The organism is Nonomuraea sp. NPDC050022, from assembly GCF_044460705.1.
Lineage (GTDB): Bacteria > Actinomycetota > Actinomycetes > Streptosporangiales > Streptosporangiaceae > Nonomuraea.
In genome coordinates, this window is sequence record NZ_JBITKE010000016.1 from 108002 (window position 1) to 164821 (window position 56820).

Below are 56820 nucleotides of genomic sequence, written 5' to 3' on the forward strand. Positions count from 1 at the left end.
CCGGCACGACCCCGCCGACGATCACGCGCCACGCCGGGACATGCCGTCTCTCACGCGATCCCATCCGCTGCTCACTCCTTCGGAAGAAGACGCCCTTGGCGCTCTCGCGAGCGCCAAGGGCGGAAGTCCGGCCGAGCTACGTCCCCGTCCCAGCCCGGGATCAACACCGGATCCGACGCTCCTGCGACCGCTTGTACAGGGTGGCCACTTCGCTGCCACGCAGGAGGGAGTAGAGATGCACCTTCGTCTGGTTCCGGTAGAGCTGGCTACCGCCGGAGCACTTCCACGAAGGTGTCGTCGTCACGGTGAACGCGTCCCTTCCCTTCTTCACCTCCGAGGTGGCCTTCGTCCGCCAGAAACCGAGTCCGCGATACTGCTGGAGGCTCGTCTTGACCACGGCCCGGCGGCCCCACTCGCCCTTCTCGCAGTGGACCTGCCTGCTGGTCGTGATGTAAGCGCCGCTCCTGTACGGGGTCTTTATCCGCTGCCAGCCCTTGCAACGGTCGTGGTAGCTGATCCCCAGGTACGACTTGGCCGACCAGCCTGGTGCTGCCAGGACGGCAGAGCTGTCCGCGACACCGGTGACCCCCTGCCCCGCCTGCGCCGACGCTGACGACCCCGCCATAAGCCCGGCCGTCAGCCCGACGACGAGAGCCGCTCCTGTAATCCCTTTTCGTCCGATCATCGGATCTCCTTTCAAAGAAATCCTCTGTACTTTCCGACTCGGGAGTCTCCGATCAACCGCGTACAGCGATTCAGCGGAATATCCGCACGCCTGTCAATGGCGCCGATAACGAACCCCGGAACTGGGAACGGCGCCACTCTGACCGCCACTGCCCGGCTCCGGCAAGCGATCTGGCATGTAAAGTCGTCCGGACATTGTCCAGAGCTATTAGGACAATCAAATTCGCAGGTCAGGGGCTCATGTCAGGGATTCAACGCACCAGTGTAATTCTTCCCAGCTTTACACGATCGGCGCTCGCACCGGGCCCACTCTGAGCCTCGCAGCAATTTCGGTATTCGGCAATTCAGGGTCGACGTAGTGCTCGGGAAAAGTCGGCCGGATATGGCCATGGCCACGTGTTTCGCTAGTTCGTATGGAGCAGGTCGGCAGGGGGCGGGGGTCGTCTTCGTCGTCTCCCGACCGCCGCTGCTCAGCCCGAAGCGCCAGTCCGGCACCGGCCGCTCAGGCCGAAGAAGCAGTCTGGCTCTGCATGCCAGAGCCCAGAGTCAGACTGGGCGGAAGCCCTCTGACTACGAAGTTCAGAAACAGGAAGCCCGAAGCTTAGAATGTTGAAGTGGATCAGCGATCGTACAACCAGTTCTGTGCCACTGCCCGGACCTTGGACATCGTCGGCGAGCGCTGGACGCTGCTGCTCGTGCGCGAGTTGCTGACCGGGCCGAAGCGGTTCGGAGATCTGCAGCACAGCCTTCGCGGGCTGGGCACCGGGCTGCTGGCGGCTCGGATGAAGCATCTCGAGCGTGAGGGGCTGGTACGCAAGATCGTGCTACCTGCGCCGGCGCGTACCCCTGCTTATGCCCTGACCGAAGCCGGTGAGGAGTTGGGGCCCGCGGTGCTGGCTCTGGCGCGATGGGGCATGAAGTGGGCGATGGGGGAGCGCAAGGAAGGGGAGGCGTTCCAGGCTGGGTGGGCGGTGCTGGCGTTGCGGGTCGGCTTCGAGCCGGAGGCGGCGGTGGGGTTGCGGGCGGTGTACGAGTTCCGGGTTTCCGATGAGGTCTTTCATGCTCGGGTCGACGACGGGACGATCGAAACGATGCATGGGCCCGCTCAGCGGCCGGATGTCGTTATTGAGATGGATGACGATGTTCTGGTGGACATGGGGGCTGGGCAGGGGACGCTTGGCGATGCGATCAAGAGTGGAGCCGCGAGGGCTTTTGGGGATCTCGAGGCTTTGGGGAGGTTGCACGGGTTGTTCCGATTCCCTCGGCCGGAGGCTCGGGTAGGTGAGCAAGGGGCGTCGTAGCTCTTTAGAGCTTGTCCGCTTCGACGACGGCTTCGGCGAACGGCTGCGGGGCCTCCTGCGGCACGTTGTGCCCGATTCCCCGCAGGGTTCGGTGTACGTACTTGCCAGTGAAGTGCTTGCGGTAGGCAGAGCCGTCGCCTGGGGGAGTGAAGGGGTCGCGTTCGCCGTCGAGGGTGACCGTAGGCAGGGAGATGGCGGGAGCCGCGGCCAGCCGCTTCTCGATGCCGTCGTACCTCGGGTCGCCCGCGGCCAGGCTCAGTCGCCAGCGGTAGTTGTGGAGCACGATGGGCACCCAGTCCGGGTTCGTGAAGGACGCCGCCGTGCGCTCGAACGTGGCATCGTCGAACTTCCAGGTCGGGGAGACGTTCTCCCAGATGAGCCTGGCGAAATCGTGCCGGTACCGCTCGAGACCGAGTCGGCCCCTCTCGGTGGCGAAGTAGTACTGGTACCACCAGGCCAGCTCGGCCCGCGGCGGCAGGGGCTCCTTTTGCGCCTCGCGGTTGGTGATCAGGTAGCCGCTCACGGAGACCAGGGCCTTGCAGCGCTCGGGCCAGAGGGCGGCGATGATGTCGGCCGTGCGCGATCCCCAGTCGAACCCGGCCAGGATCGCCTTCTCGATCTTGAGGGCGTCCATCAGGGCGATGATGTCGAGGGCGATCACCGACTGCTGTGCGTTCCGGAATGTCCGGTCCGAGAGGAAGCGGGTCGTGCCGTGGCCCCGGAGGTAAGGGACGATCACTCGATAGCCCTCCTTTGCCAGCAGGGGTGCCACCTCGACAAAGCTCTGGATGTCGTACGGGAACCCGTGCAGCAGGATGACCGCGGGGCCGGCGGCGGGACCGGCCTCCGCGTACCCGATGTTCAGGACACCGGCCTTGATCTGTTTCAGCGGCGTCTTCCGGTTGTCGGGTACGACCGCCGAGGCCGAGGCGGCCGGGAGGTTGGGCAGTGAAGCCGCGGCCGTTCCCGCGAGGAACAGCTTGGAGAACGTTCGCCTATCCATATATTTCGCCTTTCGGGAAACAATATGAACATGTGTATGTACTTAGAGTAACTGAATGGGTTGAGAGTTGATGCGCCGGGATTGTCACCCTCTATCGGCGTAAGAGAACCAACTGGCTCCTATCGAGCTGAGGGGCGTGCAGGTCGCACGGCTCTGGCCGTACTCATAGCAGAGTGTGATCTTGAGTGGGGCGTGAGGTGGGTGATGGCCCGAGTACGCTTAATGCCATGGCAGCAGGCGGTAGGGCATCGGGCAGGCCCGCGAAGAAGAAGGGCCCGTCCAAGGGCACCGGTGGGCAGGGACGCCGCGGGCTCGAGGGCAGGGGCTCCACCCCGCCTGCCGAGATGCGTCACTGGTACAAGGACAAGGCCCGTTCCGAACGGATCGCCCGTGAGGAGCAAGGCGGACGCCGGCCCGGCCCGGCTCGGCAGCGGCGTTCCGAGGACGCGCCCGAATACATCGGCGGCCGAAACCCGGTGCTCGAAGCCCTGGTCGCCGGAGTGCCGGCCACCGCGCTGTATGTCGCACAGCGCATCGAGAGCGACGACCGCGTACGCGACTCGATCAAGGTCGCGACGGAGCGGGGCATCGCGCTGCTCGAATCGACCCGCGAGAAGCTTGACCGGCTCACCGAAGGCGCCGTTCACCAGGGGATCGTGCTGCAGATCCCGGCCTATGACTATGCGCACCCTTCTGAGCTGGTCGAATTGGCGCAGGATGCGGCAGAAGTCCCCTTGGTCGTGGCCCTCGACAGCGTCACCGACCCCCGCAACCTGGGCGCCATCGCGCGTTCGGCGACCGCTTTCGGGGCGCATGGGCTGCTGATCCCGTCGCGGCGTTCGGCCGGAGTGACGGGCGGGGCCTGGAAGACCTCCGCTGGCACGCTGGCCAACCTCCGCGTGGCACGGGCATCCAACCTCACGGCGGCGCTGCGGGAATACCGGGACGCCGGCCTGTTCGTGATCGGACTCGATGGCGAGGGCAGCGCGGACATCGGCGACGTCGACCTGCTGAGCGAGCCGCTGGTGGTCGTGGTGGGCTCCGAGGGCAAGGGGCTGTCGCGGTTGGTGCGGGAGCAGTGCGACGTTGTGGCACGGATTCCTATGCGGGCGGCTGCGGAGTCGTTGAACGCTGGGGTGGCGGCTGGGGTGGCGTTGTACGAGGTGGCTCGTCATCGGGGTCGCTGACCGTCTACACTGATAGGCCGCGCCGACGTAGCTCAATCGGCAGAGCATCTGTCTTGTAAACAGAAGGTCAGGGGTTCGATTCCCCTCGTCGGCTCGCAGCTCAAAGGCCCCTTCCAGGGTATGGAAGGGGCCTTTTTGATCTCTATACAGCAGTGCTGTACAGCAACGGCGTTAGCGTTCCTGCTCAAAGTCTTGATCGTTGTTAGCAAGGCGGGCGTTGAGCCGGTCGAGCGCCTTGCGGGTTTCGGGGCTGGGGATCTGTGTGTAGACGTTCATGGTCACGGAAATCTGTGAGTGTCGCAGGATGCGCATCGCTACGCGCGGGTGGACGTCGAGGGCGGCCAGCAGCGAGGCGCAGGTGTGCCGAGTGTCGTGGACGCGGATGCGCGGGACACCCGCGTTCTTGCAGTGCGAGTCGAAGGCGCGGTTAAGATTGCGCGGCTCGATGGGCGTGCCGTACCGCGTGGTGAACACAAGGTCTGAGTCTTTCCACACGGCGCCGGCTACGTCACAGGCCTGGTCCTGGAGTTCGCGACGTCCCTTCAGAGCCGAGACGCACAGGCCCAGGAGCGGGAGCGAGGCGGTCGAGTCGTCGGTTTTGGTCTTGTCGCGGTGCAGGAGCTGGCCGCCGACTCTGGTGAGCTGGCGAGCGATGTGGAGCTCTTCGCCGTCGAGGTCGACGCAGTCCCAGGCGAGGCCGAGAACCTCCCCACGCCGTAGGCCGAGGACGAGGATGAGCACGTACGCGGCATAGAGCGGGTCGTCCTGGACGTATTCGAGGAAGCGGCGGGCCTCGTCGACGCTCCAGACGATCTGCTGGCGCTTCTTCTTGGTCTTGCTGACACTGGGCAGCGTGGTCAGCGCGGCGACGTTCTTGGAGATCAGCTCCTCACGGATGGCGTGGCCTAGGGCGGCCCGAAGAGTACGGCGGATGCCGATGATCGTGTAGCGGGCCGGGTAGCCTTCGCAGCACTTCCCGATGGCGCAGCACCGGCGCTTGGCTTCGGGGCGCTTGTGGTCCTTCTTCTGATCGCAGCAGGTGCAGAGGGCGGGCAGGGTGTTCAGCCAGGCTTGCACGTCCCGGACGGTGAGCTTGTCGAGGCGCTTCTTTCCCAAACCGGGGATGATGTAGAGCCGAACGAGCGGTTCGTACGCGACATAGGTCGTCGGCTCGCGGTTGGGCTCGACGACTTCAGCGAGCCAGCGCATAAGGAAGGCGGCCACCGTCTCATGCTTGGTGGCCACCGGTCCCTTGCGGGCCTGCTCGTGGAGCTTGAGCCACTTCTCGTGGGTTTCCTCGCGGGTTTTGCCGTAAGCCCACTTCCGGGTGCGCTTGCCCTCAGGTGTGGTGACCCAGACGTAGCCCGCCCAGCCGTCCTTGTACGGGAAGATCGAGCCTTCCCCGTTCGATCGCTTGTTCATCAGGCGGCCTCCTCGCAGAGTCGGGTTACGTACGTGTCGAGGGCAGAGGTAGGGATGCGTCGGCAGCGTTCACCGACGAGGATCGAGATGAGTTCGCCAGAACGGATGAGGTTGTAGAGGGTCCACCGGCTGACCTTGAGGAGCGCCATCGCTTCGGGGACGGTGAGGAGCTCAGCGCTCATGTACGCCTCCCCGGGTGTGAGCCGGTGAGGGCGGCGAGAAGGAGTTGGTCTCCGGCGGAGTGGCCTTTGCCCGCGTAGGTCCATTCGCTGATCACGAGGACGGTGTCCTCGGCGAAGAGGGGCAGGCGGCCGGTGGTGATCTCCTGGTCGCGGGTGTGATCTTCGCGGGCGGCGCGGAGGGCACCGAGGGTGGTGGAGTAGCGGCGGGAGCGGGTGGAGAAGTGGCCGCGGAAGCCGAGCATGTGCGCCCATTGGGTGAGGCGGAGGTCGGCCAGGTCCTCGATGGTTCCGAGGCGCATGCATTCGGCGATGAGGCGGCGGGGGTGGTCGCGGAGGTTGTAGGCGTCGAGGTTGTCGAGGGGGTTGATGCGGCGGTCCAGGGTGCCGACGCACTCGGCCGCCTTTGTTGCGTATTTGGCGATGTAGCCGGCGACGGATTGTTCGGTGAGGTCGCCGTCGAGGGTGATGGGGCGGATGTCGAGTTGGGCGCCCCACTTGAAGAGGCGGGCGGGTTGGTCGTCGATGGCGGGGACCAGGGCGCTGACGACGCGGGCGGCGTGTTGGACGGCGTCGGTCAGGGTGTCGGCGGTGGCCCAGGCCGGTGGTGGTGCGGTGGGGCCGCCGGGGCCGTCGAGGCGGATGACGGCGTGGAAGTGGACGACCCCGCGTCGCTGGTATTCGGCGACTTTGGCGAAGGAGACGGTGAGGTGGTGGCGGAGGTCTTTGAGGGCCAGGCCGCCGAGTTTGGCCAGGTGGCGGCGTAGGGAGTCGGCGAAGCGCTTCCACAGCAGCGGGGCCAGGGCGTTGAACAGGACGGAGCCGGTGTAGTCGTAGCAGTCGGGGCAGAGCGGTTCGCCGAGGCGGGGGTCGTCTGCGTGGTGTCGTTCTGTGCAGGTCATGACGCGGCCGTGTGGGCAGGTTTCCGCGTTGCGGCGGGCGTGGCAGGGCAGGGCCTTGCCGTTCTTGTCCTTGCGGGCGTGGACGGTGCCGAAGGACGGGGCGGTCAGGGTGACGAAGAGCGTCGGGTGGGTGGTGACGGTCTCGGGGACGCCTTTGCCGCCGATCAGGCCCGCGCGGATGAGGTGGTAGGTGTCGGAGCGGTAGGTCTCGGCGCAGGCGGGACAGCGGGAGGCGCGGCGGGTCTTGCATGGGACGCGGAGGATGCCGTCAGGTTCGGTGCGGGTGGTGTAGCGGTGCAGAAGCTGTCCGGTGACCTGGTCGTAGTGCTCGACCTTGCCGCGCAAGTGGATGGGCTGTCGGCAGCCACCGGTGCCGCGGATCTGGCTTGCCCAGCGGTCGTAGTCGGGGTGGTTGAGTCGGGCGATCATGCCCGCTTTTGCGTGCGCGGTGGCGTGGGTTGTGGGCAAGATGGAGACCTCCTTTCGCTCGTTCGGGTGAAGGGATGGCCCCCGACCTGGCGTGTGTCTTGGCGGATGTACGGCCAGGCCGGGGGCGCTGCGCTTTTAGGCGCCGTGGTTGTCGATGCCGGTGCCGTCGCAGTCGCGGCAGCGGTCGCGGTCGTTGTCGAGGCCGCTCCCGTTGCAGGTGCAGCATTGGTAACGGATCACTTCGATCAAGGCTGGTCACCTCCTTTCGCGCGGTGTGGTGGTGAGGTGGATGCGCCAGTAGCAGGGATTGGCGCGGTTGGGGTAGAGCCGTGAGGCGGCGATGACGGTGAAGTGAAGGCGCAGGTGGAGCAGAGCGTCGATGACTTCGGTGCGGGTTCCTTCGAGGCGAATGCGCATGATCGTGTCTCCTGTTCAGGGGGCGGGTGCCGGGTCGGGCTGGATGCAGCCGTGGTAGCTGGTTTCGGCGGCGTGGCGGGCGCGGGCGGCGGCGGAGATGGCCACGGCTCGGTACTCGACGGGCCCGAAGAGGACGGAGGTGGCGTAGTGGCCGTAGGGGGAGTCTTCGTAGTCGATGGGGGAGCCGACGCGGGCGGCGATCTGGTCGATCTCGGCGCACTGGTCGGCATCGCTGTCTCGGCGTGAGAAGTGGTGCAGGGTAAGGCTCGGGGACACGGGCAGGTCGGGGTGCTCCTCCAGGAAAGCGGCCAGGTCGAGCAGGCCGTTGATGAGGGCCCTGTGGTGGTCGTTGGTCATGGGATGAGGTCTCCCTTCTGGTCAGGCGGTTCGCAGGGTGTGGAGCAGGTCGGAGGCGAGTTGGTTGGACACGCCCAGGTGGGCGCGTAGGGCGTCGCGGGTGATGGGTCTGCCGTGTTTGGTGTGGTGTTCGTCGGCGATGCGGCGGGCGTAGTCGACCAGGGCGGGAGCGGGGCCGTCCTGCCCCTCGTCCTGGGCGTCCTGGGTGTAGTGGCCCGTCAGGACGGGAGCCGGGGCGCAGGATGGGGCGGGGACGAGCGCTGAGGACAGCGCCGGGTCCGGGGACGGCTCGGGACGGGTGGCGCGGCGTTCGAGCATGGATACAGCGATGAGGAACGCGGCGGCGGGGGTGGCGGCGGTGATCCAGCCCCAGGCGGTCGGGTCGGCTTGTTGCAGGTTGGCGGCCAGGGACAGGATGATGCCGCCCGTCAGGACGAGGACGGGCCAGGAGATCGGGCCGCGCCGTGTCCGGCCGGTCTGCTTGTCGTGTTGGCGTTCGCGGGCGGCCATGACGCAGGTCAGGTCGATGCAGACCGCGATGGCCCAGGACATCCAGCCGGTTTGGCCGTGCTGGGTGGCGGTGTCGCGGATGTGGGTGAACGATCCGGCGCCCGCGATGGCGGCCAGGACGATGACCGGTCCGGTATCGAGTAGCTGGCGGGTGATGCGTCGCATCGTGCACCCCCTTTCGTTCAGGCGTTGGCGTGTTCGGGCAGGTGGGTGGTGATCTCGTCCCAGGACGGGGCGAGGTGGGCGTGGGTGTGGGCGGCGTGTTCGGCGGCTTGTTCGCTGACGTAGAAGGAGCGGGCGCGGTACCACTGGCCGTCCTGACCGGCGACGATGGCCACGCCGGGTGTCTCGGCGGCGATGGCCCGCGCGGAGACGAGCGCGGCGGGGTCGAGGTCGCCGAGGGTCATGGTGGCGGTCTCGGGGTCGTTGACCCGGTGGCAGATCCGTCCGGAGCATTGGGCGCGTAGAGCGGTCACGCCGGGCCCGAGGTCGGAGCCGATGCGCTGACCGCAGCAGAACAGGTAGATGCCGAACGCCCGCCCAAGCTGGGCGACCCGCAGCAGGGCGGTCGAGGTCTTGGCGATCTCGTCTTTCTCGGACTTGTCGGCCATCAGGTAGAGCTCGGCCAGCTCGTCGACCAGAACCACGACCGGGACGGGCCGGAGGGCGGGTGGGAGTTGCCAGATGTTGCGGGCGGCGGTCTGACGGCACAGCCCCATTCGGTCGATCATCAGGCCGACGAGGTCACACAGCAGCGTGACGGATTCGGCGCGGTTGGTGGCCAGTGCTGAGAGGCGGGGTGTGTAGGGGGTGAACTCGACTCCGCCTTTGAGGTCGAAGCCGACCAGCGCGACGGGTTGTGGGGCCAGGCCGACGATGAGCGCGTTGGCGAGGTTGGACTTGCCGGACTGGGTCGCTCCGGCGTTGAGCCAGTGCGGAACGGTCCGGAAGTCGATCGTCCACGGTTTGCCGGTCTCCAGCCTGCCGACGGTGACCTTGAGCAGGTCGGGGGAGGGTGGGAGCTGGTCGACGGTGACCAGCGGGTCCCGCAAGGTGGCCATGAGCACCACCCGCCCAGGCCGGGGCGAGGAGACGCGGATCGCGTGTACGCCCCAGGAGTGGGCGAGGCGTTCGGCGGCGTCGGCGTAGTCGCCGGGGGTCTGGCCTTCCAGGGTGTGCAGGGTGACGCGCCAGCCGTGCCGGGTCGGCAGGGGCAGCCGCATGAACGGTTTGGTGTCGACGGCGACCCGCTGGAAGCGCCGCCGTACCTTGACGATGCCGGTGGAGGCGATCAGGCCGGGGACGGTGGTGAACCACCAGCGTTGCCGCTTCTTGGTCAGCCCGCAGCCGAGGGCGACCCCCCGCCAGGAGGCGCGGACCGCGACGGCGACGATCGGGAAGCCGAGCGCGAGCCAGAACGACGGGTAGTGCCAGCGGCGCCAGGCCCACAGCCCGGCCGCCGTGGCGGCCAGGGCTGCGAGCAGGACCAGCACGTCAGACATCGGCGCTCTCCCGCGCTGGGAGCAGGGCGGATGCGCGGTAGGCGATGCCCCACTTGCCGGCGATCTCCCAGACGTAGCCGAGCAGGCCGACCGCGTTGACGGGGTCTCCGGCTTTGATGGGCGGCTCTCCGGTGATGCCGATCTTGACGAGTTCGATCCGGCCGAACTCGTCTTCCACGGAGACGGTGACCTCGTAGACGGTGTTGCCGTTCTTGTCGGTCTTGATCTCGCCGGTGTCGCGGTTGAGCACGCGCGGGCGCGGGGCCTTGACGCAGGTGATGGCGAGCTTGCCGGTGTCGACCGGGATCGGGACGGTACGCATGGGCGGTGACCTCCTTATTCGTCCTAGCCAACATGGTTAACCTAGTTGGCTCAGTTGTCAATGTTGGCGTGGCCGACTTGGTGTGGTGAGATGGACGGTGATGGTCAAACACACCGGACGGGCCGGCTACCTCCAGATCGCCGACGATCTCCGCGCACAGATCCGCGGCGGATCCCTCGCGCCCGGAACCCCGCTGCCCTCCACCGCCCAGCTCGCCGAGCAGTACGACGCCTCCCTGTCGGTGGTGAAGATGGCGGTCGGCATCCTGCGTAACGAGGGCCTGGTGATCGGCCAGCAGGGCAAGGGCGTGTACGTCCGCGACGAGGCCGACGCCCCGGCCTCCGACGACTTGGCTGACGAGGTTGCCGAGCTGCGCACCGCCGTACAGGACCTGTCGGGGCGGCTCGCGCGGGTCGAGGAGCAGTTGGCTACGTCCACGACACGCCGTTCCGCACGTGGCAGCCGGTGACCTTGCGGGCCAGTGACGCCGACACGCCGTTGGTCTGACGGCGTAGGTTCATGGCCTTGTCCTGGCGTCGGATGCCGACCAGGACCGTGATGTAGCCGACGAGCAGTGTCACGCCGAGTAGTCCGGCGAGGATTAGCGGGAGCCAGCTCACGTCCAGCTCACCCCCGCCGCCGCGACGCTGCGAGGGTCGCGCGGGGGACGGCGGGTCTCGGTCCGCCGCTGGTTGCGCCGGTTCCGGGCCCGCCGCTTGCGCGTCCAGCGGTCACGTGCCAGGCACTTGGAGCACTGCGTCTGGCCCTCGGTCAGGGCGTTGCCGCACTCGCATGAGGGGGTCTCGTTCAGGATGGTGATCAGGTTGGTCATCGCGCATCTCCTCCTTCGGTTGGGGCCGTGGTGGCTTGTGCAACCGAGAATGCGGCGGAGAGTCAGGACGAGATCACTACACGACGGGACATGTTCAAGACGTCCGGCCTACGATGAGGCAGTCCCCGGACGTCCCTTCGAGCAGGTGAGATGGCGAACGAACGGCTACGCGCGGCCCTTCTCCACAAAGGCGTGTCCATCGCCGACCTGGCGGAGGCGATCGAAGTCGACCCCAAGACCGTCGAGCGGTGGGTCACCAAGGGGCGTGAGCCGTACCGAAAGCACCGGTTTGCTGCGGCTTCGTACCTGGGTGTGGATGAGGCGTACCTGTGGCCGGACGCGCTCACCCGTGAGCAGGTGGTGGCGGCGTCGGAGAGCGAGGTCTTGGCGCTCTATCCACACCGGTGGGCCGTGCCCCGGGACATCTGGGGACGGCTGTTCTCGGCGGCGTCGCAGGAGATCGGCGTGCTGGTCTACAGCGGCCTGTTTCTCGCCGACGACGGGGGCATGGTGCGACTGCTGGCCGACAAGGCGCGAGCCGGGGTGAGGGTCCGGATCCTGCTCGGCGATCCCGACAGCGCCGAGGTCGCGCAGCGCGGCGTGGATGAGGGTGTCGGCGAGAGCATGGCCGCGCAAATCCGCAGCGCCCTGGTCTTCTACCAGCCGATCACCGGTATGGAGAACGTCGAGATCAGGTTGCACCACACGATCTTGTACAACTCGATGTACCGCGCTGACGACGAGTATCTGATCAACATGCACGTGTACGGCACCCGCGCCGGCAACGCGCCCGTGCTGCATCTGCGCCGGGTGGCCGGAGGCGACATGGTCGCCACCTACGCCGAAAGCTTCGACAAGGTGTGGGCGCAGGCCAGGCCGGTAGAGTCCTGAACCATGCCCCGGCGGATCGACTTCCACCACGACCCCAACGCGCCCCAGCCGAACAGTCTGGTTCCGTCGGTGAACGTGATCGTCACCAACGACCGCGGGGAGGTGTTGATGATCCTGCGCTCCGACAACGACAACTGGGCGCTTCCCGGCGGAGCCATAGACCTGGGCGAATCCCTCCCGCAGGCGGGTGTGCGGGAGACGCTGGAGGAGACCGGCATCACCTGTGAGATCACCGGCCTGGCCGGCACCTACACCGATCCCGGCCACGTGATCCTCTACACCTCCAACGGTGAGGCCCGCCAAGAGTTCTCCATCGTCCTGATCGGCCGCGCCATCTCCGGAACACCGACCCCGAGCGCGGAGTCCCGCCAGGTGCGGTGGGTGCCCCGCAAAGAGGTCCTGTCGCTGCCGATGGCCGCCTCGATGCGGATGCGGATCGAGCACTACCTATCCGGCACCGGCCTGCCGCACATCGGATAGTGCGGCCTCCACCGCACGCACCGACGACACGATGCACGGCGTCGCCGCGACGATCGACCGGCTCACCACATGGTCACGCCCATAGCGAGAGTGGATCTCCGCCAGCCGGTCCCGCACATCCAGGTGCCGGCCATCCGGATCGGTTGTCATATCGCAGTACGTAAGAGCCCTGGCCAGATCGGGCTTTTCCTGGTCGAACTCGGCCGCCAGCACGTCGAACAGGTCACGCTGTCGGGCCTCATTGTCGGCGCACGAGTGGTAGGCCACCAGACGGCACAACCGATCCTCGGCGCCGGCCACATCACGCAGATACCGGGCGCCGTCGAGCTGGTGCATGCCGGTGTCCACCAGGTCGGGGGCGTACCCGATGTCATGCAGCAACGACGCCGCAATCAACACCTCGCTATCCTCACCGAGGATCGGAGCCAGGCGCTCGGCCTGCTCGGCGACTCCCCGCGTGTGCCCCCAGCGCCGGGGCAACGCGGTCTCCAGCAGATCTTTGGCCAGGCCGTATGCCCACTCGACATCTCCCACGAGCCCCACGATAGGCACTCAGGACCGGGGTGGATCTAGAGGTCGGGGTGAGACGTCCCAGGACGTCTCATCCCAGACTTACTCATGTTCGGACGAACCGGCCCCGGCCATGCTCGGCCACCACCAGGCCCTCACGCTCCAGCACCGACAACGCCTGCCGCATCGTGTTCCGCGAAACCGCGAAACGCCGCCTCAGCTCGGTCTCACTCGGCACAGCAGCACCCGGAGCAAACTGCCCGTGCTCGATCTGCTCGCGCAGCTCAGCGGCGATCACCTGATAGCGGTACCGCGCCGCAGGCTCCGCCCCGCACACCACCCGCCCCATGGATGGGACGGTGACCAGTAACCCCTCATCCTCCAGCAGTGCCATCCCCCGCCGCACCGTGTTGCGCGCCACCCCGAACGTCCGGCACAACGCCGCCTCCGAGGGCAGCACGCTGCCCGGCGGGAACTCACCCGACCCGATCCGCTCACGAAGGCGGTCGGCGACCTGGGGGTAGACCCGGCCGCCGGTCAGCCATCGGCCCGCGACCACCTGATCAGCCCCGGTAGGCATCGAGCATCTTGTTCAGATCGACGCTGAGCTCGCCCTGCTCGCCCGCGTGCCAGCCCGCCCGAGCGGCCTGCTCGACCCGGTCCACCGCGGCCGGCATCTGCAGGAACGACACCCGTTCGTCGTCCTGATCGCCCCAGTAGAACCAGCAGAACGGCAGTTGCACGAACACCCGCCGCATCCTGCACCGGCTATCGGTCACATCCAAGGCCGGCCGCCCGTCCTCGGCCACGATCAGCACCACCGTGACCTCACGCACGGCCAGCTGGCTGCCCAGCGCGGTCAGCAACCGCTCGGCGTAGGCCCGCTGCTGCTCCTTGACGGTTTTGCTCGTCGGCATGCTCGTCCTCTCTGACGCTCCCGGTTGGGTGTACGTGTTGAGAGTCGCTCTGGGGTCAGGGGCGGGAACACCGCAACTTGGGGACGTCTAGGGACGTCTGATGTTAACGTCGCAGCACACGACCGTTTCGCGAGACAAGCAGGCGGATCCCATGAACAACAACCTCCGCTACGCGCTGGCTACCGCCCGGCTCAACACCACCGACGTCGCCGCCGCACTCGCCGTCGACCCCAAAACCGTCGCCCGCTGGATCAACGGACGCACCCCCTACCCCCGCCACCGCTGGGCCATCGCCGACCTCCTCCACGTCGACGAGGCCGACCTATGGCCGGAAGCTGCCCCACGACGCGAAGTGCTCGCCGACGGCGTACAAGCGATCTACCCCCACCGCTGGACCGTCCCGCACACCGTATGGCGTAACCTCTTCCAACAGGCCAGCCAGGAGATCGGCATCCTCGCCTACAGCGCACTCTTCCTCGCCGAAGACCGCGGACTCCTCAACATCCTCACCGCCCGAGCCAGCGTAGGCGCCACAGTCCGCATCCTCCTCGGCGACCCCGACAGCCCCGAAGTCGCAGCTCGCGGAGCCGACGAAGGCATAGGCCCTACGGTGATGGCCGCACGAATCACAAACGCCCTCACGCTCTACCGGCCCCTGCTCGACGTCAAAGGCGTCGAGGTCCGCCTACACCGCACGGTCCTCTACGGCTCCATCTACCGAGCCGACAACGAACTCCTCGTCAACACCCACGCCTACGCCACACCAGCCGCCAACGCCCCCGTCATACACCTACACCACAATGACGATCGAGGCTTGGCAGACATCTACCTCACCAGCTTCGAACGCACCTGGACCACAGCCCAGCCCTACCGCAACCAGCACTGAGCCACCCACGGACAGCACTGAAAGCAACTTATCTACACGTCATCAAGGGCAGCCCGCCTCCGGCGGCCTGCCGCGCGTCAGGCGGTTGCTGGCCGCGCTGCGGCTCTCCGGCCGGTCGCGGCCAGCACCACCCGCGCGCCAACCACACGACGGAACGGTGGGCCAGAAGGCGCACGCCGCCATCAGCGCAATGACAGCTGAAGAGCCGAACAGGGTAACGAATGTGCTTTACGTCTTGTTATGCCTGGAATCAGTATCGATGCAAAAACATGCGATACGTCGATTCGAGGGAGTGGTGTTTTGGACTAACTTCTCCCAGCGCATCGGCATAGAGCGTTGCAACACCTTGTGTGGTAGGTCCGGCTTGCCACCGGGAGAACTCACCTTCCAGCCTATAGCTGATGACTGAACTAGCCCATCTGATTACATCCGCACCACTATCAATAGCTTCATTGCCGGCTGTCGAAAGGCTAGCGCTCAACACCCAGGAATCCTCGTGCCGAGTCAACCTCCACTCTTTTCCATTGAGATCCATGTTGCGCCAATGATCCGGAAAGTTCACCATATCCCAGTTGCCGATATATCGGCCTTCAGGGATCGTTGTATTTGAGCAAAGGGCAGTGACTACGGATGCGTCTAGTTCGGCCTCGAACTTGGCCACTATTATCCCAACGCTGGTGTTCGATGTATCGCGTCGGATAATAGCAGTAATGGACTCCCCATCCCAAGTTGCTTGCCTGGATACTCCATGTCGCGCCTCAAGGTCGGCTAAGAGGTAGTAGCCATTCTCCATAAAAGCAAGCTTCTGTGAGCATGTCATTAGTGACTTCATGAGAGGTTCATTGGATTCGAGTGCGCGGATATCTGACACCACGATCATGAGTCCGACCCCCACTCGCGAGGCCGAAGCAAGGATCTTCACCACCAACTCGGCGCCACGTGTATCTGCGAGGAGCTGGTCGGAGTCGTCAATTCCAACGAGAAGACCCGGGTTATTCGCTGACGGGATTCCTGTACGGCCTTGCTCTTTTCGGATTCCAATAATTTTATAGGTAACCTCGAGCGCTCTGATCGAGTCAATGAGGTTAGTGGCAACCGGAAGTTTGGAATAGAGCTTTCTGGCAAAGCCTTCGAGGTCGTTTTTATTCGAAGGATCTACAGGTACAATATCAAATGCAGCCGAGCCGAAGCCCTCAAGCATCAAACTGATAAGAGCACTTGACTTTCCCGTTTCCGGATCCCCAATAATAAGAACGGAATCTACCTCCCCAGTCTTGGGATCATGCAGTCGAAGGCGAGATGGGGTACCGTCAACGTACTCGCCGACTTGGATTGTGCCACTGGCTCTATCGTACGTTGGCACTCCCGGGTGCCGAAGTGGCTCGCTCTTCTTTCGCTCCAATTCTCGCGTAGCGCGTATTTCTGCCCTTACCTGGTGGCGGGCATCGACTTTGCTCGCAGATACAGGCGGCGGAAGGCTAATGCCCGGTGGCTTTCGAATCGCAGGAGCCTCATCCCCGAAAATAAGCATTGCTGAGCCTGTGTTCTCCGCCAGATCGGCAAGGGTTTCATGTCCTTCACGCAGCATGAAGCTTCCGAAACGCCATGCGCTTAGACGCTCAGCTGAAATTCCTCTAAGTGAATTTTGTGTGGCTAGATCCACGGGCGGTAGATCATGTGACATCAGATGACTCTTGGACGGTGGCACCGAAGGAGAGAAGAAGCGTGCGAGGCCTTGCCAGCCACTCAAGTGAATATGAATAAGTCGAAATCTAGCCGCCCGCATTTTGCTCATCGCATCGGTTGGTCTGGCCGCGCGCCACTCGACCAACTTTTCGTTGTAGTGAGGGGCAAAGTAGGAGATTATGCTATGCTCGATCAGGTCTACGGACGCTCGCAGAATGCTTCCATCTGCTGCAACAAGATCTCTCCAGTAGAGGTTCAGGTCCGGGCCGTCCTCCGCGTCATCAATATGATCATCGTTTATGAGTATCGACTTATCGCACACCAGCGGAGCTACAAAGACTTCGTACCCGCTGTCGATATGATCCTCGTAGATACGTTGAAGCTTCTTGTGGGCCAAAGTTCGTTCGTAAGCATTACGAGAGTGGTTCACGCCATAGGCTTGGCCGACGTAGAGAACCTCATGTTGCGATATGTCTCCCCGTGCCTCGGCGAGTAGTGAGGCTAGGGCCCAGGAATCACCATGGATAAGTTTGTTTGCCGCCCGAAATGAAAAGTAGGAGCCATCCGCGTAGATTCGAAAGTTGCTCAAGGGGTCAAGACGGCTGGTGTCAGACCCGAGGGCATGTACAGTCGAGATTCCAGTCCTGCTATCACGAGTGACAAATTCGGCGGTAAGAATTTCGTCCTGATATCGAAATGAGTCAGGGACCATCTTAACGGCGGGTCGTCTGGTAATAAGATACCAGTGGGCAGACGCCAGAGCTTCCGCGAGACTGTCCGAGTCGAACCTCCGCTGATAGATGTGCGCAACCCGTAGGCGGTAGTGCAGGGTTCCTGCCATGTCACTCTCCAGCCATAGGAGAACGTACGCCCGAGATCAGCGATCGGAGGACGTCAGTCAGTGTACGACGCGGGTGCGACATTCCGCGCTCCATCAGAGGCTCCCGCCGGCGGCGAGGAGGAAAAAAATCAGTTTGCTCTCGCACGTCCGTCGATTAGAGAGATCTTGTTGCCGTGCCACTTCCGGTGCTCGGCTTTGCGGACCTGCGCTCCGGATTGGCTTGCCACCGGATTTCGGGAGTACCGGTCCCGCCAGCATGTCAGCCGCCGGTCGGACGACGCTGGACCAGGGCAGACGTGGTCGCTCTCTACCAGGCTTCCACAGGACAGGAGATGAAGGCGCGTTTAGATGTCTCTCGACTGCATCGATGCAGACGGATCAGATGGCCGCACGGTGGCTGAGGCCGTGACGATCGCGGACTTCGGTACCCGCCGTACGGGCTGGGGCGATCGCCGGCAAGGCCCTCCTTCGTCGGACCTTGCCACCGGGTGACCATGGCTGAGGTGACAGTAGCGCTGACAGCAACGTCCCCACATGCCGACGCATCCGCGCCACCGTCCACGCGCGCCTGACCACGGTCTCGATCAGCCGTGCAGGGCGATTGCTCCGCCTGAAAAGCGGAAGATCGGGTGGTCGCGCCGCTCCGTGCTAACCCTGGTGTCCGCACTCAGGGCTTCGATCACGCTCAACCGACGCGCTCCCCGGCTTCGTGTGGTCTCACAGTTCGATGAAGGTTGCCGGTGATTGGCTTCGGAACTTGACCGCCCTGCTTGACACTCTTGTGATGGCAGTCTGGAATCTTCTCGTGCTGGTGGTATTGCTGGCCGTCCGAAACCGTAAAAACGAACCGACAGAAAAGCCTATCGGTCCATACGAGTCGACCTGGGAACCCTGGGTCGAGGTGAGCACGTCGTACCCATATGACCATACGGTCCGAGTAGAGTTCGAAACCACGGCCGAGGATGCCGAGTTGGTTCCTGCGATGTGCAGGTCCCGCGGATGGCGAGTACGTCAATCCACGAATGGTTCACAGTTCCAGGCCGATGTGCCAATCGCCGGATCGCGTATCGGATCGCTCAACGCAGGAAGGAGCCATCTGCTGCGCTCTTGCATCCAGGATGGAATCTTCGTCCGCATCAGGTGGACTCACCTTCGCCGACCGTCGGGAACCTTCGACGCCCGGTATCGCGTTTTTGACTCCTTGACGAGGCGTCCGGTCGACGGCGAAATCCACGCGCAGTCCGTGGCAGATGCGGAGGCCCTCGCGAGCAGTCGTACCACTGAATTCAATGGTCGCCGGCTGATGGTGCGCAAGGCGTGGGGCGAGAGCTCCGAGGACGATCTTCGGCGCATGAAGGCAAAATATCGCTCGGCGAAGCCACCGCGTGTGGCGACGATCGCCACTGGCGCTGCGCTCTCCGTGCTCGCGCCTTTCGCTGGTGGTGTCATCTTGGGGCAAACCTGGCCGAGCCAATCGTGGACTGCTGTCGCGCTCGTCGTCGTGGCCGCGTCAGCCATCCCTTGCCGATGGCTGATGCGCTCCTGGCTGTTGGGCTGCACGTTCCCACTGGGGATGGCGTTCTTGGGATGGGTCCTCGCCGCGGATCCACCGCCAGACGCCATCCGTCTGGCAGGTTTAGCATTGATCACGCCTGCCACCGTTTCCGGAGTTCGTCACTTCTTCCATTACACATCGCTAAAGGTTGCTCTTTCATGGCTGCTGCCCATGCTGGCGACCATCGCGATACCGCTGCCCATGGTCTATGGGCAGCTGACGTACGAGACCTATCTCAGCATCTTCGGCCTGGGCGCGGATGACGTTGAGCTGCCGTGGTGGCAGGCATTGCGGCCGTCATGGTCCTTGACCGGTCTCACGCTGCTGCTGGCCCTGGGGTCACTTGCGATACTCGGATGGGGCTATCACGTGAACCTGATCGTTCCTCTCTGGATGGTCACGATCGTCACGCTGTTCGCATTGACGGTCGCGGTTCTAGTTCCCTGCGTCCTCGGTATACAGGAAGGGGCCCGGGGTGGTGCCATCGCCTTGGGGGACCTGCGGGCCGCAGGGACGACGAAACCGTTTCACGGGATCGAGCCAAAGGCAGTCTGCCTTGTGCCCGTCACTGAGAAGATCGCCTTCAAAGGCGCAGCACCCGTACCGGGCCGTCCTCTGGTGCTGCTCGGAGATGCGAACGGCCGGGCTGCTCTCTGGGACAGGTCTGGCGGCGCCCTGACCGTAAAAGAGGACGACGTTCAACTCACTTCGTCCCGCCGCTGGGACCGGTGCTGATCAGTACGCCACCCGCCATCGACAGACGCTCAGATCGTCGACGATTCCGGGATTCTTGGGTGCCCTTGACCGATGGGCAAGGCTCAGGGCGCGTTCGTGTCCGCAGTTCAGCAGGCCGGTTGGCCGCCAGTCGGCAATACCAGGATGGCCAGTGGTCGACTGATCTTGCTAACGCTGTCGCTAACAACGTCCTTGGACACAGGTGCATGGCCCTGGAGCCAGAACAAGCCGTGAGAGCCGTTGACCAGGAGCTTGTGACGGCGGTGGATGGTGGCGGACGATCGCGAACTGGCTACGGATCAGATGCGAGCCCTCCCTGATTCTGGCCTACGGTGAGGCCGACCCGCGGGCTGCCCGGGCTGGGACTATCCGGAAGAAAGCGCGAGGAAGGCGCGGAGCAGAAGGAAGAGGGTCAGAACCAGACTGCGCCGCCGCCATGACAGGCGTGGCGCGCTCACCAGGGCGGCCAGTGGGTAGGCGAACGCTCCGGCGACCACGCCGACCGGTACGTCGGCGAGCTCCCAGATTGGCACCAGGAAGAAGGGCGCCAGCACGGCGACGGACCACGCCGGGCGCACCCGTAGGAGGTGCAGCAGCGGCCAGGCGAGCACGACCGCCGCCCAGTTCCCCACCGTCGACGCGTCGGCCAGCTGGCCGAGGCAGCCGAAGTGGCCGCAGCGCGAGTCGTCGGACAGGGCGGCCACGAGCAGCAGCCAGCCGAACTGGACGAAGGGCAGGGTGATGCCAGCGAGCCCGGCGGCGACCACCCGCTCGGCAAGCCGCCCTTCGGCGGCGGGTGGGACACTCGCGTTGCACATCTCCACACCGCAAGCATCTGATCCGACCGTCTCGCGATGCACGCGCATTGATCACGATTCATGTGGGGGCGCAGTGCCACGCCGCTGACCATGCTGCGGCTCAGTTGTCGGTGTCCTGCCGTGTGCTCAGCGTTGGTGAGGGCCTCGATGCTCTGCCCTTGTTTCGTCGCTGTTCCGTGAGAGTGCCGGAACCAGCAACAGGTGATGCGAGATATCCGCAGGCGTAGCCGCTGCTCAGCCGCATGATCGAGCTGTTTTCGCAGGTGATCGCATCGCGGGGCGGAGATCACCCAATCTGCGAGGGGTTGCTTTTGGCGTTTCGCCGGTCAGCGGCCTGGATGCTTGGTACATGAGCGTACCTATCAGTGACGGCGACCTGCATGAGATCGAGAACCGTGCCCATAGCGCGACACCTGGACCCTGGTATGTGCGGTTTCTTGACGATGACGCTGCCGCGAACCTGGTCGCTGTCAGCACCGTGCCCGACGATGGCGAGGGCAGCCGTTGGCCAGAGTGGGAGGACAGGGAGATGGTGGCTGCCACTTTGGTGCAGTTTCCGATGCCCTATGTTGCCGGTCCTGATGATCGGTGGGATGAGAACGCGGCGTTCATCGCGCACGCGCGGTCCGATGTCCCGCTCCTGGTAGCCGAGGTGCGTCGTCTACGAGCCCTGCTGGAGAACCAGCATCACGATGACGGCAGATCTTGCTAACGCCGTTGCTGACAACGGTTGTGGACGATCACGGACGTTGAGGGACTGGCGACGGCGTCCAGGCGCTCGCGAGCAGGCAAGGAGGAGTCCCTCGGACGCCTGCGGACGGTCTCGAAGTGGCTTGTAAACACAGGGTCAGGGGTTCGATTCCCCTCGTCGGCTCTCCCAGAGGCCTGGGTCATCTCGCTGGCGACCTGGGCTTTCTGCTGTTGTGCGACATGCTGTGGTGTTCGGGTGTGTGCGAGCATGATCGACACTCGGCGGCTGGTTGTGCCCAATGCGTGCCCGAACCTCAGGCGAAGACAAGTAGGCGTCTTGGCGACACGCTGCGGATGGGACAAGCGCGGCAAGCCGGATCGATAGGATAAGTCCCACCCAACGTGTCGTCCTGTCGGAGGGCGGAAGCATAGGTGGAGGACCTGTGGGCCGACGGTCGGCGGTGCGTGGAACGCTAGTCGCTGTCGCGGTCTTGTGGGTCGGGACCTTGGCCGGTCTTCTCCAGAACGTTGTGGCTGGACAGACGACATGGTGGGGCCCGCTGGATTTCCTGCGTCAGCACGCCGGGTGGGCGCTGCTGGGAGCGACTGTCCTTCTTGCTCTCTTGGTGATCATGGACCGCTTTTGGGGCACGGAGATAGAGCGGCCACCCACTGAGGAGGAGCACACCAACAACGCGTCGCACTCCATGGATCTGAGCAGTGCAACGTTCAACGGGCCCGTGAATCTAGTACAAGGTGACAGGCCGGTCACTGTTGCTTCAACGACGACACCGACGGCGGAAGTAGCAACTCACGAGTCTTCCTCGCAGCAAGGAGTCCGGCGTCCGGTCGTCCTGTATAGTCTGTCCCCCTTCCTGGATAATGGTAGGTGGGAGGAGATAGTCTTCGATGTTGTCGAAGCGATCCCGTCAACCATATGCGCACAACTGGACGAAGAGCATCGTGACGTTTCAGAGTCGGTCGCTATCGTTTCGATCTTCTCTGCAGCACAACATGCTGTAGTGAAGAAGACAACGTTGGCGAAGCTTCGGCAAGCTAGGGATTGCTATCCTTTAGCGCGCTTAATTTTGATTGCAGCAGGCCTATCAAACGATGTCATTGCAGAGAGCGTAGGGCACAACATGATCAAGCTCGCTGGCTACGCCCAAGACCAAGCGAGATTTCTGATCTGTCCTACCGAGGAGGATTTTCGATCAGGATTGTCCAGGCATGTCGGTATAGTTGTAAGAGCTGCGACGATGCAGGCCCTACTCGATGACAAGTACGGATATCCTTCTGTTGCGCAGGAGGAGTAATGGCTGTTGCTAACAATGGGCTGCAAATTGAATGGCTAATTGCTTGCTTGTCGCCAGGAGATGTTGCGCCTCACCCGAACTTTAGAACTGATCGTGCTGAAGGACCTGCGCTTCTTGCTCTCATTGTGCAGTATCAATGGCAGGAATATTCCGCGTTCGTAGATCTTTCGCGTGAAGACGAGTCGAATCCTGGCTCAAATAGCCATTTCTTGTTGGATGCGGCAAGAAGGTCTCTAGATACCCAGAGCTCTCGCGACGGTCTACATGATTTGGTCGTGATCGCTAGAGACCTAAGATACACCTGGGGAGCGCGTGCAGCTGCGGCCCTCCTCGCGGCTGCGGTTAGCTCAGATTATGACGAGCCCGAATCTCAGCTATCTCTCCTCGATGACTTGGCTACAGCAATCGCTGGCAGCCCGGCCGGGGGGGCGGCATCCCGCGATTTGGCAGCCGCGATCCTCCTGCAGCAATGCGCCTTTCGATGCTTTGAGACAAATCGAGAGGCAGAATGTCGCAGATATGCATACAGAGTGATCGCTCTGTTGGAGCAGGTAGCATCCGCATGGGATGAGTTCGAAGTCTCCCCAGGAATTAGCTGGTCGGCTGCAGAGTCTCAAGTTCGATTGGTCGAACTTATCCGTGGTCGAGCGCGCTCCTTGTTGTCGACGACAGCGGATAGCGCGGATAAATCCTGGGTGGATATAGTCCGTTCTCCATTCCCTGCAGCCGCTGTGCACCCAGTCAGAGATATGCTTTCAGCTCTCACGGGTGTGATGGAGGAGACTTTCAAGCGAAGCTTTTCTCCTAGACGAGTGCGCTTTGGATACAAGAGTGACTCCGATATTCGACTTCTCTATGCGTCTCTACTCAATGCAGAATTGAGTGGCGACCTATCCGGTGTCACGCGTGTTCGCCAAACATTCGGCAATGTACTAGCACTGGCGCTCTCTAATGGCACTACGCATTCAGGCTCGAACGCGGAAGCAATTCGTCTACTCCGGCAGGGCGACGCTCAAGACCACCTGAGGAGCTTTCTGCGTGAGCTGAGAGCTCAGGGGCAGCTAGACATAATAAGACAGAGCGCCGAAGATTTGATTGCTGCTCGTAGTCTGCAGGATTTTGTTACGGCGTCAGATCTAGTTCTACTAGAGCATTCTGCTGATCTTGTGCCCCTAGACTTCACCTCCCGTGCCCTCGCCATGCCATTCATATACGTTCAGACTAGCCGTGACGGTCGTGTTGCAGGTTCGGTCGTATCGCGATCAGGGAAAATCGAGACAACGCTAAAGTTGCTATCAACTCTCACCTCTGGGCTTGAAGAGGTAGATATGAGCTACGTGGCAGCGTCGACTCTCAACCTTGTGCGTGATTCTATACAACTCATCAATCAGCCATTGTTTACCACCATTGCTCGGCTGGTTCAGAAGATCGATTGGATGACCGTCCCGGCGAGTACTAAAAGCGACTGGTTGGTCTTCCTTGAGTCGGCCGGATTCTCATCTGCCCAGGTTCTTGCGATAGATAGGTTGCGAGCTTTTGCGGCGCTAGAAGTCTCTCCTCCGAAGAGTGTTCGTAAGATGCTCCGTGGAGATGAGTTTGTAGCCGCTTTGATTGAGGAGCTACTGGGAGACCCGCCGGCACAGGGTGATCTGGAGAAGGCAGTCGAAATTGTTAGTGCTCAAGTCGATGAAATCCAGCACGACGCTGAGCACGGCAAGGTGATGGGTTATATATGGTCACCTTTTGAGCTGGCCGCTTTTCTGATTGCTAAATATTCACGCGACGATATGTGGGCTACACTCCTGCCTGGGCTAGAGCACCCACTTGTGATGGCCGCAAGCAAGGTAGATGCACTAAGGGTGCTTACGAATCATGCCGTGCGAACGACTCTTCCTGAAGATGTGCGAGAGCATCTTACGCGAGCGCGATTGCCAACCCCACCTGATATGCGACAAACTCGCCTCTACCCTGTAACGGCAGAACAGTTCGAGGCTGCTTGCCGTAATTTCTATCTCGCTTATGGGCTAATTGGGCCTGACCACGCTCAAGCCGATGTTTTGCGGGACGCGGGATCTCGGGAAATTGGTGCGCGCCAAGAGGCTGCTCTCAGTTGCTTGCAAATTGCCGCTCGGAATCCAGACGTCGAGTGGTCGGCTATTTTGCTTTTGCAACTATCGCACGACTATGAATCTGGCGTCCGAAATAGAGCCTCGTATGCTCTAGCTTATCTTAGCTTGCTGCCTGACGTGGCGCTGATAGACAAAATTAAGACACGGGTCCGCACTCTACTTGCAGAACCGGGGATCGCTATTGTCTCGGGAGTGCTGCGTGGCCTGATGGATGCTTGTGAAGTCTACAAGCCTCTACCAGAACACTTCTGGTGCCGTGACATTGTCGGCGAGCTTGCCGAGAACCATACTTCACGTTTTGTGCAGAGAACTGCTAAGGACATCCTCGAACGCGCTGCCGGCATGAGGGATAGTAGGTAGACAGATTTCTTGTGGCAACATGGCCTCTACTGGGGGCCTGACTTCGCCTGTGCTGATGCGAAGCTTCGAGATATGATCCTGGCCCACAATGCACTTAGAGGTCATAACAGAATGAGATTGCCCGCATCCTCATGGTGATGATTGTCGTTGGGTGAGGTGTGAGGAAGGGTGAGCAGCTGCCGTGGATCGTCTCGGACAGCTTGTGGGAGCGGATCGAGCCGTTGTTGCCGAAGGTGCGGCGGCGTGCCCATCATCCGGGGCGAAAGCGGCTGGATGATCGTAAGGCGTTGTGCGGGATCTTGTTCGTGCTCTACACCGCGATCCCGTGGGAGTTCCTCCCGCAGGAGCTGGGCTTCGGCTCTGGCATGACGTGCTGGCGGCGGCTGCGGGATTGGCATCAGGCCGGAGTTTGGGACAAGCTGCACCGGCTGCTGCTGGCGGAGTTGCACGCCGCCGGTCAACTGGACTGGTCCAAGGCGGTGATCGACAGCTCGCACGTGCGGGCGCTCAAGGGCGGCCCAAAACCGGGCCGAGCCCGGTCGACCGCGGCAAGCCGGGCTCGAAACACCATGTCATTGCCGAGGGCAACGGCATCCCGCTCGCGTTGTCGCTGACCGGCGGCAACCGCAACGACGTCACCCAGCTGCTGCCGTTGATCAAGGCGATCCCGCCGGTACGGGGCCGGCCCGGCCGGCCGCGCAAGCGTCCTGCCTGCTTATACGCCGACCGCGGCTACGACCATGACGTCTACCGGCGCCGGGTCTGGCGCGTCGGCATTCGTCCGCACATCGCCCGGCGCGGCACCCCGCACGGCTCCGGCCTGGGCGTTCACCGCTGGGTCATCGAACGCACGATGTGCGCCGCGAGGCGCTCTGTTGTATCCCCGGCTGAGCCGGGAGGGACTTGGAGGGAGGTTTCTGGGTCGAATGGCTGACCTGGATCCGAAAGGTGAAGGGGACAATAGCATGCCAGGAAATCCGGCGGCCGGGCCCAGTGGTCAGGGACGGGGTGTCGGAGGGACCCGCGTGATATGGCGAAAGCTTGATTGCCTGAATCCTAATCTCCAGTCGATGCAAGTTCCCATCCGCCGGAAAGACCTCTGAAACCGGTGCCGCGCTCTGCGTCGGAGTCGATTGTGGCCGATGCAACCTCCAGAGCGCGGGGCGACGCCCAGCGAGGGTGTTCAAGGAGATGAGTGGGGCGCCTACGTCACGCTGCAACGTACAACAGAGACGAACGCGGGATCGCCTGTCGGGCGCGAGCCCCATGGCGACGGAGGCCTCGTAGTAGTCGCCGGAGTCACGACCGGCCAAGGAGGGCGGGAAAGCCGCCTACATGGGCGAAGGAGGCCAGGTGGCGGGACACCACCAGATCGGGAGGTATGCGCAATGCAGAGCGCCGCAACGGTGCTGGGTGTCCTGCGTGAACGCGGCAGGCGCGGCCTGCCATGTGAAGAGCTGTATCGGCAACTGTTCAACCCGCAGTTATATCTATTGGCTTACGGACGTATTTATGCCAACCATGGCGCGATGACGCCCGGAGTCACGCAGGAAACCGTGGACGGCATGTCGGTGCGGAAAATCGAACGCATCATTGATGCGATGCGCCACGAGCGCTACCGATTCCGCCCGGCCCGGCGAGTGCATATCCCGAAAAAGAGCGGGAGAACGCGTCCACTGGGGCTGCCGACCTGGTCGGACAAACTCGTCGGCGAAGTCGTGCGCCTGTTGCTTGAGGCGTATTACGAGCCGACGTTCTCCGACCGGTCTCACGGGTTCCGGCCCCGGCGAGGCTGTCATACCGCGTTGCGGGAGATTGCCAACACCTGGACCGGGACGGCCTGGTTCATCGAGGGAGACATCGCCGACTGCTTCGGGTCGCTGGACCACGACCTGATGATCAAAATTTTGTCGGAGAAGATCCACGACAACCGGTTCCTGCGGCTGGTGCGCAACATGCTCACAGCCGGATACCTGGAGGACTGGAAGTGGGGAGCCACTCTGTCGGGTGCTCCTCAAGGTGGGGTCGCCTCGCCGATCCTGTCCTCGATCTATCTGCACAAGCTGGACGAGTTCGTCGAGACGGTTCTCATCCCGGAGTACACCCGAGGGGGACGCAGGGCTCGCAACCCCGCTTACCTCGATCTGCAGAACCAGCTGGCCAAAGCCCGCCGGCGCGGTGACCGGGCCGAGGCTCGGTCACTACGGCGACGGATGGTCAGCCTGCCCAGCGCCGACCCCAATGATCCGGGGTATCGACGGCTGCGGTACTGCAGATACGCAGATGACCATCTGCTCGGGTTCACCGGACCCAAGGCCGAAGCCGAGGAGATCAAACAGCGACTGGCGACGTTCCTGCGTGACGAACTCAAGCTGGAACTGTCGGCGGACAAGACGCTGATCACCCACGCCCGCACCGGCGCGGCCCGGTTCCTCGGCTATGAAATCACCATCCAGCACAACGACAGCAAGACCACCCGCCGCCGCAGGACGGCCAACGGGCAGGTCGCGCTGCGCGTCCCGCTGGATGTGATCAAGGCCAAGACCGCCCCCTACCTGCGGCGCGGCAAACCCGCCAAGCAGACGGCCCTGACCAACGGCAGCGATTACACCATCGTCGCGACCTACGGGGCCATCTACCGGGGCATCGTTCAGTACTACCTGCTGGCCGGAGATGTCTTCCGGCTTCACCGGCTGCGCTGGGTCATGGAGACCTCGATGCTCAAGACCCTGGCGGGCAAGCACCGCTCATCGGTGTCGAAGATGGCGGCCAAGCATAAGGCCAAGATCTCCACACCCCACGGGCAGCGCACCTGCTTCGAGGCATGCCTCGAACGCTCTGGCAGGCAGCCACTGGTCGCACGGTTCGGTGGGATACCACTCCACCGGCAAAAGACGGCGACGGTCACCGACCGCCAGCCGGTCCGGGTCGACTACCCGCACAAGGAGCTGCTCACCCGGCTCCTGGCGGACATCTGCGAGATCTGCCAGCACACGGGCGAGGTCCAGGTTCACCACGTCCGCGCTCTGAAAGACCTCGGCGCACCCGGGCCGCTGCAGCCTCAGTGGGCCAAAGCCATGGCCAACCGGCGACGAAAGACTCTCGTGGTCTGCGCCGCCTGCCACGGCCAAATCCACGGGCAACCTGCTGCACCGCTCACGCAGTAGTCACTGGAGAGCCGGATGATCGGGAAACCATCAAGTCCGGTTCGGCGGGAGGCCGAGCGGAAAAGGATCAGCCCAAGCTGACACCTCGTCGCTCGGCCGACCCATCCGCCTGGCTGCACTGGTTCCGCCGCCTGCGCATCCGCTGGGAGATCCGCGACGACATCCACGAAGCATTCATGACCCTCGCAGCCGCGATCATCTGCTGGCGACGCCTCGTCCGATAGGTCCTTTGTTAGGACCTCTTAGCGTAGGTGCCCAAGAGCACACGTCCGCCGCCTAGGTAGCAAGGAGCGGCCTCGGCGAACCATGCGTTGCGCGCACAGGTAAATTGTGCGGTCGTGACGATCGCTGACTTCGGTGCTCGTCGTAGGTGGTTGGGGCGATCGCTCATTTAGAGATCCTGGGTAGGCAGCCCTCGTAAGGGTTGTCACCTCTCGGCCCGGCGGGTGCATGGCCTGCGATCGGATCGCCGCTTGACGACTCGCGTGCAGTGGCGCCGGCCCCGCTGGGACGAGGGCGTCGAGATCACGATTGGGCCGCCGATCGATGGCGTCCTGGCTCTCACACCTGGTCTGCCGGACGTCCTTCCGCGTAGCGCTCCAACTCTAGGTGACTCCGCTTGCGGGTCAACGTCCGGTCTGCGGACAGCTATCGTGGGGGCGTATGACGATGGTGCTGACTGTGCCGTTGCCCCAGACGGTCGTGTTCATCATCATCCGCCCGTCCAGGGACACCATCGTGAACTCCGGCACGAAGCGTTCCGTGAACAGCCCCGCCATAGAGCTTCTCAGCAGATCTACCTCACTCGCGACGAAATCCCACTCATCTAGGAGGCGTACCTGAACCCACGCCATGTCGTCGTCCCCGGTGCCGGTTTCCCAGTATCTCGCGTAGCAGACCAAGAGCAGGAGCTCGCGGTCATCGTTGAAGAGCCCGAACTCATTCGCCATCCGGAACCAGCCCGCATTCACCTTGTCAGGCATGTCCGTGTCGTCGACATCGGCTACCTCGTCCGGGTGGGAATCGAACCGGCCGTGCTCGGGGCTCGCACTCGCGGCTGAGTGTCCCGGTGGCAGCGTAGGCAACCGGACGTCCTCATGGTTCATCCGCTTAAAGAAGTGGAGGCCGGCGGGTGCGAGCAGAGCGGCCACATCGGCATCGGTGAGCGTCACAGCCGTACGATAGCCCTCGGAGTTGGATCTTGCCGAGCGGTGCATCACGGTGCGGGTGACTGTCCGTCGTGCGATGAAAGAGCCATGCGAGCGGCGTCCACGAGGGTCGCATCTACGCTGGCAGCTCAACCGTCCTGCGTACCGCCCAGGCATGAGTTGTGCTGTACAGCAGCCAGTACAGCAACGTCGACTCACCCCGCCTTATGGCGACCAGCTGAACCTGCTGCTCACAGGAACTTCGAACTGATCGACATGGCCCCTGCCCTGCCCTTGTAAACAGAAGGTCAGGGGTTCGATTCCCCTCGTCGGCTCTACAAGAGGAAGCCCCTGAACAGGCGTTACGCCGTCAGGGGCTTTCTGTTTGTCAGGACAATGTCGAGATCTTGCTAACACCCTTGCTAACACGGTGGCTCCCGGGTGGCTCCCAATCAGCCGTTGACGGCTTTGGCGAAGACGTCGGCGGCCGTGGCGGCCTGCTCATGGATGACGTGGGCGTACACGCGGAGGGTGATGGCCGGGTCGGCGTGGCCGAGGCGGGCTGCGACGACGTGGACGGGTACGCCTGCCAGGAGCAGCGTGGTGGCGTGGATGTGTCGAAGATCGTGAAGGTGGGCGTGGGGGAGTTGACCTCTCGGGACGGCAGCGTTCGCCGAGGAAGGTGTCGGTGCGGCTGGCGTTGAGGGGCGCCTTGCCGAGGATCCGTGCCAGGTAGGGGTTGCCGTGACCGGTGGCGGAGCGCCCTTTCTTCTTGCCCGCGGACTCCTTCATGTCGGGCGCGAACCGTGCCCAGGAGGCCAGAAGTACGGCCATGAGCTGCTTTCCAATCTGCTGGAGCCAGGAACATACGTCGTGGACCCCGGAGACGGTCAAATAGTCCCAGCACCCCGGCTCCTCCTCGACCTCGGCCTCTCACGGCCAGAACTGCAGGGTGATCAACGTCCGCTTGACGACGTCCGGCGGGAACGCCCCGTGGCCGAGCCGGTCGCGGTGGACGCGGACGTTCCACCGCCGGTCGGACCGGCCGAGGTCGAACCTGCTGCCGGTCAGATCGGTGCCGGCGATGTCCTCGGGCTGGATGATCCCGGACTCCAGATAGACGGCCCCCTGCCAGGTCGATGCCCTGGACGGGTGCGCCGGCGGCTCGCCGTCCCACAACTCGTACTTGACGAGGCAGCCCCGGTCGACCGGCTCGTCGACGGCGATCCAGTTGTCCTCGGCCGCAGCCCATCCTCCCGGCTCGATGGCGGAGTCGTCAGGGGATTCCTCGGCCCCGGCGTCCACCACGCCGACGAAACCGGAGATCGGGTCGTCGTCCAGTAATTCACTGATCAATGCGGCCATGCTGCCGGCCTCCGCGGTACGAGGGTGGTGGCGATGTCGGGATGGGGGCCACCGCGCGGGCGCGGTGGCCCCCATCCCACCTCAGCGGGCGGTTACGGCGCTACTTGAGCTCGATGTAGAAACCGTCCTTGTTGATGATCCGATTGTTCCAGTACCAGGCTTTGAGCACGTTGCCGTGCTGCTTGTTCAAGGTCTCGTTGATCCTTTCGACGGAGAAATTGTGGTCAGGAACCGCCCGTGCCGCCCCTTGGTAGGTCGACTCGAAGGGGAACTCGTCGCAGCTCTTCTTGTTCTGATCCTTGATCGGGACCTCGTTCTTGCAGACACTGGCCGTCACCGCGTAGTTCGCCTCCTTCGTCGCCTTGAACGCCGCCCGGGTCAGCCTTGACGCGATGCTCTGCCCAGGAATGTTCTTGCGTTCGCCCTCGGTGTCGGGGAACGACTTCCCGCCGGCTAGGGGGTAGGTCTGGTCCGGAAGGTAGAAGGCCATCGAGACGTGATTGAAGATGTCGCTGAAGCCGACTCCTCGGGGGCTGACGTCGTCCCGCCGCATGACCATCTTCGCGACGGCGTTCATGTGCACGCAGCCGCCGCCGTTCTTGTTGTGCCAGCCGATCGTCGGCGAGGCGTCGCAGCGGACAAACGAGGGGAGGCCGACCGTGCTGCTGAACTCCCGCGGTCCCTTGTCGAAGGGGCTCTCGCCGCGCGCGTAGCTGTTGATCGTGCACCTGCCCAGCTTGTGGTAGCCCTCCCTGCCCCGGTCGGCGTAGGTCTCCGTCATGTGCCAGCCGCGTTGCTGCGCTGATGCCGTGGCCCATTGGGCGACGGTGTACATGCCGAGCATGCCGGACTCCGACCTGCGGTCGCAGATGGTCGGGTTCTGGCCGGCCGGCTCCGTGCTCAGCACGTCCCAGCCGAAGGCCAACCTCTTGGGCTGGTAGCCCCAGCTCTGGTCGGGGAGCAGCGAGATCCTCTTGTCCACCTGCAAGATCCTCTGGGAGACACGGGTTCCGGTATGCATCATCTGGAAGCCGTGCAACTGTCCCTTGAGCACTGCCGAGGAACTGCCCGGCGTCCCCTCCCAGACGTTCACCACGAACCTGGTCAGGCGGCAGTGCGAGAAACGGTTGGGAGTGTAGACGCCGCCAGAGGACGCGCGCCCGGCCTCCCGGTAGCAGTCCTCGACGGTCGCCCACTTCGGCTGCTCGGCCCCGGTGGGCAGGGTGTTCCTGAGGTCGTCGGGGGTGGTCGGCGGGTCCGCGGTGGCGGCGCGCGCCGCGACCTGGGAGTTGCGGCCCACCTTGATGGTCTGCCAGCCGGTCCAGTCGCCTGTGACGCCGCCGGTGGTGACCCGGGCGCGCCAGCGCACCGCTGAGCCAGCCCGTAACCGGTCCTTGGGCACTCGCAGTGTGGCCTGCGCGTCGCCGGACCCGGCGGTGGCCTGGCCGGACCAGATCAGCCGCTTGTCCGTGGTCACCTTGTCTGCCTTGACGGGCTCGACAGACTTGGTGGGCTTGCCGGCGATCTCCACTTCCACCTTCGCCTCGCCGTTGCGCCCGGCGGATAGCCAGGCGGTCAGGCGGGGGCTGAGGGTGGAGACGACGGTGACGCCGTCTACGGTGCGGCTGTCGTCGACCGTCAGTTTCGCGATTCCGGCGGCATCGGCACTACCCGCGCTCAGCCTTGGTGCTGCGCTGCTCGCCGCGGCGCCGAGGGGGATGTTCATGTCGGCCTGGATTTCGGACTCGCTCTGAACGCGGTTGTAGACGCGTACTTCGTCGATTAGGCCCTTGAAGAACTCACCATAGAAGCCATCGCCGCCGATCCGCAGTGGTCCGCCATCGTCGAGGACATCGCCGACGATTGACGCCTGCGAGATGTGCACGCCGTTGATGTACAGGTGAATGGTGCTGCCGTCGTAGGTGGTGGCCAGATGGCTCCACTGGTTCAGCGGCAGCGGGTCGTGACCCCTGACCCCAGCGCTCTCCTCGGTGGTTTCCAGGTAGCCCGCAGGGGCGCTGTATTCGGTGGAGGCGTACAGGCCGTAACCGCCGCCGTCGGAGCGCTCCTTCAGCAGCACGGCGCGCCAGAGGGCGTCCAGCGCTGAGGGTCGTACCCAGGCCGAGAGCGTCAACTTGTTCGTCAGGCGCAGTGACGCGGCGTGCGGGACGGTCACCCAGCTGGAGGTGCCGTTGAAGGACAGCGCGCCGCCGTATTTGCCGGTCGCCCAGGTGGTGTCGGTGGCCGTGCCGGTGTTGTTCTGCCCGGAGGCGTCACCGACGGTGGTGCTCGAACCCTCGTTCATGCCGTACGCGGCCACCAGGCCCTGGTTCGCGGGCGGCTCGGTCGCCGTGGCCGAGCGCTCGGCCGAGGCGGGTCCGGCGTTGCCGGCGGCGTCGACGGCGCGCACCTGGTAGTAGTACGTGCCTGCGGCCAGTCCGGAGTCCAGGTACGAGGTGCCCTGGGCGGAGCCGACCTGGTTGGCGCCCGACGGGGTGAAGCCGGGCGTCGTGGACCGGTGGATTGTGTATCCCGTCACGCCCACGTTGTCGGTTGCGGCCGTCCAGGTCAGGGAGGCCGAGTGGGGGCCGCCGGTCGCGGTGAGCGAGCCGGGTGCGGTGGGGGCCTGGGTGTCGGGCTGTTGGGGCTGGCCGAGGGGGGTGTTCATGTCGGCCTGGATCTCGGCAGCGGTCTGGGCGCGGTTGTAGACGCGCACCTCGTCGATCAATCCTCCGAAGTACTCGCTCCACATCTGGTTGCCGCCGATGCGCAACGGACTGCCGTCGTCATAGAGGCTGTCGCTGAACGGGGTCTGGGCGACCTCCTGGCCGTTGACGAACAACCGCAGGTACGTGCCGTTGTAGGTGAGGGCCAGATGGCTCCAGGTGCTGACCGGCAACGAGGAGGTACCGGCGACGGTCGTGGAAGCCTCCGGCTTGGCCTGTATCCAACCAGCGGGAACCGAGCTGCGGTTGGCGGCGTACAGGGTGTAGGAGACGCCTCCGGCGCTCAGCTCCTTGCCCACCACACTGCTCCAGCTGGCCACCGAGGCCGGATTGACCCAGGCCGAGAGCGTCATCCCGGTCGTCAACCGCAGTGACGCGGCGTCCTGGACGGTGACCCAGCTGGAGGAGCCGTTGAACGACAGGGCCTTGCCGTACTTGCCGTTCACCCAGATCGTGCCACTGCCCGTGCCGGCGTTGCCCTGCCCGGAGGAGTCGGATACGCGGGTGCCTGTGCCCTCGTTCATGCCATAGGCCGCCACCAGCCCGGGCACCGAGGGCGCGTCCGCTGCGGTGGTGAACGACCAGATGTGCGGCGCGGCCATGACGTTGCCCGAGGTGTCCTTGGCGCCGCTCACCTCGGCCGTGTACGCGGTGGTGCCGGCCAGCCGCTGCTGCGGGGCGAAGGTCAGCACCTTGCCCTCGGCGTCCATCGCGGACGTGCCCGCGACCGCGACTCCCTGGGCGTTCTTGACGGTGATCTGCGCGCCCGACACCTTCTCGCCGAAGGTCGCCCGCACCGGCGCGTCCACCGGCACTCCGGTGGCGTTCGCGGCCGGGCTCGTCCCCGACACGACCGGCGGGGCGGTGTCCGGCGCGGCGGTGGTGAAGGACCACGTCCGGGGGGTCATCACGTTCTCCGCGATGTCCTTGCCGCCGCTCACCTCGACGGTGTAGGCCGTGTTGCCGGCCAGCGCCGCGTCCGGGGTGAAGGTCAGCACCTCGTGGGAGGCGTCCAGGACCGCGTTCCCCGCGACCTCCGCCCCTTGCGGGTTCTTGACGGTGACAACGGCGTCAGTGACGTGCTCGCTGAAGACGGCCACGACGGACGTCGTGGTGGGAACGTCGACCTGGCCGTTCGCCGGGCTGATCTGCCTCACCGTGGGAGGCGTGGTGTCGTTCTCAGGGGGAGGGTTGGTCCCGGGCTCGGGCTCTTCCGGCGGCGCCTCGGGCTGCGTGTCGATGCCCTCGATCAGTTCCTCGTCGGTGAGCCCTTCCGGATAGTACGCCTCGGTCAGGGAGGTCTGCGCTGAGCTGTTGGAGGCCACAGCGCTGGCCAGCGCCTCATCGTCGGTCATGACGCGCGACGGGGGAAGCTCGTCGTAGTGGACGTTGCCCGCCGCCACCCAGGCCTGGTCGTCGGCGTACGACGCCGCCGGCGGCTCCTGATCGCCCGGGTACGTCCGGAGCACGATCAGTTGCTCCTTGACGCTCGGGATGTACTCGACGATGAGGGCAGGCGGGTGTCGGTAGCCTGGGTAGTCCGCGCCGCCGTAATCGCTGGAGTAGTACTGGCGCCAGTTGATCGTGGCGGTCTCGCTGACGGCCTGAAGCACCACCCCGTGGTTGGGCTCGTCCCGCTCGATCCAGGCGCGGGCCATGTTGGTGACCCGGTGCACCAGCTGCTCTTCCTTGGTGCACCAGCTGGGAGAAGGGGGAACGGCCTCGTAGTTGTAACCGGCCTTGTTGCCGCTCTCGCCCTCCACGCTGCCGAGCGTGGGCTGTCGCGACCAGCTCAAGGTGGAGGTGTCCCAGGAGGAGGTGACGCGGCGCGCTCCGATGCCGGACCCGCCCATCGGATCGCCGCAGTTCACGTTGTTGGGGCCGCCGGACTTGTAGTTCCACACCCACAGGTCCGCATCCACCACGGTGGCGCCCTCGAGTACGGGGTCCTCGGTGTCGAACTTCAGGTAGACGCGGGCGATGTCGGCGCTGGTGGAGGTGGTGCCGGCGCGCAGGTACCCGGCCGCGGCGTTGTTGCCGCCCGCGTTCTTGCTGACCCAGGCGTCGGTGGGTCTTCCGCCGCCGAACCAGTCGTCGGCGGCGGCGATCGTCACCGGGTAGGTCACCGCCGGGTCGGCCAGGAACTTCTCATCCGGGGTGAACACCAGCTCCGGCGTCTGCCGGAGGTCTCCACGCGGGCCTTGACCGGGGCGGACCTGCCTTCGTCGGGGGAGGCCTCGACCTTGGCGTCCATCGCGGTCAACACGACCGGCGCCGCCGCGGCCTTGCCCTTGGAGTCCTTGAGCTGTGGCAGCCCGTCGGACGTCGTGCCGAACGTGGTGCCCTTGGGCAGGGTGAGCGGCAGCCGTACGGTCACCGGGCTGGCCGGCTTGTGCCGGAAGACCACCTGCGAGATAAACCCGTCGGCCTGGGCTTGGACCACCAGGTCGGCTCCTCGCGCGACGGCGTCGCGGTAGGTGACCGTGCTGCCGGAGACCTTCGGCTCCGGCAGCGCCCGGCTCACGCCGAGTCCGGTCGTGCCATGCTCTCCATCGGCGGACACCAGGTTCTTGGCACCCCGCTCACCGAAGGTCAGCGGGCTCTTGACCCGCGCGGCCCGCAGCTTGCCGTCACGGGTGACGATGCGGGTGTCGATGGGCTCCCAGGCGCCGCCAGCCGGGTTCTTCAGCTGGACGGGCCGGGTGTACAGCTCGGCCCGCATGGTCTTGCCGTCCGGGTTCGCCAGAACCTTCATCGTCTCCGTGAACTTGGATGGCACCTCGACCGGCTTGCCGGACGCGGCGGCCTTGTCCCAGGCGGTCTTGAGCACGGGGTCGGCGGGAGCGAGGGAGGGGGAGGGCGTGGGGCCCTGGGCGGTCGCGGGTGCGCTCAGCAGCGAGAGCGGGAGCGCCAGGGCCACGATGAGGGCGGCGCTGCGGCGGGTCCGGGTGGACGAGCCGGACAATAATCGGCGTGCGTTCATCACTACCTCTCGAACGTATGTATTAGACCGAGATGATCGTCACACGGGGCGACGATGGAGTAAAGATCGTTTTCAGTATCGGGAACGGGATGCTCCGTGATCGGTGCAAACCGCCGGTCGGTCAGCTCATCTCCTCCAGCGCCCGACTATTGGTCTCCTTTCCGAACTGGGCAGGGTGCCTCCCGGTTTGTGACCGGAGGCGGGTGGGGTCAGCCCTTGCAGGGGGCCCGCACGGTGGTGAATGCGTCCGCGTCGGCGGGGATGCCGTCACGGTTGCCGCCGGTGCCGAGGTGGCGGTCTTGCGCTGGTTGCGGAGACGAAGCCGATCCAGGCGCGTGCAGAGTCGCCGGTCCGTCGGGGCGGCGGCGTGGCCGCCGGACGCAGCTGATGTTCCGGTCCAGCGGCACCGATCAGGTTCAGCATGGTCAACTGCTGGAGCCGGACGGGCCCACGAGCGTTTAGAGGACACGCTGAGCTCGATTGCACCCACATCTGGTGAGCGGGAACTCCTTGCAAGGCTCAGGCCGCGAGTATCGTTTTGACCAGGCTAATCACCCATCATGCGATAGACGATGGAAGGTCTTTGCCGAGGTGCCGATGCGCGGTGAGCAGCAACCGCATATCGCCCACAAGTAGACATATTGGACTCGAAACGACTCCTAATCCGGGTGTCGGTTGGCTGACGCCGTGACGATCGCGTACTTCGGTGCACGCCGTGCGTGGCCGGGGCGATCGCCGCCAGGCCCCTCCTTCGTCGGGCCCTGCCATCGGATGACCATGGCTGAGGTGACAGCCGTGCTGGCGGAAGCGCTTCACGCTGGCCGATCTTGCTAACTCGGTTGCTAACAACGACCGTGGACGAGCACGGACATAGGTGGACTGGGACCGCACGATAGAGGCCCGTGACCAGCATGTCGAGCCACTTATGGACGGCTGTGGACGATCAAGTTCTCACTTGTAAACAGAAGGTCAGGGGTTCGATTCCCCTCGTCGGCTCTACAAGAGGAACCCCTGAACAGGCGATACGCTTCAGGGGCTTCTTATTTGTCAGGACAATCTTGAGATCTTGCTAACAGGAGACTCCGTGACTTTGGAAGAGCATCCCGGCGCGTGGACCTACGATCCTGAGGCGGAGGCCGCGTACATCTACCTGCGGGGTCCGATCGCGCCTAGGCCGTGTTTTAGAAGTTGCTGGTGTGTTGAGTGGGCCGTCCGGGGAAGTCGCGGGCGGCCATCCAGATGGTGAGGTCACGGGCGATCTGGTTGATGCTGGTCTGCATGGCGACGTCGTGTTCGCGACGGGTGGTGTCGCGGCGGATGACTTCGTAGCCGCCTTCCTCCAGGACTGCGACGGAGGCAAACCAAACCGGGTCGTCTTCGTCGGGCTGGATGACGACGAAGGTGTTGTCTGAACCGTTGAGGTCGTCGATCAGCATGAACAGCGCGTCTTCGGACGGGTCGTCGATGTGGTCGCCGTTTTCACTATCGGCGCGGTAGTACGCGGCCCCCATCGAGGCTGTCTCCCCTCGGCTCGCTGACCTGACCACGATCAGGATGGCATGGGAGCTGACAGGTATGGCAGGTCACAGCCATTCGTTGATCGCGGCGATGAGGACGGTTGCCTCAAAGCGGACCGCGAGCTTGTCGAACCTGGTGGCCACCGCCCGGTTCCGCTTCAACCGGTTGATGCCGCACGCGACCGCGTGCCGAGCCTTGTAGTCCTCGCGGTCGAAGGCCGGAGGCCGCCCGCCGGCCGTTCCCCGGCGTCGGCGGTGGCCGGCCTGATCGGCCGGTTCCGGGATCGTGCACCGGATCCCGCGCCGACGAAGGTAGGAGCGGTTCGCGCGCGAGGAGTATGCCTTGTCACCTCGAACCCTCAGCGGACGAACGCGGGGTCGACCCCGCCCAAGGCGGGGAACCCGGATAGCTTCCAAGACAGCCCTGAACTGAGGGCTGTCTCCACGCTGCCCGGCCGTGACCAGCAGTGATAACGGACGCTGCCCTTGCTCGCAGGCCAGATGAATCTTCGTGGTCCAACCTCCGCGAGAGCGACCCAGAGCGTGGTCATCGGGTTCGGTTCGGGTCCCGCCCGGCGGGACCTTCTGCTCCTGGCCTTCCCGGCGGGCACCAGCCGCGTGCTGGTGGGCCCGACAGATCGTGGAGTCGACGTTGACCTCCCAGGTGATCAGCCCGGCCGCGTCCGCCCGGGCTTGCAGGCCGGTCAGCACCATCGACCAGACACCCTCACGCTGCCAGCGGCGAAACAGTCCGTAGACCGTCTGCCACGGCCCGTACTCCGGCGGCAGATCTCGCCACGGGGCACCGGTCCTCACCCGCCAACGGATCCCATCGATCAACCGCCGCCGACACACCGATGGCCTGCCCGTCACCGCCACGGGCAACAGCGGCACCAACGCCGCCCACTGTTCGTCCGAAAGATCCCCTCGCCCCACACCGAGATCATCACGCCGCGGGGCGAGGCACATACCCCAGTTCTAAAACACGACCTAGTGGCGTGGCGCGGATGGTCACGGTGGACAGTCCCATGGTGAACCTCGACCTGGACGAGAGCGGCCGGGTGATCGGTATCGAGATCTCGCCAGGTGGCCGGGAGAATAGGAAAGAAGGGCCCTCCCGAGCTGGGAGAGCCCTCTCGCCTGGCGTGGATCTTCAGGCGGTGTCCTTGACAGCCTCCTGGAATCCGGACAGGTGGGCCCACACCTGCGGTGTTCTTCCGGGCGCCCGATATCTTCGATTGCCACAGGCCCGCGATGCGGCAAGAGATTATGGCTCGCATGGCGGGTCTCGAAGCGGTGTTGGGCAGCGTGGGTAAAGCTGTGGCTCAACGCAGCGTAGGTGCGTGGCTAGCGAGCAGGACGGCACAGCAGGAGCGGAATACCGACCTGAAAGAGTTGATCAAGAGTTCGTTCCGGGATCATGTTGCTCGGCGCAAGTTCGAGAATCAGGTACAGGGCATCGCCTTGGCAGTGGAGGACCGGCTCAGGGTCTTGGTCGAACACGAGTACCGGGGGTTAACGGACGAGGCCAAGGCGGCCGTGCTTCATGAGGTCGTCAATTCACTGTCCAGCGCCGACTTATCGGATACCGCGTTGTTCGCAAGCGACGGTGACCCGGTGAAGCTGACCGAGCACGTGATGGCCCGCTTACCCCAGCATCAGATGGGCGAGGCCGAGGACAGGCTGCACGCAGTGCTCTTGGCTGAGTGCATCGAGTGCACGGTAAGGATGATCCAGAACCTCCCGCAGTACCTGCCGCGCGCTACCACCGAGACCATCGGTCGTCTGTCGGGCCTCTCCGACCAGGTGGAAAGGCTGCTGGCCAGAATTCCGGTCCGCACGCTGGATGCACCAGAGGGCACCCAAGAGGACGTTGCCTTCGAGCGGCGCTACCTGGAATTCGTCAGTCACACTCTCGACGAAGTCGAGCTGCTAGGCGTACGGGTGGAGTCCTACCGTCCGCGGACCTCGCTGAGCGTGTCCTACATCAGTCTGACCGTTTCGGCAGGCGACAGGGGCTGGCGGAGGGCAGCTACACGCATGCCCCTGGACTCGTTGACGGGACGCTCTCAGCCCGAGTCAGGAACGCTACGTGTGGAGTCGGCGCTCAGCCAAGCCCAGCTGACACTTGTGCGCGGCGAAGCCGGTTCGGGCAAGAGCACATTGCTACGCTGGCTGGCGGTGACGGCGGCACGCAGTGCCTTTTCGGGGGAGCTGTCCTCGTGGGATGGTTGCGTGCCGCTGCTAGTCAAGCTGCGCAGCCACGCCGACGGCGTCCTGCCGCCGCCGGAACTCCTACTTTCGGACGTCGCCTTAGAGCTAACGGGCCGTATGCCACGTGGCTGGGTAGAGCGGGTGCTGGAGTCGGGACGCGGACTGCTGCTCGTCGACGGGGTCGACGAATTGCAGATCAGGCATCGTCGGGCCGTACGCCAGTGGCTGGCACGGATACTGGCCGCCTACCCCTCGATGAGGGTGGTAGTGACCTCCCGTCCAGCGGCCGCGGACGCGCGGTGGCTAGCTGACGAAGGCTTCATCCCCGTCCTGCTGGAACCGATGACCCCGGTCGATCTTCGGGAGCTGGTGCGGCAGTGGCACATGGCGATGCACGATTGCCCGAGCCTGCCGTGTGGTCCCGAGGAACTAGAGACCTGTGAACGGTCTCTACTCGCCCAACTCGAGAGCCGCGGACATCTGCGAGCCCTCGCCAGTACGCCGTTGCTCGCCGCCATGCTGTGCGCTCTCAACCTGGACCGGCGTCGCCAATTGCCGCCCAGCCGAATGGGGCTGTACCGGGCTGTGCTCGACATGCTGCTAGAACGGCGCGACGCCGAACGGGGAATCGACGACGAGGTAATCCTGGACCTGGACCAGAAGGTCTGGATCCTCAGAGATCTAGCTTGGCGGCTCGTCTCCATGGGCCGCTCCGAGCTTTCCAAGGGCACCGCGTTGCGTAGGATCGAGCAGCGGCTCACCTCCATGGTCCGCATGCCCTACTCCACCGAAGAGGTGCTCGATCATCTCCTGCGCCGCAGCGGAGTCCTCCGGGAGCCGGTGCCGGACCGTATCGATTTCGTCCACCGGACCGTGCAGGACTACCTCGCGGCCGGCCAACTCGTGGAAGACGAGGACGTCGAAGCGGCGATCGACAAGGCGCACCTGGATCAGTGGCGCGAGGTGGTGGTGATGGCCGCCGGGCACGCGACCGGCCGCCTCCGTCGCGAACTGCTGACGGGGCTGATGGACCGAGCCGACCAGGAGCCGCGGCATGCCCGGCGGCTGCGGCTGGTACTGGCGGCCTGCCTGGAGACAATGCAGGAGATCCCACCTCAGGTGCGTGATCGGTTCGAGCGCTGCCTGACTGCGGTGATACCACCGAGGAACGAAGATGAGACGAGCATCTTGGCAGGGGTGGGCGACGAGGTACTAAAGCGGCTCCCCGAAGATATATCGCAACTCAATGAGCACCAGGCGACCATGACTGTGCGCACCGCGTGGATGATTAATGGGCCGCGCGCTATGGTACAACTGGCCCGCTACGGGCCCGTCGCAGAGAGGAACGTGCTGGCTGAGCTCATCAACGGCTGGCAGTACTTCGATGCTGGCGATTACGCCCGTGATGTACTGGCAACCGCGTCTCTTAAAGAGCTGTACATCGATGATCTGCGTCTCCTGCGCGGTTTGCAGCATCTGCCAACATTAACCACACTGCAGGTCCACGTCGCAAGTCCGATGCGCAATCTCCGCTTCCTTCGTCATCTCCCGAACCTAACTGATCTGTCAATCGATCCGTTAGAGATGGATACGCTGGACGAACTTACAGACGTGCCTCGGCTCACCGCGCTCTGGTGTCAAACTGAGCACTACAGGACTATGAATGTTGCCACACTAACCCAGCTCCCGAGATTGAGCGAGCTGACTCTCTGGGGCGTTTGGCTGAATGACCTGCTATTCCTCGACCGGCTCCCATCGCTCACGACACTCGGCCTCACGTTGCCACGGGACGGCCTCGATCTGACGCCCTTGTCAAATCAGCACGGTCTCGAGCGTTTGTACCTCCAAGGTCAGAGCAGCCCGCTTGACCCAGTCCTGTTCGCGGGCATGTCGCAGCTGGAGCATCTAGCGCTGATGACCCGCGGCCCCATCCTGGGCGGGCTCGCCGCCCTCGTCGACAACCGGCCTGCACTACCTTCCCTCCTCTTGTCCGGGATGAGTCAGCTGGGCAGCATCACCGTACTTGAGTCCCTTGGTCTGAAGTACCTGCAGATTAATAGGTGTGAGCAGGTGGAGAACCTCGACCAGTTGACCTGTCTGCAGACACTTGAGCATTTGTCGCTCGTTGACGTTCCCCTGGAGGACCTCACGCCACTCGCCACCCTTCCTCGCCTGAAGACCCTTTCTCTGTCGACGATAAATCGGACTGTCGATCTTGCACCGCTTTCGGCAAGGCCTGGGCTCAGGGTCAAAGTACGAGATGATCACGAGGTTATCAATGAGCACATCCTCCATCTGTCCTCCGAGCTGGAGCGATTCGCCTTCGTCAGATAACCGAGCTTCTCGATTTCAGCGGGACGATTGGAGTTGGAATCTCCTCAACTGTCCATCATTCCAAGAAGAGCATCCCCCTTTAGCGGGCGCGCTGGTTTATCAACAGTCGGGGAAGTCGGTTGGCTGCGGTAGAATCCTCACGGACTACTGGAGTCGTGCAAGGATGTGAAGAATGCTGTCGTCTCGCGGCCGCATGCCATCGGGAACGATCTGCTTAAGTTCCGTTGAGGTGAGGACGCTCAGCTGTTCGAGAGCTTCACGCGGATCGCCGTCGATACCCGCCTGCCGCTCGCGAAGATAGATCTCGGCCCTGAGCGCCGAGACCCAACTCCTATGAGGCTCCTTCTTCCGCTGGGTCCCACTTAGCATCCTTGGCCCGCTCACCGTCGGCATGAGTGCTGCGGTCTCCTGGCCCAGACGGCCTGTGTGCCGAGGCGATCGATGAGGTGTTTTCCCGTCCCTGCCAGCAGGTGGGTCTTGCTAACACGGATGGTAACAATAGCTCTGGACGGCCACGGAGGATGGCGGTCCCCGAACCCCGACGTCCCCCTCGATCAGGTATTTCTAACGCCCGTAGACGCTTGTGGACAGTCTCGAACTGGCTACGGATCAGATGCTGGTGTCCCGTCGCACCTCAATGCTGGAGTACAGCAACGCCGTCACACATGAGCACCTTTCGCCAGCCGACATCTGCCGCTTCATCAGGTTGAAGACCACTCGGCATGGTGGCTGGCTCTCGTTTGCAAGCAGGGCGTCAGGTTCCGTTCGGCGATATGGTCGAGGTCAGAGGCCAAGCGGGTGTTTGGAAAGCCAGTCGGCGTGAGTGGTTTGCAGCGCGTCTCGTTCTTGAGGGCTGGCCAGGATGGCATCGGCGCCGCCGTCGTAGGGGTGGTAGAGGCGTCGCAGGTTGGCGTCCATGATGATGACGCCGAAGCACTCGTCGTCGGCGACGGCACGCAGCAAGGGATCCAGGCTTCCCGGCTCCCAAGGCTGCTCGCCCACATGTACGTGCATTGTCCCGCCGGGATCGGAGTCGTCATCCTCGCGAATTTTCGTCCATAGGCGCGAGCCGGGATTGAGGGCGTGCGGATCAGTAGTGGACGACGCAGCGGTGTCTTTGTCGGGAACGAAGCTCACCGTTACGACGTAGACGGGATGGCCGGCGAAGAGTTCGGTGAGCACGGTGTTGTGGCGGTCGAGCAGGCTCTGATATTCGACGGCGGTGTCGGCGTACCGCTTGGAGTTCGGCAGGCTGTGAAAGCGCACCCAGCAGTCCCGATCGCCGCGGAGCTCGTGGGCGATGGGCGGACAGTCCGGCCAACGTGACCGCCACAATGCCGACAGCTCAGGTAAGGCAGGGTTCGGGAGTTCTCGTGCAGGCATGCGCCCAGGGTAAACGTCGACAGCCTGGCGGCACGATCTTGCTAACACAGGTGCTAACAGCGTCCTGGACGATCACGGATGGTTGTAGATGGCCAGCTGCCCATAGAGGGGCGTGATCTGCGGGTCGGGAGAGCCATGGACACTCGTTGACGATCTCGAAGTGGCTTGTAAACAGAAGGTCAGGGGTTCGATTCCCCTCGTCGGCTCTGCGCCTGCACAGGCGAAACGTCCGGTCCGAGATCAACTCGGACCGGACGTTCTTGATCGAGTGCGATGCGGGTGCGATCGATCTTGGATTCACGCCTCCGCCGACATCAACTCGACCACGTCCGCGTCGGCGGAGAACGGTTGAATCGGATCCCGTCGCAACAGGTTCGGATCGGGCGCTAGTGTCGGCAGTCCACGATGATGATCGACTTTGGAGGGCGCCGTGCGGCGCGTAATGATCCTTCTTGCCTCGATCGCAGCCTTAGCCGCAGGTCTGGTCGTCGCCCGGCGGCGCTTCGTCATCGTCCGGATCAGCGGGGCGAGCATGCTGCCGACCTACCGCACGGGCGACCGCGTGCTCGTCCGCAGGACCACGGGGGCGGGCGCCAGGCGCAGCCAGGTTGTGGTGCTGCAGACGGCGCTGCCCGGGGGAGTGTGGCGCACCGGGCCGCTGCCGCAGCCGGGGGCGGCCCGGTGGTTCATCAAGCGCGCGGTGGCCGTGCCGGGTGATCCTGTGCCCGCCCAGGTCATGGATCGTGTGGAGGCGTTGCCGGGCGACACGGTTCCGGCGGGCCGACTGGTCGTCCTGGGTGACGGGCCGGTCAGCGAGGACTCGCGGGTTTGGGGTTACGTGCCCTTCGACCGCGTGCTCGGCGTCGTCATCCGCAGGCTCGCCCCCTCCCGCGAATCCTGAAATTTCGGGATACTCGGCGAGCGCTGCGAGTCCGTCGGCTCGTAGCCCTGAGCCTGCAGGGTGAACAGCCCCGCGTAGTCCCCTCCCAGCGCCATCAGCTCCGCGTGCGAGCCACGTTCGACGATCCGCCCTTCGGAGAGCACGACGATCACGTCCGCCTCCCTCACCGCGCCCAGCCGGTGCGAGATCAGCAGACTGGTACCTCCCGCACGGTGACGGCGCAGGCTCTGATGGATGGCGTGCTCGGCCTGCGCGTCCAGGCCGGAGCTCGGCTCGTCGAGCACGAGCAGGTCCCGCCCCTCCCGCATCAGGGCGCGGGCTAGCGCGAGGCGCTGCCACTGCCCGCCGGACAGCACTACTCCGGCCTGAGGGTCGTCCCTGTCGCCGAAGAAGATGCGGCTCAGCAGCGTGTCGTAGCCCCGCGGCAGCCCGGCGACCGTCTCGTGGACACCGGCCAACCTGGCGGCGGCCTCAACCCGGTCTCGGTCGTCGAGGGCCGCGACGTCGCCTAGCCCGATGTTCTCGGCCGCGGTCAGGTCGTAGGACATGTAGTCCTGGAACACCGCGCCGATGCGGCCGCGCAACTCGGCCGGATCCATCTCCCGCAGGTCGACGCCGTCCCAGCGGATGGACCCGCGTACCGGGTCGTACAGCCTGCAGATCAGCTTGACCAGAGTGCTCTTGCCCGCGCCGTTCAGCCCGACCAGGGCGAGGGAGCCGCCGCGGGGGATGAAGAGGTCAACCCCGCGCAGCACCCACGGATGCGTGTCGTCGTACCGGAACCACACGCCGCTCACCTCGATGCCCTCGCGCAGCGAGGGGACGGGGCGCGGATGCCGTGGAATGAGCAGGTCGGGCCCGTCGGCCACGACGTCGAGGTAGTGCCCGAACATCAGCAGCGCGTTGTGCGCGTCGGCCGACTGGCCGACGATCGACGTGAGCGCGGACTGCACCCCGGCGACGGCCGCGACGAACACGGCGACGTCGCCGACGCTCAGCGTGCCCGACGCGGCGCCGATGATCGCCCAGAGCAGGCCGAGCGCGGCGACGGCGGCCCCGACCAGCGACAACGACCCTTGAGTACGCAGTGTCCTGCGGGCGAGCCCCTGCTCGGCGGCGTTGACCGCACGCAACTCGCTCAGCATCCTGGCGCGCAGGAAGTCGCCGAGGCCGAACAGCCGGATCTCCTTGGCCGCGTCGGGGCTGGTGAGAAGGCCGGCGAAGAAGATCTGCCGCCTGGTTGTCGAGCTGATGCCCCACATCATGCCGGCGCGACGTCGCGAGAGGTCGAGCTGGGCGCGGACCGAGGGGATCGCGGAGAGCGCCACGACGAGGACCATCCCCGGAGCCAGTACGGCCAGCGCCGCGGTGAATCCGGCGAGGATAACGGCCCCCTGGGCAATCCCCAGGGCAGAGCGGACGATTCGCTGCGGCGCGTTCTGACCGGCCTCCTGCGCCAGCCGTACCTGGTCATGGTAGGCCGGGTTCTCGAATCGGCTCAGCCCCGGGTGGGCGTTGACGGCCTGGAACAGCCGATCCTGGATCAGCACCTGGAGCGCGCGGCGCAGCTGCTCCTGGGCGTACTCCGCGACCGTGGGCAAGGCCGCACCCGCCAAGCCGGTCACGCCGAGAGCCACGCCCTGCGGGAGCAACTCGGCGGGGCCCGCCCCGGCCGCCAGGCCGTCGAGAACGAGTTTGGTCAGCCACGCGGCGACCACCGGGACCAGGCCCATGAGCAGCACCGTGATCCCGGATACCAGCACGGCGGCAGGGTGCGCCCGCCAAGCCAGCGCCGCAGCCGCGCGAAACCGCCGTCGCCGGGCGGCGCCGCCACCGTACCCGGCAAGAGGGAGCGACGATGTGGGGCTGCCGTTCCCCGCAGGAGGGGTCATCGGCGCGTGGCCGCAGGCAGCCTGCCCGGGGCGGTGTCGGCCGCCACGACCACCGCGTCACCGCCGACCAGGTAGAAGCTGGGGAACTGGGAGACCTGCAACGCCCTGCTCACCGGACCGCCCATAGGCTCGAGTACGACGGTGACCGAGGTCAGCTCGCGGGTGAACCGCCGGGCCTCGTCGGGGTCGCCCGTGACCACGACCAGCACGCGTTCGGGGCGGGTGTCGGCCAGGTAGGACGTGAACTCCGGCAGCCGCTCGTGGCAGGACGCACACTCGGTGGAGAACACCGCCACCACGGAGGGCCCCGAGAAGAACGCGCGCGACACGGTTCCGCCGCCGACCGTGGTCGCGCTGAACTCGCCGAGCGCCGTTCCCGGCTGCACCAGAGGGGTACGCGTCGGCCCCAGCTCCGCCAGCCGCAATGCGTGCTCGCGCAGGCGGCGGATCACCGCCAGGGTCAGCACCAGATCCACCAGGCACAACAATCCGACGACGATGACGGCGGCGACGAGATATGGCATGCGAGCTCCTTAGGGGCGGCGCGGCTGGGTCGGCGAACACGTCGGCGAGGTCTTCGAAGAAGATCACGATGATGGCGAGGGACGGCCCCCACCAGCACGCTCAGGGCGACGCCCGCGAAATGCGGAGTGCTGTGCCCCAGTACGAACATCGCCCTGACGATGCCGACGCAGAAACCACCAGGACGGTGCCGGCCAGCATCGGGCCGGCCCGCACTGTCCCGGGGATCGCCAACAGTACGACGCATCCTTCCGCGAGAACGATGGAGCCGCTCAACGCGACCAGGAAGACGACGCCTATCGCCGCTTGGCGGGCTGGCACGACGTACTGCGTGGCTATCACTGGGGGATGGGAAGGGGGCGTCAGCAGTGTTCGAAGCTGCTGCAGTTGGTGGTGTTGGTGGCGTCGTGGTAGCAGCAGGTTCGGCAGAACTGGCCGTTGCAGCACCAGTCGGTCCAGCAGACGGCCGAGGCTTCTGCTGAGGGCAGGAGTTTGTCGAGGAGTCGGTCTCCCAGCTTGTTGAGCGCGCGGATCATGAGGATCTCCTTGCGGGGTGATGATCTTTACGCGCTACAGTCACTCAGCAAGAGCATCATTGTTAATAGAGAGATCGGCCGACAATGCGTAATATATTCAGCAGTTCATAATCTTGACACAGGGGGTGTTCTTTGAAAGGGCCCTGCCGTGTAAGTCGCCGCATGGAACGTGATCATTGATCCCGGGCGGAGCCTTCCCCTCGGTGATCGACAAGCGTAAATCCCCTGGTAGAAGCGGTCTTGCGACGGATCAACTTCACAATCTCCGGCGGCACGCTATCCCAAAAGCGCGCTTGGTGCTGCGCTATATGGATAGCCGACGTCGTGGAACCCTCATAATCTCCACTCTCAAGTACGAATAGGCGAACAGCCCGAAAGCTCTTGGCCTTCAGAGAACAGGGTTGGGTGATGAGGCAGCCGCCGGCCACGTCCGTGATGCCGACGATCGCGTCGGCGTCCGGGATGTTCCACCAGGACTCGTATAGAACGTCGATGTCCACGTCGTCGACAGGCGTGGCTTCCAGGCGCGCTGTTGCCTCGGCCGCGCAGGCCAGGCTCAGGTCGTCGTAATAGAAGTCTCGGCCACGACCTTCGATGGTACGACCAGCCATAGGTCGTTCTCGCTCACTGAGCACCACGCTCTTGTCGGCGACGTAGGACTTCCTCCATGGTCGTGGCCGGCAGAGTCCCGGGCTTCGGTTGCTGCTCGGATACGGTCACGGTCCGGGTCGGTGTCCAGCATGGCCCGACCCGTCCAGTTCAGCGCCCTGCTGAGCTTCAAGAAGTTCGGCGAAGAACTGCGCACGGCGGCTGCCGCGCAGCGCGCCGGAGATTCCGCCGATCGTCCGCGGCACTCTGGGATGGCCCGGTGTACCACCGTGGACAGGCTGAGCGCTCGTGACACCACCTTTCACGCTGTCAGCCTGCGACTTGATCTCAACCACTCGCAGGAATCCCGTAGGCCAAGGGGAAGAGTGTGCCTATGATCATCTACCAGGCGTGCACCGAGCATGACTGCCCGGCTCGGCGCCCGTGATCTGGAGACCTTCAATTCCAACGATTGGTGATCCTGCTAACGCAGATGCTAACAACGATCTTGGAACGCATGGATGCGTGTGGACGGCGGAACTGCTGGACGAGGTCCTGATCCAGGCGCAGCGCCCCGCCGTGGACGGGCGTGGACGGGCGCGAGGTCTCTTGTAAACAGAAGGTCAGGGGTTCGATTCCCCTCGTCGGCTCGCAGCTCAAAGGCCCTTCGGGAAGATCCCGGAGGGCCTTTCTGATCTCCATACAGCGGCCGCGTCCAAGGAGATGGTGTTTGAGAAGGCCACCGGTAATCCGGTGGACTATTAGGAGGCAATCGCCTCAATGGTCACTTTAGCATCGTTTGTCTCGTTTTGCGGGTCGGCCTTCTTCCGGCATTCGGCAAGAATCTCCCGGCCCAGATAGCGGCGTTGCTCGGTCCATTCGTCGTTCTGCTCGGCCAGCACCGCGCCGACGAGCCGGATGATGGAGTCGCGGGTGGGGAAGATACCGACCACGTCGGTGCGGCGGCGGATCTCCTTGTTGAGGCGCTCTTGGGGGTTGTTGCTCCACGTCTGGCGCCAGACGGCCTTGGGAAAGGCGGCGAAGGCCAGGATGTCCTCGCGGGCCTCGTCCAGGTGCTCGGCCGCGGCCGGGTATTTGGCCTCCAGCGTCTGCACGACGTGGCGGTGCTGGGCGTAGACAGACTCGGCGTCGGGCTGTTCGAAGACGGTGCGCAGCATGGTCGCCACCCACGGCTGCGCCGACTTCGGGACGCGGCAGAGCAAATTTCTCGCGTAATGAAGCTGTCAAGAATTAAGGCGTTGCTTTCTGATCTTGGACTCGTTGAGATGGTATGGCGATCTCCAGCGAGGTCCGCGAGCAACTTGCGGCTCGGTTTGAGGTGTTACTGCCGCATCTGAACGAGCGTCAGCGGCGTCTGCTCCTGGCGCAGGAAGCGCGGCTGCTCGGGCACGGTGGAATCCGGATGGTCGCGGCCGTGACCGGGGTGTCGGAGACGACGGTGCGGGCCGGAGTGTTCGAACTGGAGGCTGGCGAGGACCTGCATGGCGACGGTCGAGTCCGTCGGCCCGGTGGCGGCCGGAAGCCGGCTGACGAACTCGACCCTGCGCTGGTCCCGGCGCTGCTGGCGTTGGTGGAGCCGGATGAGCGTGGCGATCCGATGTCCCCGCTGCGCTGGACGACCAAGTCGCTGCGAAGTCTGGCCGAGGAACTGACCGGCAGGGGCATCCAGTCTCCGCGCCGACGGTAACCACAAGACTCACCGCTACGTCGCAGCTTCACTCCTGTTCTGCTGGGCGCACGGAAGATCGGGCCTACAGAATGCGCTTCCAGTAAGTGGAGAGGAATTTCCGGGCGATCTCTCGATCCAATTTCAGGCTCGCGTGCTGGTCATGCCAGAGGCCCGTGAAGCCTCGTTGAAGGTCGTAGGCGAATGTTCCCTGTTTGAGATTGAGCTCGACGGTCTTGTTGGGGAAGGCGCCGAGCCACCCAGGCTTTCCGGCCAGATCCGCTTCGTTCCAGCGTGGCCCCAGGATGGGCCCGAGCGCCGCTACTGTTCTCTGTCTGTCGGGGGTCAATAGCGGCCGGTCGTTTACGACCGACATGTTTCCCTTGATGATGACGTTGTAGAGCATTTGGACGGTCTCGTCGAGAGTGGTGCGCGACCACCCATTACCGACCCTCGTACGTTCGCCGCTACCGCCTTTCGTGCCGTCGGTTATCTTCATCGTACGGCCCTTGGCCATGTCGAACTCGCGGTCGAACTGGCCAACCCGTTTCTGGAAGAAAAAGGGATTCCTTCCGTCCTCGGCGAACTTTGCGAGCGCGAAGATGGCGTTCGCAGGAGTGGTGATCACGACAATCCCGGTAGCCCACTTGACGTCATGCCACCGCTTGGCCGGGCTCTGCTTCCATTCTCTGCCCCTCAGGCTCGCATAGGGCGGGGCAGGCCAGGACCGAGCGGCGATACCCGCGCCGGTGCTGAGTGCGGCCATGCCGAAGCCCATCTCAGCGGCGTGCTTCCAATCCCAGCCGGCGCCGCCGGCCCATCCCGCGGTTGCCAGCACGGTTGAGCTCACCGCCCCGCCGACCATGAGCCGGGAGAATGCCCGTTCCCAGGTGGCCGACTCCATGGCCTCGGCCAGGCCGGTGAGCGCGGATCCGCCTCGGCGCAGCAACGCGGGCAGCGCGCCGTGCGCACCGGCCATCAACCCGCCGGCGAGCGCTCCGTGCAACATATCCCGAACCAGGTTCCCGACATCGATGGTGCCGGTGGCGAACAGTTGGCCGATCGCGCTCAGTCCGCCGGAGTACATCGCGCCCAACGCCGCCTGACGGATGATCAGCAAAGTGATCCGCAGTACCTGGCCCTCTGTTTGGAGCAGCCTTTTCACCACGGCGTCGAGGAGCGGGCCGAGCCGGGGGGCCAGTAGCTTCGCGATGAGCATCAGTGCCACCACGAACGCCGCGGATGCCAGGAATCGCCGTCTGGCCTCCACGATGGCGTCGTAGCCGATCTGGCCGCTGTCGGCGAGATGCGCGCACCGCCGATGCAGGTCCGCCAGCTGCCCATTCTCGCCGTGCACCACCCGCGTGGTCCGTCCGAACACAGCCGTGGCCAGCCCGGACCCGGACCCGGTCACCCGACCGGCCTGCCCGGCGACCTGCTCCTGGACGTCAGCGACCACGCGTCCCACCGTCGTCGCGGCATCCCGCAGTCGCGCCACACCGTCGAGATCACCATCCGGCCATGCGGACCCGACTCCTACAGATTCGAGGAACCAGATCGCCTGGCTCACGAAGTCAGGCGCTGGTGTGGTCGTCGGCAGACCGCTCGGGCCCCGTTCGGGCTTGTACACATCCGGATCCGTCAGCCATCCCGGGTACCCCTGCGCGTACGGGATCTCGGTGGTCGCCTCCCTGCCCCCGGCGATCATCCTGGCGTTCAAGTCCTCGGTCGCGGCATACCCGCACCCGGCGACGACCATCCCGGCCGCCATCGCGCGTAGCAGGTTCACCGCTCCGACCAGGTCTTTCAGCAGGTCGTCACGTAGTCGGGCGAACCCCGGCAGGCCCGCCTCGGGATCGCCTTCGAACAGCGCCCGGCCTAGATCGTCCTGACCGAAGGGCCGCTCATCCATCGCCCGGCAGAACTCGTCCACGCCCTCGGCCAGATCATCAGCGGCCTTCCGAACACCTTTCCCCGCGCTGATCCATTTCTCCGGGTCGAATATCAGTACCCTCGCATGAGCCAGATCGTTGGCGGCGATATTCCTCAACTCCATGATCTACAGCAACCGCTCGCAATCGATAACGGAGCATCTACGCCGACGGAAGGCGGGGCCGCCTTCACTGTCGGCCGGCAAGGCTCGACGCGGTGGTGGTTGATGCGCGTTCGGCAACGTAGCAACCCGCCTATGGCGAGCGTCTTGGGGATCCGACGAAGTCGCGATTTACATTGCCCCTGCTGAATAAGGAGCTCGTTCGACCAAAAGCCGATGCATTCGCGGTTCCACCCTTCGCATGGGTATGTCTGGCCGGGATCGATGCACACAGAATGGGTGGGGTAGGTGGGAAGAATGCCGTATAAAATACATCATTTATACAGCTAGCAAGATCACGAGTCAACGCCCTTCGGCCCGGTCGCTACTTGGCCGTAGTCCTCACCCATATGACCGCCCTGACAGACGGAAGCGCGGCTGCACCGCCGATCTCGCGAGGCGACGAGGCCGCACGCGCCCGGCGCCGGCGTGGAGGCGGTTGCCCAGCCTGCCCGCGTTCTGGTCGGGCGGGTGCTGCGTCTGAGCATCGCCGAGCGATGCGCGCTGGGTGTGAGTACCGTGGGAAAGATCGCCCGGGACTGAGACTGGAGCAAAGTAGCCGATGCCATGGATCTTGCGAGTCTGGCGCACAAGCGTCTGATCGGAGTGTTGGTCGCCCAGTTCGTGCATGAAACCAACGCCCCTGAAGTCATCGATGTGTGGCTGCGTTTGGAGTCGGTGACTATTGGCGTCGGAGTCGCCGCCGATTGGTCGTTTCGGATCGAGCCGTGCGAACCAGGGTCGAGCTACGTGATGGAAGAGCTTGGCAGTCGCGTCGATGTGATCTCCGCTCCGGATGGGGTTCCTTTCGTACGGCATATCGGCGAACGGCTCGTACGCGTTGTCGAGCGGTTGGGCGGCGGGGTGGACGGCAGCGAGCGTGTGGGAGCGGAGTTCGTGTTCGACTCGGGGACTGTAGTCGCGGAGAGCTTTGGCGGCGACCTGCGGATGACCGGCGACTGACTCACGATGGAGGCAACTTCCCAGGTTGTGTGCCTGGAGCCTTGATCGTCCTGCGGTACAAGGGTGGTTTGCTTGCTGAGGGAGGCTTCCCATCTGCTGTACAGCAACGCCGTCTTACCCGATCGCATGTCGACTCTCCACGATCACCACTTGAGCAGGACGGTCGCGCATTGACGGGACGTCTGCCCTGCCCTGGTAAACGGAAGGTCAGGGGTTCGATTCCCCTCGTCGGCTCTCTGTTTGAACAGGGAAAACGCCCGGTCTGAGATCAACTCGGACCGGGCGATTTACATCGAATGCGATGAGAGCGCGATCGATCTTGGATGGTCAGGCCTCAGCTGTCACAAGCTCGACCACGTCCGCGTCGGCGGAGAACGACGGAATCGGCTCGGAGCCGTCGTCCCGGGAGCCTCGGGGCGACGCTCACCGGAGCGTCGTCCTCGGAGTCGGCCGCTACAGGTGCCTGTCGAGTAGGACACGCCCGTTCTTGGTAAGCCGGACGTCGATACTCCTGATTTGCTTCATGGTCAGCCCGGTCGTGCCGACGGGCATGGTCGTGGTGCCGGGCGACGCCATCCAGGTGGCCAGTTTGGTACTGCTGCCCAGAAGGTCGGTGACGTACATGGCGTACTCAAACGTCTTGGGCGGGGCCGGGTCGGCGGGCACGGCGTAACGGCAGGTCAACTCCACTCGAGTGCCCCAGGGTTGCTGGATGACGCGCACCTCGGCGGTGACCGGGCTGGGCATCGTCTGCAGCATCGGCAGGGCGGCCTCCTGCCGCTCGGGCGGGAGCGGGGACGCCTGCATCGGCAGGGCGGCCTCTTGCCGCTCGAGCAGGAGCGGGGACGCCATCACCCCGGCAAGGGCCGCCGCGATGGCGACCGCGGCGGCACGTATCCGGCCCCACCGCCGGGCCCGTCGGCTGGAGTCCATCAGCTCGGGCAGCAGACTCGCCGGCACCTCGGCAGGCGAGGGGTCGGCGTGCGGCGGGCGCAGGGCGCGGTCCGCCGGGACGGTCGAGAGGATGCCGGGTATGCCGGCGAGCGAGGCGACCGCCTGCGAGCAGGCGGCGCATCCACTCAGGTGCTCTTCGTACTCGAGTCTTTCGCGGGGTGACAGGGCCCCGATGACGTACGCCGCGTCCCATTCCGCGTACGGATCCGTTGAGGACATCAATGAGTGGTGACCCCCCTCTCCTGCAGCGCGAGTCGCAGGGCCCTGAGAGCGTAGTGCAGCCTCGACTTCACCGTGCCGGGCGGCAGGTCGAGCTCGTCGGCGAGTTCGGCGACGGATTCGCCGCCATAATAGGTGCGCACGATGACGGTTCTGTGGTTCTCCGACAGTTGCGCGAGGGCGTCTGTGACCAGCCAAGCGTCGAGTGTGGCGTCTATCTGGTCGGCGCTGGAGGTTTCGGGGAGCCGGTCGGTGCCGACCTCCCGGCGTACCCGAGCGCTGCGGCTATGGTCGATCACCACGTTCCTGGCCACGGTGTACAACCAGGCGCGCGACGCCGTCTCACCCTTGTGGAAGACCTCCGGGCTCTTCCACGCTCGTAGCAGCGTTTCCTGGACGACGTCATGGGCGAACTGGTTGTCGCCGGTCAAGCGGACAACGAAGCGCCACAGGGCGGGCGCGTGCTCGTCGTACAGTGCCCGCAGGAGTGCCGCATGCGCATCGGTCATGTCCACACCCATGTGAGAAGGGGGTTACTTTCCCGGGAAAACGGGCCTTCGCTTGCTCAGGAAGGCTTGCGTGCCCTCGCGCATGTCCTCACTGGTGAACGTGCGGCGAAAAGCGTGCGCCTCGATGTCGAGCGCGGCGCCGATCTCCCGGCCGCGCGAGTCGTTGACGGCCTCCTTGCACAACGCCACGGCGATCGGTGAGTTCGCTGAGACCAGCGCCAACGACTGGTACGCCGCCTGCAGCATCTCCTCCCTGGTCACGAACACCCGGTTGACCAGGCCGATCCGCAGGGCCTCCCCGGCATCGACGTTGCGGCCCGTGTAGATCATCTCCCGGGCCCGGCCGGGGGCGACGTGACGTTGCAGCCGCACGCATCCGCCGAAGGCGGGGATCAGCCCGAGCCGTACCTCCGGCTGGCCGAATACGGCGTCCGCCGTCGCGTAGATGTAGTCGCAGGCCATGGCCAGCTCACACCCGCCCCCGAGCGCGTACCCATTCACGCAGGCGATCACCGGGAACGGCGCCGCCTCGATCAGCCGGGTGACCTCCTGGCCCAGCCTGCCGAATTCCTCGCCCTCCTCCGGCGTCATCGCCGCCATCTCCCGGATGTCGGCACCGGCGACGAAGGCGCGTTCTCCCGAACCGGTGAGGATCATCCCGCGGAAGCCGGTCAGGCCGGTGAGGAAGCGTCGCAGCTCGGTGAGGGTCTGCCGGGACAGGGCGTTGAGCACGCCGGGCCTGTCAATGGCGAGCGTCACGATCTCATCCTTGTCGTCGACCGTCAGTGTTCGAAAAGCCATGGATCGTCCTCCAGAGATCACGCGCTGTCAGGTCAGGAATCCCAGATCGCTCCGTACGCGGGGACACCCCGCATCTCAAGCTGTTCGACGAGGTGCCATGTGGTCTTCTTGTTGGAGATGCAGATGATCGCCTCGGCGTCGAACTCCACATACACCCGGTAGGCCAGGGCCAGAAGGTCGGGCTTGCCGTTGGCATCGGTGTCCCAGACGACCGCGTCCGGCTGCACGGCGAGGATCTCCTCCACCAGTTCGTCGCCGTATGTCGTGCGGGGGCGCCGTGTCGACCAGACCAGCCGCGACGGCGTGTCGCGCGACAGCAGGTGCGGCAGGCACGGGCCGATGCCGCTGCCCGTGGCCACCCAGACGACGCGCGCGAACAGCTTGTCGATGTTGCCGACGCCGGCCGTCGGTATGCCCTTGACCCACAGGTGAGAGGGACCGTCGTCGATCAGCGACCCCGTCCAGTCGCCGGCCCGCGAGACGGTGAGCCGGAAGCCATTCCTGCCGGGGGCGGGCACATTGGCGAAGGAGTGCCACTCGATCAGCGGGTTACGGCTCACGGTCGTCGACGAGCCCGCGAACGGCGTGACGCCGTAGTCGAACCCGAGCAGGGCCACGTGCGACGACGGCCTGGAGATCCGGACAGGCACGCGCCGCAGGCGCAGCCACGGCAGCGCGACGCTGAGGGTGATGGCCGCGAGCGCCCAGAACGGCGCCTGGTGGGCCGCGGTCAGCAGCGCATACGCCCAGAACAGGGCGAGCACCGTCCAGCCGCCGAACCGGTGCACGACCTCGAACACGTTGTGGAGCCGCGCCCGCAGCGAGGGCAGCGCGAAGACCACCATCGCGAGCAGCAGCGCCAGGATCGCGTACGCGAGCGTGAGCAGCCCCGCGGAGACCCCGGCGGGGCGCACGGTCATCACCCCGGTGAGGAAGGCGAACCACAGGGTGGCCGCGACCGCCCCGCCGACGTGTAGTCCACCGAAATGGTAGACCTTGCCCAGAATGCGGCGGACCGCCAGCGGCCAGCGGACGGGGGCATCGGTGGCCAGGTGAAAGAGCAGGTTGATGACGTACTGCTGGCGGATCAGCACGGCCAGGGTGACATTGGCGACCACCAGGAGGGACAGGGCGCTCGGGTCGGCCCACCAGCCGGCGGTGATCGCGTGGACGAGGAACCCTGTGTTGACGGCCAACACGACGGCGGCGAGCCGGTTGTAGTGCATGCAGCGCCGGCCACTGCCGAGGATCCTGATCGCCGAGCGCGGCGGAGGCAGTTCGAGCGCATCCGACAAGGAGCGCACGACCGTCATGCGACCACGTCGATCAGCTGGTCGATCAGGTCGGGCAGGGCGTTCTTGTCGACCTTGCCGCGGTCGGTCATCGGCAGCTCGTCCACGGCCACGACGCGGGAGGGCACGCAATAGTACGGCAGCGACTGCTCGACGGACTTCCTCG

Annotated in this window: 50 protein-coding genes, 2 tRNA genes and 4 pseudogenes (2 of these 56 only partly in view); 19 read left to right on the plus strand and 37 right to left on the minus strand. The window is 64.7% G+C overall.

Annotated elements, in window-relative coordinates:
- Both ACIBO2_RS49385 and ACIBO2_RS49390 read right to left on the minus strand, forming a co-directional pair.
- Window positions 1-64, minus strand: partial view of a hypothetical protein gene (locus tag ACIBO2_RS49385; protein ID WP_358551989.1) — the 5' portion only. It extends 455 nt beyond the left edge of the window; the window shows 64 of its 519 coding nt (coding positions 1-64); the start codon lies at window positions 62-64; its stop codon lies beyond the left edge, outside the window.
- 96 nt (window positions 65-160) lie between these two features.
- Window positions 161-685: a hypothetical protein gene (locus tag ACIBO2_RS49390; protein WP_397304567.1), complete on the minus strand. Its 525-nt coding sequence runs from the start codon at window positions 683-685 to the stop codon at window positions 161-163.
- Window positions 686-1298: 613 nt separating this feature from the next.
- Between ACIBO2_RS49390 and ACIBO2_RS49395 the strand changes: the two genes are divergently transcribed.
- Complete coding sequence (locus ACIBO2_RS49395) at window positions 1299-1985, plus strand: winged helix-turn-helix transcriptional regulator (RefSeq protein WP_397304568.1); 687 nt, start codon at window positions 1299-1301, stop codon at window positions 1983-1985.
- A gap of 4 nt (window positions 1986-1989) precedes the next feature.
- Here the strand turns inward: ACIBO2_RS49395 and ACIBO2_RS49400 are convergent, their stop codons facing one another.
- A complete protein-coding gene (locus ACIBO2_RS49400) occupies window positions 1990-2988 on the minus strand; it encodes an alpha/beta fold hydrolase (protein ID WP_397304569.1) in 999 nt (332 codons plus the stop codon).
- Between the two features lie 227 nt (window positions 2989-3215).
- Between ACIBO2_RS49400 and rlmB the strand changes: the two genes are divergently transcribed.
- Window positions 3216-4175 carry a 23S rRNA (guanosine(2251)-2'-O)-methyltransferase RlmB gene (gene rlmB / locus ACIBO2_RS49405; protein ID WP_358557778.1) on the plus strand — a complete coding sequence of 320 codons (960 nt, stop codon included), beginning with the start codon at window positions 3216-3218 and terminating at the stop codon, window positions 4173-4175.
- Window positions 4176-4196: 21 nt separating this feature from the next.
- Window positions 4197-4269: transfer RNA gene (locus ACIBO2_RS49410), tRNA-Thr, on the plus strand.
- 77 nt (window positions 4270-4346) lie between these two features.
- On the opposite strand, the gene xerC is transcribed toward ACIBO2_RS49410, so the two are convergent.
- The 8 genes from xerC to ACIBO2_RS49450 form a co-directional block, all read right to left on the minus strand.
- Window positions 4347-5597 carry a tyrosine recombinase XerC gene (gene xerC / locus ACIBO2_RS49415; protein ID WP_397304570.1) on the minus strand — a complete coding sequence of 417 codons (1251 nt, stop codon included), beginning with the start codon at window positions 5595-5597 and terminating at the stop codon, window positions 4347-4349.
- Entirely contained in the window at window positions 5597-5779 is a 183-nt protein-coding gene (locus ACIBO2_RS49420; RefSeq protein ID WP_357958019.1) for a helix-turn-helix domain-containing protein, read from the minus strand. The genes xerC and ACIBO2_RS49420 overlap by 1 nt, the downstream gene beginning before the upstream one ends.
- Complete coding sequence (locus ACIBO2_RS49425; protein WP_397304661.1) at window positions 5776-7107, minus strand: replication initiator; 1332 nt, start codon at window positions 7105-7107, stop codon at window positions 5776-5778. Before ACIBO2_RS49425 ends, ACIBO2_RS49420 begins: the two co-directional genes overlap by 4 nt.
- A gap of 255 nt (window positions 7108-7362) precedes the next feature.
- Complete coding sequence (locus ACIBO2_RS49430) at window positions 7363-7524, minus strand: DUF3970 family protein (protein WP_397304571.1); 162 nt, start codon at window positions 7522-7524, stop codon at window positions 7363-7365.
- A 15-nt stretch (window positions 7525-7539) separates the two neighbouring features.
- The gene (locus ACIBO2_RS49435; RefSeq protein WP_397304572.1) at window positions 7540-7881 is read right to left on the minus strand and encodes a hypothetical protein; all 342 of its coding nucleotides are present in this window, start codon (window positions 7879-7881) and stop codon (window positions 7540-7542) included.
- 21 nt (window positions 7882-7902) lie between these two features.
- Complete coding sequence (locus ACIBO2_RS49440; RefSeq protein ID WP_397304573.1) at window positions 7903-8556, minus strand: DUF2637 domain-containing protein; 654 nt, start codon at window positions 8554-8556, stop codon at window positions 7903-7905.
- A gap of 17 nt (window positions 8557-8573) precedes the next feature.
- Window positions 8574-9893, minus strand: coding sequence for an FtsK/SpoIIIE domain-containing protein (locus ACIBO2_RS49445; RefSeq protein WP_397304574.1), 1320 nt, complete (start codon window positions 9891-9893; stop codon window positions 8574-8576).
- Entirely contained in the window at window positions 9886-10215 is a 330-nt protein-coding gene (locus tag ACIBO2_RS49450; RefSeq protein ID WP_397304575.1) for a hypothetical protein, read from the minus strand. The genes ACIBO2_RS49445 and ACIBO2_RS49450 overlap by 8 nt, the downstream gene beginning before the upstream one ends.
- A gap of 100 nt (window positions 10216-10315) precedes the next feature.
- On the opposite strand from ACIBO2_RS49450, the gene ACIBO2_RS49455 reads away from it, so the two are divergent.
- Window positions 10316-10684: a GntR family transcriptional regulator gene (locus ACIBO2_RS49455; protein WP_397304576.1), complete on the plus strand. Its 369-nt coding sequence runs from the start codon at window positions 10316-10318 to the stop codon at window positions 10682-10684.
- Here ACIBO2_RS49455 and ACIBO2_RS49460 read toward each other — a convergent pair.
- Complete coding sequence (locus ACIBO2_RS49460; protein ID WP_397304577.1) at window positions 10644-10835, minus strand: hypothetical protein; 192 nt, start codon at window positions 10833-10835, stop codon at window positions 10644-10646. The two genes, ACIBO2_RS49455 and ACIBO2_RS49460, sit on opposite strands and share 41 nt — an antisense overlap.
- Window positions 10832-11047 (minus strand): hypothetical protein, encoded by a 216-nt coding sequence (locus ACIBO2_RS49465; RefSeq protein WP_397304578.1) that lies wholly within the window; start codon window positions 11045-11047, stop codon window positions 10832-10834. The genes ACIBO2_RS49460 and ACIBO2_RS49465 overlap by 4 nt, the downstream gene beginning before the upstream one ends.
- Before the next feature lie 150 nt (window positions 11048-11197).
- On the opposite strand from ACIBO2_RS49465, the gene ACIBO2_RS49470 reads away from it, so the two are divergent.
- A complete protein-coding gene (locus ACIBO2_RS49470) occupies window positions 11198-11938 on the plus strand; it encodes an XRE family transcriptional regulator (protein ID WP_397304579.1) in 741 nt (246 codons plus the stop codon).
- Window positions 11939-11941: 3 nt separating this feature from the next.
- Window positions 11942-12418 (plus strand): NUDIX hydrolase, encoded by a 477-nt coding sequence (locus ACIBO2_RS49475; RefSeq protein ID WP_397304580.1) that lies wholly within the window; start codon window positions 11942-11944, stop codon window positions 12416-12418.
- Here ACIBO2_RS49475 and ACIBO2_RS49480 read toward each other — a convergent pair.
- The 3 genes from ACIBO2_RS49480 to ACIBO2_RS49490 form a co-directional block, all read right to left on the minus strand.
- Window positions 12386-12952, minus strand: a complete 567-nt coding sequence (locus tag ACIBO2_RS49480) for an HD domain-containing protein (RefSeq protein WP_397304581.1) — start codon at window positions 12950-12952, stop codon at window positions 12386-12388. The genes ACIBO2_RS49475 and ACIBO2_RS49480 overlap by 33 nt on opposite strands.
- An 82-nt stretch (window positions 12953-13034) precedes the next feature.
- Window positions 13035-13508 carry a GntR family transcriptional regulator gene (locus ACIBO2_RS49485; RefSeq protein ID WP_397304582.1) on the minus strand — a complete coding sequence of 158 codons (474 nt, stop codon included), beginning with the start codon at window positions 13506-13508 and terminating at the stop codon, window positions 13035-13037.
- Entirely contained in the window at window positions 13492-13845 is a 354-nt protein-coding gene (locus tag ACIBO2_RS49490; protein WP_397304583.1) for a hypothetical protein, read from the minus strand. The genes ACIBO2_RS49485 and ACIBO2_RS49490 overlap by 17 nt, the downstream gene beginning before the upstream one ends.
- Window positions 13846-13996: 151 nt before the next feature.
- Here ACIBO2_RS49490 and ACIBO2_RS49495 point away from each other — a divergent pair, with 151 nt between their 5' ends.
- Window positions 13997-14731, plus strand: a complete 735-nt coding sequence (locus ACIBO2_RS49495; protein WP_397304585.1) for a helix-turn-helix transcriptional regulator — start codon at window positions 13997-13999, stop codon at window positions 14729-14731.
- 250 nt (window positions 14732-14981) lie between these two features.
- Here the strand turns inward: ACIBO2_RS49495 and ACIBO2_RS49500 are convergent, their stop codons facing one another.
- Window positions 14982-16814, minus strand: a complete 1833-nt coding sequence (locus ACIBO2_RS49500) for a hypothetical protein (RefSeq protein WP_397304586.1) — start codon at window positions 16812-16814, stop codon at window positions 14982-14984.
- Between the two features lie 1228 nt (window positions 16815-18042).
- On the opposite strand from ACIBO2_RS49500, the gene ACIBO2_RS49505 reads away from it, so the two are divergent.
- Entirely contained in the window at window positions 18043-19548 is a 1506-nt protein-coding gene (locus ACIBO2_RS49505) for a hypothetical protein (RefSeq protein WP_397304587.1), read from the plus strand.
- Between the two features lie 365 nt (window positions 19549-19913).
- Here the strand turns inward: ACIBO2_RS49505 and ACIBO2_RS49510 are convergent, their stop codons facing one another.
- On the minus strand, window positions 19914-20366 hold the full coding sequence (locus ACIBO2_RS49510) for a hypothetical protein (protein WP_397304588.1): 453 nt from the start codon (window positions 20364-20366) through the stop codon (window positions 19914-19916).
- A gap of 349 nt (window positions 20367-20715) precedes the next feature.
- Between ACIBO2_RS49510 and ACIBO2_RS49515 the strand changes: the two genes are divergently transcribed.
- From ACIBO2_RS49515 to ACIBO2_RS49545, 7 genes and pseudogenes are all read left to right on the plus strand, one after another.
- On the plus strand, window positions 20716-21078 hold the full coding sequence (locus ACIBO2_RS49515) for a hypothetical protein (protein ID WP_397304589.1): 363 nt from the start codon (window positions 20716-20718) through the stop codon (window positions 21076-21078).
- A 47-nt stretch (window positions 21079-21125) separates the two neighbouring features.
- Window positions 21126-21240, plus strand: a tRNA-OTHER gene (locus ACIBO2_RS49520).
- Between the two features lie 259 nt (window positions 21241-21499).
- The gene (locus tag ACIBO2_RS49525) at window positions 21500-22372 is read left to right on the plus strand and encodes a hypothetical protein (RefSeq protein WP_397304590.1); all 873 of its coding nucleotides are present in this window, start codon (window positions 21500-21502) and stop codon (window positions 22370-22372) included.
- Window positions 22373-23145: 773 nt separating this feature from the next.
- Window positions 23146-24861: a hypothetical protein gene (locus ACIBO2_RS49530; protein WP_397304591.1), complete on the plus strand. Its 1716-nt coding sequence runs from the start codon at window positions 23146-23148 to the stop codon at window positions 24859-24861.
- Window positions 24862-25037: 176 nt separating this feature from the next.
- Window positions 25038-25714, plus strand: a pseudogene (locus ACIBO2_RS49535) (IS5 family transposase); the annotation flags it as partial.
- Between the two features lie 535 nt (window positions 25715-26249).
- Window positions 26250-28028, plus strand: a complete 1779-nt coding sequence (locus tag ACIBO2_RS49540; protein WP_397304592.1) for a reverse transcriptase domain-containing protein — start codon at window positions 26250-26252, stop codon at window positions 28026-28028.
- Between the two features lie 107 nt (window positions 28029-28135).
- Window positions 28136-28252, plus strand: a pseudogene (locus tag ACIBO2_RS49545) (IS5/IS1182 family transposase); the annotation flags it as partial.
- A 402-nt stretch (window positions 28253-28654) separates the two neighbouring features.
- Here ACIBO2_RS49545 and ACIBO2_RS49550 read toward each other — a convergent pair.
- From ACIBO2_RS49550 to ACIBO2_RS49580, 7 genes are all read right to left on the minus strand, one after another.
- On the minus strand, window positions 28655-29200 hold the full coding sequence (locus ACIBO2_RS49550) for a hypothetical protein (RefSeq protein ID WP_397304593.1): 546 nt from the start codon (window positions 29198-29200) through the stop codon (window positions 28655-28657).
- 428 nt (window positions 29201-29628) lie between these two features.
- The gene (locus ACIBO2_RS49555; protein ID WP_397304662.1) at window positions 29629-29790 is read right to left on the minus strand and encodes a hypothetical protein; all 162 of its coding nucleotides are present in this window, start codon (window positions 29788-29790) and stop codon (window positions 29629-29631) included.
- A 319-nt stretch (window positions 29791-30109) separates the two neighbouring features.
- On the minus strand, window positions 30110-30532 hold the full coding sequence (locus ACIBO2_RS49560) for a hypothetical protein (protein WP_397304594.1): 423 nt from the start codon (window positions 30530-30532) through the stop codon (window positions 30110-30112).
- Between the two features lie 109 nt (window positions 30533-30641).
- Window positions 30642-35432: a LamG-like jellyroll fold domain-containing protein gene (locus ACIBO2_RS49565; RefSeq protein ID WP_397304595.1), complete on the minus strand. Its 4791-nt coding sequence runs from the start codon at window positions 35430-35432 to the stop codon at window positions 30642-30644.
- Window positions 35390-36250: a hypothetical protein gene (locus ACIBO2_RS49570; protein WP_397304596.1), complete on the minus strand. Its 861-nt coding sequence runs from the start codon at window positions 36248-36250 to the stop codon at window positions 35390-35392. Before ACIBO2_RS49570 ends, ACIBO2_RS49565 begins: the two co-directional genes overlap by 43 nt.
- Before the next feature lie 1181 nt (window positions 36251-37431).
- Window positions 37432-37761, minus strand: coding sequence for a hypothetical protein (locus ACIBO2_RS49575; RefSeq protein WP_397304597.1), 330 nt, complete (start codon window positions 37759-37761; stop codon window positions 37432-37434).
- Window positions 37762-37833: 72 nt separating this feature from the next.
- Window positions 37834-38703 carry an IS5 family transposase gene (locus ACIBO2_RS49580; RefSeq protein ID WP_397304663.1) on the minus strand — a complete coding sequence of 290 codons (870 nt, stop codon included), beginning with the start codon at window positions 38701-38703 and terminating at the stop codon, window positions 37834-37836.
- Between the two features lie 342 nt (window positions 38704-39045).
- Between ACIBO2_RS49580 and ACIBO2_RS49585 the strand changes: the two genes are divergently transcribed.
- Entirely contained in the window at window positions 39046-42315 is a 3270-nt protein-coding gene (locus tag ACIBO2_RS49585; protein WP_397304598.1) for an NACHT domain-containing protein, read from the plus strand.
- A 783-nt stretch (window positions 42316-43098) separates the two neighbouring features.
- On the opposite strand, the gene ACIBO2_RS49590 is transcribed toward ACIBO2_RS49585, so the two are convergent.
- Window positions 43099-43581, minus strand: coding sequence for a hypothetical protein (locus ACIBO2_RS49590; RefSeq protein ID WP_397304599.1), 483 nt, complete (start codon window positions 43579-43581; stop codon window positions 43099-43101).
- A 547-nt stretch (window positions 43582-44128) separates the two neighbouring features.
- On the opposite strand from ACIBO2_RS49590, the gene ACIBO2_RS49595 reads away from it, so the two are divergent.
- Entirely contained in the window at window positions 44129-44599 is a 471-nt protein-coding gene (locus ACIBO2_RS49595) for a S26 family signal peptidase (RefSeq protein ID WP_397304600.1), read from the plus strand.
- On the opposite strand, the gene ACIBO2_RS49600 is transcribed toward ACIBO2_RS49595, so the two are convergent.
- The 5 genes and pseudogenes from ACIBO2_RS49600 to ACIBO2_RS49620 all read right to left on the minus strand — a co-directional run.
- Window positions 44533-46362, minus strand: a complete 1830-nt coding sequence (locus ACIBO2_RS49600; RefSeq protein ID WP_397304601.1) for an ABC transporter ATP-binding protein — start codon at window positions 46360-46362, stop codon at window positions 44533-44535. The genes ACIBO2_RS49595 and ACIBO2_RS49600 overlap by 67 nt on opposite strands.
- Before the next feature lie 125 nt (window positions 46363-46487).
- Complete coding sequence (locus tag ACIBO2_RS49605) at window positions 46488-47015, minus strand: TlpA disulfide reductase family protein (RefSeq protein ID WP_397304602.1); 528 nt, start codon at window positions 47013-47015, stop codon at window positions 46488-46490.
- Window positions 47016-47375: 360 nt separating this feature from the next.
- Window positions 47376-47549, minus strand: coding sequence for a hypothetical protein (locus ACIBO2_RS49610; protein ID WP_397304603.1), 174 nt, complete (start codon window positions 47547-47549; stop codon window positions 47376-47378).
- Between the two features lie 173 nt (window positions 47550-47722).
- The gene (locus ACIBO2_RS49615; protein ID WP_397304604.1) at window positions 47723-48160 is read right to left on the minus strand and encodes a hypothetical protein; all 438 of its coding nucleotides are present in this window, start codon (window positions 48158-48160) and stop codon (window positions 47723-47725) included.
- 738 nt (window positions 48161-48898) lie between these two features.
- A pseudogene (locus ACIBO2_RS49620) lies at window positions 48899-49375 on the minus strand (transposase); the annotation flags it as partial.
- A 53-nt stretch (window positions 49376-49428) separates the two neighbouring features.
- On the opposite strand from ACIBO2_RS49620, the pseudogene ACIBO2_RS49625 reads away from it, so the two are divergent.
- Window positions 49429-49844, plus strand: a pseudogene (locus ACIBO2_RS49625) (ISAzo13 family transposase); the annotation flags it as partial.
- Window positions 49845-49909: 65 nt separating this feature from the next.
- Here the strand turns inward: ACIBO2_RS49625 and ACIBO2_RS49630 are convergent.
- Window positions 49910-51880 carry a sugar transferase gene (locus ACIBO2_RS49630; protein ID WP_397304605.1) on the minus strand — a complete coding sequence of 657 codons (1971 nt, stop codon included), beginning with the start codon at window positions 51878-51880 and terminating at the stop codon, window positions 49910-49912.
- Window positions 51881-52483: 603 nt separating this feature from the next.
- Here ACIBO2_RS49630 and ACIBO2_RS49635 point away from each other — a divergent pair.
- Window positions 52484-52879: a hypothetical protein gene (locus ACIBO2_RS49635; RefSeq protein ID WP_397304606.1), complete on the plus strand. Its 396-nt coding sequence runs from the start codon at window positions 52484-52486 to the stop codon at window positions 52877-52879.
- Window positions 52880-53332: 453 nt separating this feature from the next.
- Here the strand turns inward: ACIBO2_RS49635 and ACIBO2_RS49640 are convergent, their stop codons facing one another.
- The 5 genes in view from ACIBO2_RS49640 to ACIBO2_RS49660 are tightly spaced (at most 32 nt apart) and all read right to left on the minus strand, a layout consistent with a single transcriptional unit that may run on beyond the window.
- Entirely contained in the window at window positions 53333-54052 is a 720-nt protein-coding gene (locus ACIBO2_RS49640; protein WP_358557750.1) for a zf-HC2 domain-containing protein, read from the minus strand.
- Window positions 54052-54561: a sigma-70 family RNA polymerase sigma factor gene (locus ACIBO2_RS49645; protein ID WP_358026731.1), complete on the minus strand. Its 510-nt coding sequence runs from the start codon at window positions 54559-54561 to the stop codon at window positions 54052-54054. The genes ACIBO2_RS49640 and ACIBO2_RS49645 overlap by 1 nt, the downstream gene beginning before the upstream one ends.
- A 24-nt stretch (window positions 54562-54585) precedes the next feature.
- Window positions 54586-55362, minus strand: coding sequence for an enoyl-CoA hydratase-related protein (locus tag ACIBO2_RS49650; protein WP_397304607.1), 777 nt, complete (start codon window positions 55360-55362; stop codon window positions 54586-54588).
- A gap of 32 nt (window positions 55363-55394) precedes the next feature.
- Window positions 55395-56675, minus strand: coding sequence for a hypothetical protein (locus ACIBO2_RS49655; RefSeq protein WP_397304608.1), 1281 nt, complete (start codon window positions 56673-56675; stop codon window positions 55395-55397).
- A protein-coding gene (locus ACIBO2_RS49660) for an amino acid adenylation domain-containing protein (protein ID WP_397304609.1) crosses the window boundary here: on the minus strand, window positions 56672-56820 show its end. 1393 nt of this gene lie beyond the right edge of the window; the window shows 149 of its 1542 coding nt (coding positions 1394-1542); its start codon lies off the right edge, out of view; its stop codon occupies window positions 56672-56674. The genes ACIBO2_RS49655 and ACIBO2_RS49660 overlap by 4 nt, the downstream gene beginning before the upstream one ends.

Bases quoted from the DNA above. Each gene is read 5' to 3' on its own strand.
- xerC (WP_397304570.1), bottom strand. From the start codon at position 5,597: ATGAACAAGCGATCGAACGGGGAAGGCTCGATCTTCCCGTACAAGGAC.
- ACIBO2_RS49570 (WP_397304596.1), bottom strand. From the start codon at position 36,250: ATGAACGCACGCCGATTATTGTCCGGCTCGTCCACCCGGACCCGCCGC.
- ACIBO2_RS49430 (WP_397304571.1), bottom strand. From the start codon at position 7,524: ATGCGCATTCGCCTCGAAGGAACCCGCACCGAAGTCATCGACGCTCTG.
- ACIBO2_RS49495 (WP_397304585.1), top strand. From the start codon at position 13,997: ATGAACAACAACCTCCGCTACGCGCTGGCTACCGCCCGGCTCAACACC.
- ACIBO2_RS49605 (WP_397304602.1), bottom strand. From the start codon at position 47,015: ATGCCATATCTCGTCGCCGCCGTCATCGTCGTCGGATTGTTGTGCCTG.
- ACIBO2_RS49400 (WP_397304569.1), bottom strand. From the start codon at position 2,988: ATGGATAGGCGAACGTTCTCCAAGCTGTTCCTCGCGGGAACGGCCGCG.
- ACIBO2_RS49575 (WP_397304597.1), bottom strand. From the start codon at position 37,761: ATGGGGGCCGCGTACTACCGCGCCGATAGTGAAAACGGCGACCACATC.
- ACIBO2_RS49635 (WP_397304606.1), top strand. From the start codon at position 52,484: ATGGATCTTGCGAGTCTGGCGCACAAGCGTCTGATCGGAGTGTTGGTC.
- ACIBO2_RS49485 (WP_397304582.1), bottom strand. From the start codon at position 13,508: ATGCCTACCGGGGCTGATCAGGTGGTCGCGGGCCGATGGCTGACCGGC.
- ACIBO2_RS49610 (WP_397304603.1), bottom strand. From the start codon at position 47,549: ATGATCCGCGCGCTCAACAAGCTGGGAGACCGACTCCTCGACAAACTC.
- ACIBO2_RS49505 (WP_397304587.1), top strand. From the start codon at position 18,043: ATGGCAGTCTGGAATCTTCTCGTGCTGGTGGTATTGCTGGCCGTCCGA.
- ACIBO2_RS49450 (WP_397304575.1), bottom strand. From the start codon at position 10,215: ATGCGTACCGTCCCGATCCCGGTCGACACCGGCAAGCTCGCCATCACC.
- ACIBO2_RS49650 (WP_397304607.1), bottom strand. From the start codon at position 55,362: ATGGCTTTTCGAACACTGACGGTCGACGACAAGGATGAGATCGTGACG.
- ACIBO2_RS49615 (WP_397304604.1), bottom strand. From the start codon at position 48,160: ATGGCTGGTCGTACCATCGAAGGTCGTGGCCGAGACTTCTATTACGAC.
- ACIBO2_RS49420 (WP_357958019.1), bottom strand. From the start codon at position 5,779: ATGAGCGCTGAGCTCCTCACCGTCCCCGAAGCGATGGCGCTCCTCAAG.
- ACIBO2_RS49440 (WP_397304573.1), bottom strand. From the start codon at position 8,556: ATGCGACGCATCACCCGCCAGCTACTCGATACCGGACCGGTCATCGTC.
- ACIBO2_RS49490 (WP_397304583.1), bottom strand. From the start codon at position 13,845: ATGCCGACGAGCAAAACCGTCAAGGAGCAGCAGCGGGCCTACGCCGAG.
- ACIBO2_RS49655 (WP_397304608.1), bottom strand. From the start codon at position 56,675: ATGACGGTCGTGCGCTCCTTGTCGGATGCGCTCGAACTGCCTCCGCCG.
- ACIBO2_RS49465 (WP_397304578.1), bottom strand. From the start codon at position 11,047: ATGACCAACCTGATCACCATCCTGAACGAGACCCCCTCATGCGAGTGC.
- ACIBO2_RS49530 (WP_397304591.1), top strand. From the start codon at position 23,146: ATGGAGGAGACTTTCAAGCGAAGCTTTTCTCCTAGACGAGTGCGCTTT.
- ACIBO2_RS49540 (WP_397304592.1), top strand. From the start codon at position 26,250: ATGCAGAGCGCCGCAACGGTGCTGGGTGTCCTGCGTGAACGCGGCAGG.
- ACIBO2_RS49435 (WP_397304572.1), bottom strand. From the start codon at position 7,881: ATGACCAACGACCACCACAGGGCCCTCATCAACGGCCTGCTCGACCTG.
- ACIBO2_RS49645 (WP_358026731.1), bottom strand. From the start codon at position 54,561: ATGACCGATGCGCATGCGGCACTCCTGCGGGCACTGTACGACGAGCAC.
- ACIBO2_RS49515 (WP_397304589.1), top strand. From the start codon at position 20,716: ATGAGCGTACCTATCAGTGACGGCGACCTGCATGAGATCGAGAACCGT.
- ACIBO2_RS49425 (WP_397304661.1), bottom strand. From the start codon at position 7,107: ATGATCGCCCGACTCAACCACCCCGACTACGACCGCTGGGCAAGCCAG.
- rlmB (WP_358557778.1), top strand. From the start codon at position 3,216: ATGGCAGCAGGCGGTAGGGCATCGGGCAGGCCCGCGAAGAAGAAGGGC.
- ACIBO2_RS49510 (WP_397304588.1), bottom strand. From the start codon at position 20,366: ATGTGCAACGCGAGTGTCCCACCCGCCGCCGAAGGGCGGCTTGCCGAG.
- ACIBO2_RS49475 (WP_397304580.1), top strand. From the start codon at position 11,942: ATGCCCCGGCGGATCGACTTCCACCACGACCCCAACGCGCCCCAGCCG.
- ACIBO2_RS49640 (WP_358557750.1), bottom strand. From the start codon at position 54,052: ATGTCCTCAACGGATCCGTACGCGGAATGGGACGCGGCGTACGTCATC.
- ACIBO2_RS49455 (WP_397304576.1), top strand. From the start codon at position 10,316: ATGGTCAAACACACCGGACGGGCCGGCTACCTCCAGATCGCCGACGAT.
- ACIBO2_RS49390 (WP_397304567.1), bottom strand. From the start codon at position 685: ATGATCGGACGAAAAGGGATTACAGGAGCGGCTCTCGTCGTCGGGCTG.
- ACIBO2_RS49585 (WP_397304598.1), top strand. From the start codon at position 39,046: ATGGCGGGTCTCGAAGCGGTGTTGGGCAGCGTGGGTAAAGCTGTGGCT.
- ACIBO2_RS49470 (WP_397304579.1), top strand. From the start codon at position 11,198: ATGGCGAACGAACGGCTACGCGCGGCCCTTCTCCACAAAGGCGTGTCC.
- ACIBO2_RS49630 (WP_397304605.1), bottom strand. From the start codon at position 51,880: ATGGAGTTGAGGAATATCGCCGCCAACGATCTGGCTCATGCGAGGGTA.
- ACIBO2_RS49445 (WP_397304574.1), bottom strand. From the start codon at position 9,893: ATGTCTGACGTGCTGGTCCTGCTCGCAGCCCTGGCCGCCACGGCGGCC.